A 57,671-nucleotide genomic window follows, 5' to 3' on the forward strand; every position below is an offset into this window, starting at 1 on the left:
AGGCCCTGGATGAAGCGGTTGTAGGTCATCCCGTTGGCCCGGGCGGCGGCGTTGATCCGCTGGATCCAGAGCTGGCGGAAGTCGCCCTTGCGCTTCTTGCGGTCGTTGTAGTTGTAGACGAAGGAATGGGTGACCTGCTCCTTCGCCTTGCGGTACAGGCGCGAGCGCTGGCCGCGGTAGCCGCTGGCCTGCTCGAGGATCGCCCGGCGCTTCTTGTGGGCGTTGACTGCCCGCTTGACGCGTGCCACGTGTTAACTCCTTGTAGCGGGGCCGCGGAAGACTCACACGGCCCGGACATCGATGAGGTCCCGGTCTTCGGCCACGGCCCGGCCCCGGCGCGGGGCGGGCCGACGGCTCACTTGCCGAGAAGCTTCTTGATCTTCTTGGCGTCGGCCGGAGCCATCTCGGTCTTGCCCGCAAGACGGCGCGTCAGCGTCGACGGCTTGTGCTCGAGAAGGTGGCGGCGGCCGGCGCGCTGCCGCATCACCTTGCCGGAGCCGGTGAGCTTGAAGCGCTTGCTCGCACCACTGTGCGTCTTGTTCTTCGGCATGTCGCCGTTCTCTCCTCGTCGGTGGCGTTCCCGTCGGCTCCGCTCGCGGTGAGCGGGCAGGCGGGAACGTCAGCTCTATCGGTGGGACGTTGCCGGGGCCTTCGGCCCCGGCGAGGCTCACGCCTCGGCCGGCTCCTCGGCGGTCTCGGCGGGAGCGGCACCTCGCTGGGCTTCCTTGCGGGCTGCCTGCGCCTGCCGGGCTTCGGCCATGGCTTCGGTCTTCTTCTTGTGCGGGCCAAGCACCATGATCATGTTGCGGCCGTCCTGCTTGGGGTTGGACTCCACGAAGCCCAGCTCCTGGACGTCCTCCGCGAGGCGCTGCAGCAACCGGAAGCCCAGCTCCGGACGCGACTGCTCACGACCGCGGAACATGATCGTGATCTTGACCTTGTCACCCTGCTTGAGGAACCGGACGACGTGACCCTTCTTGGTGTCGTAGTCGTGCGGATCGATCTTCGGCCGGAGCTTCATCTCCTTGATGACCGTGTGCGCCTGGTTCTTGCGCGCCTCACGGGCCTTCATGGCCGACTCGTACTTGAACTTCCCGTAGTCCATGAGCTTGCACACGGGCGGCCGGGCGTTCGCGGCCACCTCGACGAGGTCGAGGTCGTACTCCTGTGCGAGCTCCAGTGCCTTGGCAAGCGGCACGATGCCGACCTGCTCGCCACTGGGACCGACGAGTCGCACCTCGGGGACGCGAATCCGGTCGTTGATGCGGGGCTCGGCGCTGATGGGGCCTCCTAGGTAGCACCACGCAACTGCCTGGCCGACAGCCGCGTCACGTGTCTGTGTGGTGAGACCGCCCCGTCATGGGCGCGACGTGAGAAACGCCCCGAACGGGACACAAGACGGGGCTCCGAGCGGACCGGAGCACCGCCGCGTTCACCGCGGGGCGCGACCTGACCTGGGACCTGCCGACCGTGAAGCCGGTCAGGTGGGAGATGGAGCCTCCACTTGCGGGCCGGGCGACCGCGCTTCCACCATGCTCACCCCGGACTCGCCGCCTTGGGCTGGTCCCGGACTCGCACCGTGCCTTCACGCAGACGTCTGGCCGGTCGCATCCCATGGTACATGACCCCCACCGGCCTCGCGCCCGGCCGGTGCGGGGCCCGCGCGGGGCTCCCGGCGGGACCGGCCTAGGCTGGTCCCGCGATCCCCGTGAGCCCGCCGGCTCCGGCCGTCCCCCGACATCCCCCAGGCCCCAGGAAGCGAAGAACGATGAGCGACGCCGCCCCCGCCCCCGGTCCGGACACCTCCGAGGCCACCACGCCCGCCCACGGCACCGGCGCCGCTCAGGGTCGCGACACCGACGCCGCGACCCGGGACATCGCCGACGTCCCGGCCGTGGAGGTCATCACGACCGTCGCGGTGCACCTGATGAGCGCCGCCGCCGTCAACCTCGGCCTGGCCGAGGAAGGGGACCAGCACAAGGACCTGGACGAGGCGCGCAAGCTCATCCAGGCGCTGGCCGGCCTGGTGACCGCCAGCGCCACCGAGATCGGCTCCTACCACGCGGCGCCGCTGCGGGACGGCCTCAAGTCGCTCCAGCTCGCCTTCCGCGAGGCCTCCGTCGTTCCGGACGAGCCGGGCCAGGGCCCCGGCGAGAAGTTCACCGGCCCGGTGTACGGCTGAACAGCGGCTCTCCCGGCAGCTCCGCGTCCGGCGGCAGCAGCGCCAGGTCCAGGCCGCGCACCAGGTGCTCGCGGAGCACGGCGTCGGCGGCCAGCGCCCGGGCGATCCGGGCCGCCGCCTCCTTCACCGGCGCCCCGAGCACCAGCCGCAGCGCCAGCGTGCCGTCGGCGCGCCCGCCCGGCGTCAGATGCGCACCGGCGACCTCGGGCTCCGCGGCGAGGACGGCCCGCAGCGCCTCCGCGACGGCCGGCTCAGCCGCAGGCCCGGCGCCCCCGGTGCGCCCCGCGGCCACCGCGCGCAGCGCGGCGCCCGTGAGCGGGTAGGTCACCGGCCCGGCCAGGTCGAAGACCAGGGTGTCGGCCTGCTCGTGGGCGGCGGCCTGGAGCGCCCGGGCGAGATCCACCGCCACCGGGCGGGCGTCATCCCGCCAGCGGGCCAGGGAGGCCGTGGAGGTGAACACGGGCAGGGCCTTGCGCCCCCCGGGCGCGGTGAGCGTGGGCACGGCCATGTCGCTCGTCTTCTCGCGGCGCAGCCCGTCCGGGCCCGTCTCGACCGCGCCCAGCAGGGCCACCACCGGAACGAGCAGCCGGGCCCCCCGCAGGGCCGCCAGCACCCGGGGCTCGGCGCCGCGGTCGGCGGACCAGGCGGACAGGGCCTCGGCCAGCGCCGGGTCGGCCGAGCCGTCGTCGTCGGCGAACCCTGGGTCGGGAATGTTCTTGAGCGCCACGCGACGAGGGTAACCGCCGCACGCTCAGGGGCGACGGGGCGGGCGGCCGCCGAGGTGGAGGCCGACGGCACAGCCGAGCAGTGCCAGGCCGGCGAATCCAGCGCCGAGCGCCGCCCACAGCGGCCGGAACCCGGACTCGGGGCCGGGCCCGGGCCCGAAGTACTCGGACCCGTAGCCGCGCGGCGCGGGCCGCTGGGCCTCCGGCTCCAGGGCCGCGGCCGCCTCGAGCGCACCGGCGGCGTCCACCACCCCGGTGCCCAGGGCGTCGCTGCGCCCGCCGGCGGGCGTGCCGTTCGCGGTGTCGGCCAGGAGCCGCTTGACCTGGGCGGGGCTCAGCTCCGGGTGGGCGGAGCGGACGAGCGCGACGGTGCCGGAGACGACGGCCGCCGCGGCGCTGGTGCCCCAGCCCTGGTAGTAGCGGCGGTCCGGGTCGGCCGTGACGACGTCCTTGCCCGGCGCGGCAACGGTGGCGTACCAGCGCCGGGTGGAGAAGTCGGCCCTGACGCCCTCCGCGGTCACGGCCGTCACGGCGATGACGCCCGGGTAGGCGGCCGGGTAGGAGGCGGGGTCGCCGTCCTTGCCGCCGTTCCCCGCCGAGGCGACCACCACGACGCCCCGGCTCAGCGCGTACCGGACGGCGGCGTCCTCCTGCGGGTCCGGGTGGGCGGAGGCGCTGTCGTCGCCGAGGGAGAGGTTGATGACGTCGGCACCCTGGTCGACGGCCCAGCGGATCCCGGTGGCCAGGACGCTGGGGCCCTCGGCGTCCTGCGCCTCCTCCCGCGCCGGGTCCTCCTCCTCCAACAGCACGCGCACGGGGAGGATCTCGGCCTCGGGGGCGATGCCGACGACGCCGTCCCCCCGGTCCGGCCCGTGGCCGCGCCCGGCGATGATGCCGGCCATGGCGGTGCCGTGCCGGGCCCACTCCTCGTCACCCGGCTCGGCTCCGACGCCCACCAGGTCCTTGCCGTCGAGGACGGCGCCGGCCAGGTCGGGGTGGCTCGCGTCCACCCCGGTGTCCAGGACGGCGACGGTGACGCCGGCGCCCCGCGTCGTCTCCCACGCCTCCCGCGCACCGACCACGTCCAGCGCCCACTGGCGCTCCCGGATGGTGTCGGCGTGCGCGGGGGCCAGCGGCAGCAGCACGAGCAGGACGGCGCACACGGCGGCGCGCGTGAGGCGGGCGGCGCGGGTCGGGCGGAGGCCTTCGAAGCTGTTCACCGGCCCTCCTCCACGGCCTCGCGGGCGGCGTCCAGCAGGCCCCGCTCGACGAGGCCGGCGACGCCCTCGGCGGCGTGGCCGAGGCCGGACTGGGCGGCGGCGCTCGTCGCGCCCTCGGCGACGGCCCGCTCCGCGGGCTGGGGGTCGCTGACGGTGCGGCCGTCGGCGAAACCGGAGACGGCGTAGACGACGACCGGGAGGTCGGTGCGGACGTGGACCGTCCAGGTCGCCCGCTGGGCGTCCCCGAATCCGGCGGCGTCGGTTCCGGGCTCCGCGTAGGGGCGGGGCATGAGGTCCGTCCGGGAGAGCAGGTGGTCGCCGTCCTCGTCCGTGAACCGCGCGTGGAGGTCGCGCATGCCGGGCAGGTCGGCCTTGGTGAAGACGATGCCGACGGTGGTCAGGCCCGAGGAGGTCTCGTCGATGTAGGTGGCACGCAGCAGACGACGGCAGCCCACCGGGGCGAGCGCCTTGCCCAGGAGTTCGTCGAAGGCCTGGTCGCAGCCGCTGTCGGGGGCGACGGCCACGCGTATCCAGTGCCGGTCGGCGCCGCCGGGGCCGGCACCCTCCCCCGCCAGCTCGGCCGGGAAGATCGCGTCGACCGGCAGCTCGCGCCACAGGTCGCGGGAGGCCGAGAAGGTTTCCTGGACCGAGGGCCCGCCGTGCGGACCGCTGCCGACCCAGGCGCCGACGGCGGAACCGCCCAGCAGCCCCACGCCCAGGACGAGGCACAGCGCGGCCGCGGCCGTGCGAGAGCGCCGGCGCCGGGCGGGGGGCAGGGGCGGTGCGTCCGGGAGGCCCGGGGGCCAGGTCGGGGCGGTCGCGGTGTCCGGCGGCGGGGGCACCGCCCGCGGGACGCGCTCCGGCGCCACCGGACCGGCCTGGACGGGGAGGACGGGCCGGGCGGCGGGCGGCGGGGGGAGGGCGGGGCGCGGCGGCCCGGGCGGGCGCGGCGGGGCCGGCGGACGCTGAGGGCGCAGCGGCGGCGGTGCGCTCGCCGAATCCGCCTCGGTGCTCACCGGTACCCCCCTGGCGCTCCGCGTGCCGCCCCAGTGAGCGGGTCGGCCGTCTCGTCCACGGGCGCGGGCCCGCGGACACGTCGGTCATTGGTGTGTGCGTCACTCTACGGGGCGTTCCCGTGGGTGCGGCAACCCGCCGTCGCTGGTCGCGACCGCCGCGGGGCGGTCGCGACCGCGGCGTCAGGGGGGCTGCAGGGGCGTGACGTAGGCGCCGGCGATGCCGCCGTCGACGAGGAACTCGGCGGCGTTGACGAAGGACGCGCCGTCGCTGGCCAGAGAGGCCACCGCGGCGGCGATCTCCTCGGGTTCGGCGAACCGGCCGGGCGGGACGTGGACCAGCCGGCGCTGGGCGCGCTCGGGATCCTTCGCGAACAGCTCCTTCAGCAAAGGGGTGTTGACGGGTCCGGGGCACAGGGCGTTGACCCGGATGCCCTCGCGGGCGAACTGCACGCCCAGCTCCCGGGACATGGCCAGCACGCCGCCCTTGGACGCGGTGTAGGCGATCTGCGAGGTGGCCGCCCCCAGCCTGGCCACGAAGGAGGCGGTGTTGATGACGGAGCCGCGGCGCTGCCGCCGCATGTAGGGGATGACGTGCCGGCAGCACAGGTACACCGAGGTGAGGTTCGTCTCCTGGACGCGGCGCCAGGCGTCGAGCCCGGTGGTGAGGATGGAGTCGTCCTCGGGCGGGGAGATACCCGCGTTGTTGAAGGCGACGTCGACCGAGCCGTAGGTGTCGTGTGCGGCGGCGAAGAGGGCGGCGACCTGTTCGGGATCGGTGACGTCGGTGGCCACGAAGAGGCCGTCGGTCTCCTCGGCGGCTGCCCTGCCCCGCTCGGCGTCGATGTCGGCGCACACCACGTGGGCGCCCTCGGAGGCCAGCCGCCGGGCGGTGGCCAGCCCGATGCCGCTGCCGGCCCCGGTGACGACCGCGGTGCGGCCCACGAGCCTGCGGCACACGGTCCGCGGCTGCGCTGCTGCTTCGCTCACTGCTGCTCCTCCGTGCCGAGGTAGACGTTCTTCGTCTCGGTGAACGCGTCCAGGGCCTCCGGGCCGAGCTCGCGCCCGAGCCCCGACTGCCGGTAGCCGCCGAAGGGGGTCCAGTACCGGACGCTGGCGTGCGAGTTGACGGAGAGGTTTCCGGCGGCGACGGCCCGGGCCGTGCGCAGAGCGCGGGCGCCGTCCCGGGTCCAGACCGAGCCGGAGAGGCCGTAGGGGGTGGCGTTGGCCAGCCGCACCGCGTCCTCCTCGTCCGTGAAGGGCAGGACGACCGCGACGGGCCCGAAGATCTCCTCGACGGCGACACCTTCGCCCGGTTCGGCGTGCAGGACGGTGGCCGGGTACCAGAAGCCCTTGCCCTGGGGCACGCTGCCGCGGATGGCCGCGGGCGCCTGCTCGGTGACGAAGGAGCGGACGCGTTCGCGGTGGGCGGCGGAGATGAGCGGGCCCATCGCGGTGCCGGGGTCGGTGGGGTCACCACAGGTGAAGCCCTGGACGGCGGGTTCGAGGAGGGCCAGGAACCGGTCGAGGACGGCGGCCTGGACGAGGATGCGGCTGCGGGCGCAGCAGTCCTGGCCGGCGTTGTCCAGGAACGAGGCGGGGGCGGCCGCGGCTGCGCGTTCGAGGTCGGCGTCGGCGAAGACGATGTTCGGGCTCTTGCCGCCCAGTTCGAGGGTCACCGGCTTGACCTGCCCGGCGCAGCGGGCCATGACGTCGCGGCCGGTGGCGGTGGAGCCGGTGAAGGCGACCTTCGCGACGCCGGGGTGCTCCACGAGGGCCCGTCCGGTGCCGGGCCCGGACCCCGGCAGCGTCTGGAGGAGGCCCTCGGGCAGTCCGGCCTCCAGGGCGAGCTCGGCGAGCCGCAGCGCGGTGAGCGGTGTGGCCTCGGCCGGCTTGAGCAGCACGGCGTTCGCGGCCGCGAGCGCGGGCGCCGTGCTCCACGCGGCGATGGGGAGGGGGAAGTTCCAGGGGGCGATGACGGCGACGACGCCCAGTGGCTCCCGGAACGTGAGGTTCACGCCTCCGGCCACCGGGATCTGGTACCCCGTCAGGCGCTCCACTCCCCCGGCCGCGTAGTCGAGCACGTCGCGGACGTTGCCGGCCTCCCAGCGGGCGCCCGCCACCGGGTGGCCGGCCTCGGCGACCTCGATGCGGGCCAGCTCCTCCAGGTGCTCGTCGACGGTGGTGGCGAAGCGGCGCAGGAGCCAGGCCCGGTCCCCCGGGGGGAGGGCGGCCCAGCGGCGCTGGGCCGCCTCGGCCCGGCGCACGGCGGCGTCGACCTCGGCCGCGGTGGTGACGGGGACGGTGGCGATCACCTCTTCCGTGGCCGGTTGATCACCTGGTGTGCGGTCGGCTCGGCGGGCACGGGCGGCGTCCTCACAGGCGCTCGAAGGAGCGGTAGCGCTCCCAGTCGGTGACGGCGGTGTCGTAGGCGCCCTGTTCGACGCGGGCCGTGTGGGCGTAGTGGTCCACGACCTCGTCGCCGAAGGCGGTGCGGGCCAGCTCGCTCCCGTCCCACAGCTCGGCTGCCTCGCGCAGCGTGGCGGGGACGTGCGGCAGTTCGCCCGCGTAGGCGTTGCCGGTGCACGGCTCGGGCGGTTCCAGCTCCCGGTCGACGCCGTACAGCCCGGCGGCGATCATGCCGGCCAGCGCCAGGTAGGGGTTGACGTCACCGCCCGGCAGCCGGTTCTCCAGCCGGTGCCCGGTGCCCTGGCCGACGACGCGCTCGCCCACGAGATCACCGTGCTCCACATCGCCTCCCGCCGCACCTACGGCGTCCCGCGCATCCACGCCGAGCTGCGACGTCTGGGGCACCGGGTGAACCGCAAACGCGTCGCCCGCGTCATGCGCGAGCGCGACATCCGCGGCGTCACCCGCCGCAAACACCGCTCGCTGACCCGGCCGGACGCGAAGGCGAAGCCGGCCCCGGACCTGATCGGCCGCGACTTCCACGCCGAGCGTCCCGGCACCCGGCTGGTCGGCGACATCACCTACCTGCCGACGGCCGAGGGCTGGCTCTACCTCGCCTGCTGGCTGGACCTGGCCAGGGGCGAGATCGTCGGTTACGCCATGGCCGGCCACCACCGCGCCGAGCTCGTCGTCGACTCCCTTGACATGGCCCACGGCCGAGGCGGTCTGGAGCCTGGATGCGTGATCCACAGCGACCGCGGCAGCGAGTACACCTCGGCGCAATTTCGCAACCGAATAAGGGAGTTGGGGCCGCAACAGAGCTGCGGACGCACCGGATCGTGTTTCGACAACGCCGCAGCGGAGAGTTTCTGGGCCCTGCTCAAGGAAGAGATCGGAACCCGGACCTGGCCCGACCGTGCCACCGCCCGCGCCGAGGTCTTCACCTTCATCGAGACCTTCTACAACCGCCGCCGCCTACGCAAACACAAGATCTTCGGCTACCTCACACCGGCCGAGACCAGGCAACGGCTGACCGCCCTGACCCGGCGCCGCGCCCCCATCGACCCGGTCACCATTCTGTGGGAGGCCCAGCAGCGCGGCCTCCTCACCCCCGGTACCAGACCGGCCGAACTACTGGCCCTCCTGGCAGAGCCGGCCGGTGAACCGCTGCACTGGGGCGAGCGGATCCTCCAACGCTCCGTCCTCACCACAGCGCACCGCGTCGGCCACCGGATCCAGACATACACCGACACCCCGGCGGCCACCCCGCACCAACTCGTCACCGACAGCCGCCGCGCGCTGGCCGACCTGTCCGCCGTACGCACTCGATGGCACCACGCCACCTCCCCTGCCCCGGCAGTTAGCCCTGCGCGCACCAGGGCCACGGCACCGCCCCGGGCTGGCCCGCCGCGGACAACGGCGCCACCCGCTGCGCGCATCTCCCGCTGACCCCTCAACCTGGCTCCACCGGATCCAGGCCAGTTCAAAGCTGAGAGTGCTCTTGCAGTAGCCCGTGCCCATGATGACGAACACGGACAGGCGTGCCTCATCAAGACGAAGTACTCCCTCACGTACCTCTGGCACCATGGAGGAGTGACAGCGACGGACATCGGTCAAGGAATGGCAAAGCCTCTCTAACGTCCCAGGTCGGGAAGTGTGGTCCCCGCGCGAGCGGGGGTGTTCCGGAAGCTGAGCGCGGATTCCGTGCTCATCCCGTGTGGTCCCCGCGCGAGCGGGGGTGTTCCGGACAAGATCACCGCGCGCTTTCTGCGGCAGGAGTGGTCCCCGCGCGAGCGGGGGTGTTCCGCTGCGTTGTGAATCAGGAAGCGCGGAGCCATGGTGGTCCCCGCGCGAGCGGGGGTGTTCCGTGGAGCCTCGACGACGCGGACGCGCTGGCCGCGTGGTCCCCGCGCGAGCGGGGGTGTTCCGATGATCGTCAACGTTCGTCGCTAGCTGGACGAGTGGTCCCCGCGCGAGCGGGGGTGTTCCGCATCAGGTGAGCCGTGAGGCGCTAGCGGATACGTGGTCCCCGCGCGAGCGGGGGTGTTCCGTGGTCGGTGCGCACGGCGTCGACGGCGGCGCGGTGGTCCCCGCGCGAGCGGGGGTGTTCCGCCTCAAACATTCGGCCCAAATCCGGCGCGATCGTGGTCCCCGCGCGAGCGGGGGTGTTCCGGCCACCGCGCCCCCAGCGAGACCGGAGGCTGCGTGGTCCCCGCGCGAGCGGGGGTGTTCCGGCCCCGGCCTGGCGCACCGGCGTCCCCGACGAGTGGTCCCCGCGCGAGCGGGGGTGTTCCGGCCCCGGCCTGGCGCACCGGCGTCCCCGACGAGTGGTCCCCGCGCGAGCGGGGGTGTTCCGGCCATCCGAGATATCGGCCCCCTTGGGCATCCGTGGTCCCCGCGCGAGCGGGGGTGTTCCGGCGGAGATCCACCACACTCCGTTCACGACCTAGTGGTCCCCGCGCGAGCGGGGGTGTTCCGCCGCCGGGGCCGGACTACCGCCAGGGCGTCATGTGGTCCCCGCGCGAGCGGGGGTGTTCCGGCCGTCCAGGAACTGGACGACACGCCATTCGAGTGGTCCCCGCGCGAGCTGGGGTGTTCCGAAGCCCGGCGGCAAGACTCGAGTCGGCAAGAGGTGGTCCCCGCGCGAGCGGGGGTGTTCCGCCGGACCCCCGCGGCATCGACATGCGGACCTTGTGGTCCCCGCGCGAGCGGGGGTGTTCCGATCGTCAAGGACGGCGCCTCCCTGACCCGCTCGCGGTCCCCGCGCGAGCGGGGGTGTTCCGCCACTAGGAGCTCACCCCGCAGACCCCACAGCATGGTCCCCGCGCGGGTGGGGTTGTTCCGCGTACTCCTCGGGGCGGAAGGCAACGAGAGTGAGGCCGTCGAAGTCAACGGGGATACGGCGACGTTCACCGGCTGTGCGAAGGGTGTAGCCCTGTTCGTTCGCCTCCGGGTGCATGAGTACCGCGGCACCGCTGCCGATGGAGGCGCTGACCACGCGCCAGAGTTCGTCGCGGACACGGGCTGAGAGGGTACCGACGTACAGGCCAGGAGTGGGCTCGATCATCCAGCGAGTGAGGGCACCTCGGACGTGGTCGGGAATGGCCGTGGTGGACAGGACAGTCATGGAGGACATAGGCCGGTGGCTTCTCTGAGGGCGGTGATAGGAGTTCAGGGCTGGATGTTGAAGTCACCCGCGTCCGGTGGGTCATCGTCTGGCAACCCGGCCTGACGTGCGTAGTTCACGCCGGCGGGGACCGAGCCGGTCTCCGGGTCCCAGAGGTTGACCAGTTCCACGGCCTGCCCGTCCGGCGTTGGTTGAGCCTCGTCGGGGGCGAGGAGGGACTGAATGTCGGCGACGATTCTCGGCAGCAGCTTGTACAGACGCAGTTCTTCCCGGAAGCTGCGGCGAGCCATGGCTTCGGGGTGGGGTGAATCGTGCAGTGAGAAGGCCAGAGGGATGGTGAGTTCGGCCTTGTAGAGGTCGGCGATGTCGTAGACCATCGCATGCTGCTTGCCTTGGTGTACAAAGCCGAGGGCGGGTGAGCAGCCGAGGGCGACGATGGCTGCGTGGACGATGCCGTACAGGCAGGTGTTGGCGGAGGACAGGGCGAGGTTGACCGGGTCCTGGTCGTCCCAGGCGGCCGGGTCGTAGTTGCGTCTGAAGCGGCCGATGCGGTGCTGCTGGGCCAGGTGCTTGTAGAGCGCCTTGACGCGCTGTCCTTCCAGACCGCGAAGTTTGTTCAGCGGTGTCGTCGGTGGGACGGGGATGTTGAAGCGTTTGAGGTACATCTGCCGGGCCACGGCCAGTCGGCGTTCGGGGTTGCTCCACTGGTGCACCTGGTGTTCGAGCCAGCGGGTGGTGAGTGCGTCGGAGGTGGTAGCGGAGTAACAGCGGACACCGCCGGAGCCGGTGCACACCACGGTGGTGCCGTGGCGGGCGAAGGTGGCCAGGGCGGGCTGGGTGATGGAGGTGCCGGGGCCGAGGAGGACGCAGGAGAGCGCCGAGGTCGGCAGGTAGACGCGGGTGGTCTCCCCGTCCGCAGTGGTGGTCTCGGCGCAGACGCCGGTGTCGTCCTGGACGATGCGGACCACGTCGGCGTACAGGAACGACAGCGAGTCCCCGACCCTGGGCAGCATGGCGAGCGTGGGCGCGGCGATGCGGCGCCGGGCAGAGCTCTTGTCGCGCGGGGAGCGGGGCGTCGAGGGAGCAGTCATGCTCGGGCTCCTCACCCCTCCTGGTGGCCGGGGGCGAGGCTGAGCAGCCCGCATCCGTAGGATTTGCTGCGACCGATGCCGTGCAGCAGCGCTTGTCGCAGGGCCTCAGCGTCGCGGACCGTCGCGGTGCCCTCGAAGCGTGTGGCCTGGTGGGGTACCCGTACCCGGCCGTTGTTCCGTTTGGTGCCGTCCTTCGTCTGCTGAGGCTGCTTTCCGTCGTGGTCGGCGAGGCGGTGCCATGCGGTGAGGGGTTCCGCTGGTTCGGACAGGATGGTGTGCAGGATGAGGCCGGCGGTTGTGGCACGTTCGGCCCACCAGTGGTCGGCCTCCTCGCCGCGCAGGGGGATGGCCTGCTTCCAGCGGCCTTCGGTGCTGTTGCGTCCGCACCGGCGAATGGCGTTGCCCAGGAGCCGGTAACGCACGGTGAGGCCGGGGCGCAGGGCGGCGAGCAGGGCCTGCATGTCCTTGGTCTGGGTGTCCGCGTAGCCGTGGGGCAGGCGCGCGGTGTCGGGAACCATGCGGGTCTGGGCGAGTAGGACAGGGGCTCCGGTGCCGCCGGTCTCCAGGCGGAACAGGACACCCGCGCGGGAGCGGGGGCTGTCCCCCAGATGGTCGGGCATGAGGGTCATGACGCGCCGGTGCAGGGAGGCGGCGTTGCCGAGGTCCCGCTGTACCGCTCGGTTGGCGGTGTTGAGCCGCAGGCGGATGAGCCAGGCGCTCTCGGTCGATGTGGGGGGACTGGTCAGTGTCGCGGTGGTCATGCGTCGGTCCGTTCGGGCGTGGACGTGGACGGGTGGAGGTAGGCGTCGAGGGCGGTGAGGTAGTCCAGGCCGTAGTCCTTGCACAGGTCGGCGGGCAGCGGACAACTGGTGGTGTACGCCGGGCGGCTGCGGTAGACGCGGTCGAGGGACTTCAGCCGTACGGGCTCGTCGTTGAGAGCGGTGACAGGGGTCCGGCTGGAGGCGGAGGCCGGGAAGTAGGGCGGGAAGGGGGTGTCCGCCGTGAACCGCACGGTGACGGTTCCAGGGTCCTCGGCCCCGTCTTCCTTTCTGCGTGGTGCGTCGGCGGGCCGGGGACGGGCCAGCGGCACCCTCAGTAGTTCGGCCACCGGGTCGGGCATGTCTGCACTGAGCAGGAGCAGGGCACCGGGCGGGCAGGAGCGGCGGCCGAGGTGGAGTGGCCAGTGGGGTGCGGTCAGGGCCTGGGCGCACTCGGCCGTCAGGCCGGGGTCGTCCGGGGCGGTGACAGCGACGGTGAAGACTGCGTCGGCCAGGTAGTGACGGTGGGAGACGATGGTGCCCTGCCCGGGGCGGCGCCGTCCGCCCTTGGCGGTGGGCACCGTCCGGTGGGCAGGGTATCCGCCACCGACGGTGTGGAAGTCACGCAGCCGGACACCCGGACGGTCGTACCGGATGGTGAACCGCAGGCGGGTGAGCCGGGTGAAGAGCGCCTGCTGCCCCGAGTCGTCCGGCGAGTCGGCGACGGCCTGGTCCCGGGGAATCCCGAAGGCCGAGGCGATCATGCCGATGAGTCCGGAACGGGTGGGGTGGGCGGCGGTGTCGCGGTCGGTGAAGGCGCTGTGTTCGCCCCAGGATTGCAGGGGCGCGCCGCCGAGCTGGATCAGGAGGCCGCTGCCGCTCACGCCGTGGTGCTCCCGTCCTGCCGCCAGGCGGCGGCCAGTGCCCCGGCCACCAGGTCGGGGTAGGAGTCGGCCCGGGTGCCGAGTCCGTCCCGGTCGGCGCCGTCCACTCCGGCGTACGCGCTGTGGATGAGGCCGGCGGTGCCGAGCAGCCTGTTCGCCTTCGCCGCGTATGCGTCCAGCGCGGCCTGGGAGGGTGCGCTCCAGCCGCTTCGCTCGGCCTTGATCGGCTTCTCGAAGGCTGCGGCCAAGGAGACCGGCCGGTCGGAGTGAACGGCGACGTGCACCAGGTCGGGGATGCTGTGCGGTGCGGTGGAGTTCTTCTTGGCCGATGGCATGCTCTGGATGAAGGCGGTGAGAAACGCCTCGGCCAGTTCCCTCGCCATGGCCGGATCGGAGACGTTGTCGGCCAGGTCGCGCAGGTCGAGGGTGGTGTAGCGGTAGAAGACGCCGCTGCTGTACTCGCCGGTGTTCATGTGGGCGCTGCCCGCGTCGGTGGCCCACTGGTCGACGTCGTCGACCGCGGTGAAGAAGTCGGCCTGTACCGAGGTGCCGTGGGTGGTGAAGGCATGGGCGACCTGCACGGCGCCGTCGACCCCGGCGCCGGGGATCTCGGCGAGCATGCGGCCGAAGAGCGCGATGGAGCCGTTGCGCGACTTCATGACCTCGTGCACGGCGTCCTTGGGGAGCAGGGGCTTGGCGGCTGCCTTGGTGCCCAGGGCCTTCTCCAGCTTCTCCCGGTACTGCTCGGCGATGTCGGCCAGTTCTTCGGCCGCGTTGTCGGGCAGGAACAGCAAGGAGGCGGTGGTGACCTTCTTCCCCGTCTCCTTGTCCTCTTCCAGGTCGAGCTTGGACTCGGTGGAGCGGATGACCTGACCGCCGGCCAGCTCCGCCAGATCCTCTGGCCAGCCGCGCTCCGCGAGGGCCTTGGCCACCTGCAGGGGAAGCCTGCGGGTGCGCAGGGCCCGCTCGCCGATGCGTGCCTCGACGGCCAGCCGGGTGGGCCTCTTCCACGCCTGGCTGGAGACCCGTGTCCTGGTGGTGCCCCCGAAGGTGACCGTCTTGGGGGAGCCGAGGTCGTCGCGGTTGACGTTGCTGAACGGGAGGGTCTGGAGAATGTGCACGTCGAGGAAGCGGGGTGCCTGCGCGGCGGTGTCCTCCGGTGCCGTGGTGGAGGTCGTGGGCGTGGTCATGGTTCGGTTCCTGGTTCTGTCGGAGAAGACGGTGGAGTGAAGTTCGTCGTGTGGTGAGGCGGTGGCGCGGGCGCCGGTCAGTTGCCGCCGCGATCGCTCTGTCTGGCGCGGCGGAGGGTGCGGTAGTAGTCCTCCAGCCAGCGGGTGGAGGACTCCTCGCGTCGGTAGGTCCAGTGGGCGATGTCGTGCAGGAGACGCCCGTAGTCGGCGGGTACGCCCGTCGAGCCGAGCAGGCGCATCACGGCGGGGAGCATGCGGTGCAGTCCGTCGGTCTCCTGCCGCACCAGAAGGTGCAGCCGTGACTCGATGCCGTTCTCCCGGTCCCTGTCGGAGATGACGGCCCGTGCCAGACTCGTTCCCAGGCTTGTCCCCCAAGAGGGCTTCTGCTCGGTTGCCGGGGGGGTGCCGTCCGGTGGCTGTTTCAAGACGCCAGGCAGTTGCTCGGCGGTGCCCTGGTCGTCTCTGGTGTCCGCGACGCGTTCGGCACGGGGTCGGGCCGCGATCAGCGCGGCCACGGCGTAGTGGGCGCGCCGTTCCTCTCCCTTCACCTCATCGGGTACCAGGCCGTCGCGCAGCAGTGCTGCGTGGGTCCGGGCGGGTACCTCGTGCACGGGCTTGGCCAGGCCGCGCCGGAGCGCCTGCTGGGTCCCGGGGCTGGTACAGGCTTTGCGTACCCGCTCGACGAATGTGTCATAGCCGGTGAGCCGTGCATGGCGCGGCGCCGGGGGCGCCGGGTTTTCCGGAGGTGAGGTGTGGCCCTCGTCGGTGGCGTTCATCGTCGGCTTCTTTCACTGCTGATGGTCTTGGCGGCACAGGCGGCCGGGGCAGAGCGGGCAGACGGCGGCCCGTAGCTGCGGCCGGCGGCCTGTTGTGGAGTGGTCAGCGATCTCGGCCTCGCCTGTGGTCGAGCAGGGTCCGCACCAGGCCACGGGCACTCTCACGGGCTTTGGCACCGCGGGGCTCGGCCGCCACCGACGCGGTGATGTCGTCATAGATACGCAGGGCGAGCCGGCCGAAGGCTGGCAGGGCGGTGGTGAAGTCCTCGGCGTCCAGCAGCGCCCAGAAGCACTCCTCGGCTGCCGACCAGTAAGCCGCCAGCGCAGCCTCAGGCCAAGGCCCGGGGGACTTTTCCCGCTGTTGTCTTGTGGGCCTTACGGCCTTGCTTCCGTCAGAGGAGTCCTCTGCGGGGGGTTTCGTGTACTCACGCCATGCGGCGCGCAGGGCGGTCAACAGGTGCCAGGCGGCTTTCTCCGCGGCCTCCCTGCCTTCTTTGACACCGAGGGCCAGTGCGGTGTCGTTCTTGGTCCCGGTGGAGTCGAGGAGCGCGAACAGCGGCGGGGTCATGGCACCGAAGTAGGTGCGGTCCCGGGTCTGGCCGTCCTGATGGAAACCGTAGGCGGTGACCCGCAACTCCCGGAAGACCGGCTCGGGCAGTTGGGCACCCGTCAGTCCGTCGAACACCGGCGGCCTGCGACCGCCGTCGCTCCGCCTCAGGAGGATCATGGCGTCCAGATCCCGCCACAGCGCCCTGTCCGCGTCGGCGTCCCGGGGGCGCAGAGTGCCGTCCTTGGTCTCGTCCCAGATGAGGTACGGGTCCTGCTGTTCCGGCCGGTTGACGCGAAGGGCCCAGGTGATCGTCGCGTCAACCACGCTCTCTCTGTCCGGCCCGGGTCGCAGGAGGACGGCGTGTTGGTACTGCTCGGTCAGCATCGACAGCGGACCGGTCGCCCGTTTCGGTGCTGCGAGGGGGGCGATCGGCTTCTCGCGTTCCCAGGGGCAGGCATCGCCGCCGCCGGTGTCCTGCGGCCAGGTGTCAGGGGCGGGAACGCCCAGCAACAGGGTCTCGTACAGATTCCGTCCCGTGGGATGGCAGGACAGGACACGCCGCAGCGGACCGGCCATGGTGTTGCCGTACCGCTGCCCGTCGACCGTACGTGTCGTGCACTGTCCGGACGGACCGTAGTAGAGCTGGGCGACGAGGTGGAGGGCCGCTTCTCCGGACGGGAGCGCCACCTGCTCGGCATCGGTGAAGTGACCGAAGAACACCTGGTTACTGCCGGCCGGCCGGGCCATCACCAGCTTGTTGACTCCGGACGAGCCGGTGCACTCGGCCGCCAGCCGCGGGTCCTGCAGGAACGGGCGATCGGAATCATGCAGGCGCAATCCCTCCGCGTGCTCGTCGAAGTAGGCGTGCACCCTGTCCGGTTCGAACACGGCGCCGTCCTCCAGCAGCTCGTAGCGCCGGTCCAGCCATGCCTCGGTGTCGCCGTCGGCCAGCTCGTGCAGGCCGGTGATCCGGGCGGCCATCGCGTACAGCACGCGCATCAGTGCGGAGGCGGCCGGCGGGACGGCCACGGCGAGACCGCTGAACTCATGGGCTCGTAGGAACAGTTCGCGCAGACCGACCCGCTGCGTGTCGCCGTTCGCGAAGACGGGCACCCACGGCCGGTTGTCGAGAGGGAAGCGGTCGTTGCCGACCACGTCAGAGGGCATAGAGAGACAGCACCCCGATCACATAGCGGTACCGGTGGGTAGGGACGGCTGTGGGGAAGGCCGTAGTCTGAAGACCTCCGCAGCAGCGGAGAAGCTCCGCGCAGGCGGAGGTGAGCCGATGAGTGCTCAGGTCGCGTTCCGGCGCAGGCTCTGGTCCCCGCGCGAGCGGGGGTTTGGCACACTCGTCACCCCGCTCGCTGCAGGGTCGGCGAGTCCCCGGAGCACCGTGCGACACAAGAACCCTAGCCAAGCGGGAGCGCCTGCGCAGGAGAACTCCAAAAGATGAGAGCTCACGTTGTTGGAAGTGGTTTAATTCTTCCGCTGTGTGACCAGCCCCAACACGCGGTCGTACGTGATCCGGTACTCATCCAGGTTCGTGCCCACCACCCCGTCGCGCGTCATACGCTGTGGCAAGAGGACGATGCGGGCCAGCCGGGGCTCCTTGCTCCAGGCGGCGGGGGGCTCGTTCGCCGGTCCGCACGCCGTGCGCCAGCTCCCGTGGGCGAGGGGCGCCACGTAGGAGAGCACCTCGCGGACCTCAGCCATGGCGAAGCGGCCTTTCCTCCCTCGACCGGATTCCGGCAACGTGATGCTGCATTCTTCGTCCAGCCACCGGCCGTTCTCGTTCTCGAACACCGGTAACACCTGGACGGACTCGGCCCCCAACCGCGTACGTACCAGGTCCTCGTCGGCGTCACTGGTGGTCAGGGGATGCAGAGAGGTGACACGGTGCGGCGGTGGCAGGGCGACCATGTCGGCCATGGCGCTGCGCGCCATGTCGTCCGCCAGCCGTCGGAAGTCACGCTCGATCAGCTTGTCGGGGGCCGCGGAGACAAACTCCTCCGCGTAGACACCGTCCACCAAGGACTGGACATCACCGGGGACTGCGATCGACACCCCGCCACGCTGGTCCAGCAGTTCCAGGGTGCGCTGGAGCAAGGAGAGCTGGTACACCTCGCCCCACGTCTTCGGCACAGCCAGATGGCCGTCCTTACCGGTGGGTGCCAGTACCACGAGCCGGGGCTCCTTGGCCCAGGCAGGGCGGCGCGGTGGCGGTTCCAGGTGGCGCCAGACCCGGCCCGCCCGTTGCAGCAGCATGGCCATGGGCGCCAGGTCGGACACCACCAGGTCGAAATCAAGGTCGAGGGACTGCTCGATCACCTGAGTGGCGACCAGGATGGCCCCGCGAGGACCGGCCGGCCGGCACACTCCGGGCTTGTCCGTGCGACCGAACCAGCTCTCGGCCTCCGCTGTGATCTCAGCGCGACGGTGTGCGGGGAATCGGGCATGGAGGAGCCGCAGTCGGGGGCCGGCCGCGGCATCCTCCCGCTCCCCGTCCTCAGCCGAGCGGTCGTCCCAGCCGAGGTAGCCCGCGCCGTAGCGGGAGCGGTAGTGGTAGCGGAGGGCCCGGTAGGTCTGCTGGGCCTCGGCAACGGTGGTGCAGATGACGGCCACACAGCCACCCTCGTCAGCCACACCTACGAGCGCGTCGAGCACGGCGGCCAGTCGGCCATCGGCGCGATTCGGCTCGTAGGTATGCGCGACGTGGTGTACGTCCACTGCAAGCCTTCGTTCCCTTTCGCTGCGGAGCGGTTCGGCGGGCTCGAAGACAAGGTCGCTGCGGGCGGAGGCGTAGACCCACCCCGGGTAGGCCGGTGCGGGCACCTCGCGTGGGGGGCCGGAAGGTTCAGCACCGGTGAGGTAGGCACGCACCAGTCCGCATGCGATGTCGCCGGTGAGAGTGGCGGACAGCAGTACCACGGGGACACCGAGGGCTCCCAGCCACTCCAGCAGCCGGAGCAGCAGGGCGTGGGTGTAGGCGTCGTAGGCGTGTGCCTCGTCGATCACCACGGTCTTCCCGGACAGGCCCAGGTGCCGCAGTGCGTTCCGCTTCAGCGGCAGCACGCCCATCAGGGCCTGATCGATCGTGCCGACAGCCAGTGGTGCCAGGATGCCCCGCCCGCGGCTGCGCAGCCAGCGCCCCGCCTCGACGGAGACCCGTGCATCCCGCCCGGCGCCCGGTTCGCAGTCGGACAGCACACGCGGCTCAGGGGCGTCCGCGGCGCTGTCAGGCTGCGGCTCGGCATAGGGAAGGTGCAGATCGGCCGCACCGTGCAACAAGGTCAGCTGGGCCGGATCCAGCAGGTTCTGCTTCGCGAACGCCACGAACCTGCCGTACATCTGGTTCGCTGTGGCCTGAGTGGGCAGGGCGAAGAACAGCCCAGTGCTTCCGCAGGCCGTTCCCATCAGCGACGAGGCGTACAACGCCGTCTCCGTCTTACCGTCTCCTGTCGGCGCCGTCACCAGCAGGATTCCCGACTCCTGCAGGTTGGTGCCCGACAGTCCTTCTGCCACGCTCAGTTGCAGGGGGTAGGGCGACCGGATGTGCGGGAACAGGTCACGGAATCCGCCGATTTTGAAAGCTGCCTGTCCCAGTCCGGCCTCCTCCAGCAGGGGGGACGCCATACGCTCCGCGTTGTCCGCGTGGACGTGGAGTGAGGGGAGCGAGCCGAAGTTCCTCTGCGCCCCAATCACCTTCTGCTGTGCTTCGATCACGTGCTCCTGGCTGGCGATCCAGTCGGAGACGATCACCACCCCGGCGACCACGGCTGCTGTGATCGGCGGCATCGCACGGCAGTCCGGCACCGCAGGGCGCCCCAGCACCTCGTACAGAGCCTCGGTGTGCTGCTGACGCTGCTCCGCCCATGCGTCGGAGCCGAGTTCGGGCATACGGGCCAGCGGAGTATGCAGATCCCGCGGGTCGCTGTCCGATGGGTAACGCCCATGGTGCCCGCCCAGGATCTGGGCCACCTGCACTGATAAGAGCTTTGCCAGACGCCCCCCTGTGGTCGGGTAGCCGAGCTGTGTCAGCAGTTGCGGCAGAGCCGCATGGGTGGCGTTCTCGTGACGCGTTCTACCGGCTTTGGCATCGGCCTGCCGGTCGTGTGCGTAACCCGCCTCAGTGAGGAATCCGCAGTGAGCGGACCTCGCCTTGAGGATCATGTCCTGGAACTGCGGCATGATCTTTCCCAGGTCGTGCAGTCCGGCCCAAAACATGACGACTCGTCTCGCCTCTGACATATCCAAACCCAAGGCCTTGGCGATCCGGTTGCGCTGCCCTTCGGACAGCACGTCGTCCCATACCGCTCCACACACCATCGCCGAGTCGATGAGGTGCCCGATGACGGGGTACGGCTCGACCAGCCCCTCAGATTTCCCGCACAGCCGCGCATCGACCACGCCATGCCCTCCCCAATGCGTTTCGTCAGAGACGGGAACTCCATCACACGCCTCTGACACCATGGGACGGTGATGACGATGTGCAATGGTCAAGGAATGGCAAATCCTCTCTAACCTCGCAGGTCAGGAAGGGTGGTCCCCGCGCGAGCGGGGGTGTTCCGCACCGCGCCGATGGCGACTACGACCTCGCCGGGTGGTCCCCGCGCGAGCGGGGGTGTTCCGGCCATCGGTTGCGGGGTCCGGTGGCTCCGCGAGTGGTCCCCGCGCGAGCGGGGGTGTTCCGCCTTCGACCTGCGGGCGAACCACTAAGCGCGGGTGGTCCCCGCGCGAGCGGGGGTGTTCCGAACAGGACACGACATGGCACAGCAACCGCCGCGTGGTCCCCGCGCGAGCGGGGGTGTTCCGACGGTCCGAGCATTTTCGCCACTACCGCTCAAGTGGTCCCCGCGCGAGCGGGGGTGTTCCGCCCTTGACCTGCGGAGTCTCGCGAATGGCCGCGTGGTCCCCGCGCGAGCGGGGGTGTTCCGTCGGCGTCGTCCGTCACCTCGGCCGCGATGGCGTGGTCCCCGCGCGAGCGGGGGTGTTCCGGTCCTTGGCGAGTCGTCCACGGCCGCCCTGCGGTGGTCCCCGCGCGAGCGGGGGTGTTCCGGCCGGTCATTTAGAGGACACGGTCACGATCTGGTGGTCCCCGCGCGAGCGGGGGTGTTCCGCGCCCGAGTGTGGCCACACGTTTGACGGCGTGGTGGTCCCCGCGCGAGCGGGGGTGTTCCGCCGACCGCCTGACCACCACCGCCCACCCCGCCGTGGTCCCCGCGCGAGCGGGGGTGTTCCGCCGACCGCCTGACCACCACCGCCCACCCCGCCGTGGTCCCCGCGCGAGCGGGGGTGTTCCGAGTACGGCGTCGTCCAGGCGGCGACGACGTACGTGGTCCCCGCGCGAGCGGGGGTGTTCCGAAGAAGCCCGCCCCCGCCCCGGCCGCCGCGCCGTGGTCCCCGCGCGAGCGGGGGTGTTCCCGGGGCCTTGGACTTGCTGCACCGGATCGGGTAGTGGTCCCCGCGCGAGCGGGGGTGTTCCGGCGCCGTACGCCACTACCACCAGCTCGGACTCGTGGTCCCCGCGCGAGCGGGGGTGTTCCGGCGCCGTACGCCACTACCACCAGCTCGGACTCGTGGTCCCCGCGCGAGCGGGGGTGTTCCCCTGCCGGCCGAGGGGAGAGGCCGCTCCACACCGTGGTCCCCGCGCGAGCGGGGGTGTTCCGGTGTGCGGGACGGAGCAGACCCTCCGCACACCGTGGTCCCCGCGCGAGCGGGGGTGTTCCGGGCACCCCGTGGCCGCTCCTGCGGATGGCCGCGTGGTCCCCGCGCGAGCGGGGGTGTTCCGGACAGTGCCTCGGTCTGCTCCCACTGGCAGCTGTGGTCCCCGCGCGAGCGGGGGTGTTCCGGAACACAGTCGTGGGAGCGGTCATGTGATGCCGTGGTCTCTGCGCGAGCTGGAGCGCTTAACAGGAAAGGAAAACTGCCCCCAGCTAGGGCGGGCACGTGCCACCGGGTCATGGCCGCGTTCGTCGAGGCCGCTGCGGGAGGGCGCGAGGCCCGCGCCGGCCGCGGGCGTCACCGTCGGCCGAGCGCCTCCCTGAGCGCGGCGTCGAGCACGGCGGGCGCCTCGGTCAGCGACGGGCCGTACCAGGTGAGGTGACGGCCGCTCACCAGGGCGGCGGGCTGCGGGAAGCACTCCGGCCCGTCCGTGGCGGTGAAGCGGTAGGGCTCGTCGGGCAGGACCACCACATCGGCGTCCTCCGCGACGAGTTCGGCGAGCGGAAAGCGCGGGTAGCGCTCCGGGTGGGCGGCGTGGACGTGCTCCACGCCCAGCGCGGCCAGCACGTCCCCGGCGAAGGTGTCGCGCCCGAGCACCATCCACGGTTTGCGCCAGATCGGCACGATCGCCCGGAGGGGCCGTACGCGGTCCCATCGGTCCCGGGCGTCCCGCCAGGCCGCCTGGGCGTCGTCCAGCCAGGCCGGGCGCGGCAGCCCGCAGCCGTCGACGAGCGCCCGCTCCAGCTCGCGGAAGCCCTGGTCCAGGCAGCGGATCTCGGTGACCAGCACCCGCAGCCCGGCCCGGCGCAGCTCCGCCAGGTCGGCCGGGCGGTTCTCCTCCTCGTTGGCGAGGACGAGGTCCGGTGCGAGGGCGGCGATCCGGGCGGTGTCCGGGTTCTTCGTGCCGCCGACGCGCGCCACCTCCAGCCCCTCGGGGTGGGTGCACCAGTCCGTGGCGCCGACGAGCAGTCCCGGAGCGGTGTGCGCCACCGCCTCGGTGAGCGAGGGGACGAGGGAGACGACTCGGCTGACGTGCGTGCGCGGGGCTTCCATGCGGCCAGCCTACGAGCCGCGCGCCCCCGGGTCAGGGGCGCTGTCGGCGGGCTGCGGCATCATCGGGGTGTGACCACGCGACGCTTGATGCTCCTCGACACCGCATCCCTGTACTTCCGCGCCTACTTCGGCGTACCCGAGTCCGTCAGGGCCCCGGACGGCACGCCGGTGAACGCCGTGCGCGGTCTGCTCGACTTCATCGCCCGGCTGGTGCGGGACCATGCTCCGGGCGAGCTGGTGGCCTGCATGGACGAGGACTGGCGGCCGGCCTGGCGGGTTGAGCTGATCCCCTCGTACAAGGCGCACCGCGTCGCCGAGGAGCATCCGGCCGGGGCGGACGAGGAGGTCGTGCCGGACACGCTGGCGCCGCAGGTCCCCGTCATCGAGGAGGTGCTGGACGCGCTGGGCATCGCCCGCGCCGGAGCCGCCGGTTACGAGGCGGACGACGTCATCGGCACGCTCACCGCCCGCGCCCGCGGCCCGGTCGACATCGTCACCGGCGACCGGGACCTCTTCCAGCTCATCGACGACGCCCGCGGCGTGCGGGTGCTGTACCCGGTCAAGGGCATGGGCACGCTCGCCGCGTTCGACGAGGCGGCCCTGCGCGACAAGTACGGCGTCGACGGGCCCGGTTACGCGGTCCTGGCGCTGCTGCGCGGCGACCCGAGCGACGGGCTGCCGGGGGTGCCGGGCATCGGGGAGAAGACGGCCGCCCGGCTGATCGCGGCGCACGGGGACCTCCCGGGCATCCTGGCGGCGGCCGAGGACCCGCGTTCGGGCGTGACGCCCACACAGCGGCGGAAGCTGAACGAGGCCATGCCCTACCTCGCCGTCGCCCCGACGGTGGTGCGGGTGGCGGACGACGTCGCGCTGCCGGAGTTCGACGCCGCCCTGCCCGCCGGGCCGAGGGATCCGGAGCGGCTGGAGGAACTGGCCGAGCGCTGGGGGCTGGGCGGCTCCCTGGAGCGGCTGCTGGCCGTCCTGCCCCGCTGAGCCGGGCGGAGCGCGCGGGACAGCGGGCCACGGAGGTACGCCCCGCGGCCCGTGGTCCGGCCGGCCGGCCCGCCGGACCACGGTGGAGCAGGTCAGCCGACGGAGGAGTAGGCGACGACGCCGCGCAGCATCGAGTCCACCGCCTTGCGGGCATTGCGCCGGACGGTGGAGGACTCCGGCGCGGCGGCGGCGAGCTGCCCCAGGACGTCGATGACCTGCTTGCACCAGCGCACGAAGTCGCCCGCGGGCATGTCCGCCTCGCGCAGCACCGCGTCGAGGCCGTGCCCCTCGGCCCACTGGTAGGCGGGCCAGGCGAAGCCGAGGTCGGGTTCGCGCTGGCCCACGCCCTCGGTCTGGCTGACGGCGTGCTGCTCCTCCAGGGCGTCCAGCCGGCCCCAGATGCGGACCATCTCCCCCAGCGCCGCCTTGGCGCGGCCGCCGGGCAGGGCGGGCGGCAGGGCGTCGTCGGGCGTGCGCGCCTCGTACACCAGGGCCGAGGCGCAGGCGGCCAGCTCGGAGGGCGGCAGCCCCTCCCACACGCTTTCCCGAAGGCACTCGGCGGCCAGCAGGTCCAGCTCGCCGTAGAGCCGGGCCAGCCGCTTGCCGTCCTCGGTGACCTTGTCGCCGTCCAGGTACTCCAGGTCCGAGAGCAGCGCGTAGACGCGGTCGAAGGTGCGGGCGATGGTGTTGGTGCGGCCCTCGATGCGGCGTTCCAGCTGGCGGGTGTCCCGCTTGAGCCGGTAGTAGCGCTCGGCCCAGCGGGCGTGGTCCTCGCGCTCGTCGCAGCCGTGGCAGGGGTGGCGGCGGATGGCGGTGCGCAGCCGGGTGATCTCGGCGTCGTCGTGCGCGGCCGAGCGCTGCCGCCCGCGGCGGTGGGAGGGCTTCCCGTCGTACCCGGCCGCCCCGGCCCTGGTGCGCAGGGCGCTGGCGAGGTCCCGGCGCGACTGGGGGCTGCGCGGGTTGAACGACTTGGGGATGCGCATGCGGTCCAGCGCCTCGACCGGGACGGGGAAGTCGATGCCCGCCAGCCGCTTGACCTGCCGCTGTGCCGTGAGGACGAGGGGCCGCGGGCCGTCGTGGTGGTCGAACTGCCGGTGGCCGGGGGTGCGTCCGCCCGGCGCGCCGGGGTCCAGCACGAGCGCGAGCCCCGCGAACTTGCCCGTGGGCACGTGGATGATGTCGCCCGGCCGCAGTTTCTCCAGGGCGGCGGAGGCCTGGGCCCGGCGCTGGGCGGCGCCCTGCTTGGCGAGTTCGGTCTCGCGGTCCTTGAGCTCCCGGCGCAGCCGCCCGTACTCGGCGAAGTCCCCGAGGTGGCAGGTCATGGACTCCTTGTAGCCCTCCAGGCCCTCCTCGTTGCGCTGGACCTGGCGCGAGATGCCCACCACGGAGCGGTCGGCCTGGAACTGGGCGAAGGACGTCTCCAGCAGCTCGCGGCTGCGGTGCCGACCGAACTGCTCGACGAGGTTGACGGCCATGTTGTACGAGGGCTTGAAGGACGAGCGCAGCGGGTAGGTGCGCGTCCCGGCGAGCCCGGCGACGGCCTCCGGGTCCATGCCGCGCTGCCACAGCACCACGGCGTGGCCCTCGATGTCGATGCCGCGCCGCCCGGCGCGCCCGGTGAGCTGGGTGTACTCGCCGGGGGTGATGTCGGCGTGCTGCTCGCCGTTCCACTTGACGAGCTTCTCCAGCACCACGGAGCGGGCGGGCATGTTGATGCCCAGGGCGAGCGTCTCGGTGGCGAAGACCGCCTTGACCAGACCCTGGACGAACAGCTCCTCGACGACTTCCTTGAAGGTGGGGAGCATGCCCGCGTGGTGGGCGGCGATGCCCCGCTGGAGGCCTTCCAGCCACTCGAAGTACCCGAGGACGTGCAGGTCCTCGTCGGGGATGGCGGCGGTGCGCTCCTCGACGATCTGCCGCACCCTGGCCTGGGCGGCGGCGTCGTTGAGCCGCAGCCCGGCGACGAGGCACTGCTGCACGGCGGCCTCGCAGCCGGCCCGGCTGAAGATGAACGTGATGGCGGGCAGCAGGCCCTCGGCGTCGAGCTTGTCGATGACCTCGGGACGGCTGGGAATCCAGATCCGGCGCCGCTGGCGGCGCTCGCGCTCCCGGTCGGCCTCCCGCCTGGGCCCGCGCCGGTCGCGCAGCCCGTTCGGGCGGCTGTTCTCCATCCGCACCATGCGGACGAGGTCGGGGTTGACGGCCCGTCTGCCGGACTTCTCCTCGAAGAGGTCGTAGAGGCGGCGCCCGGCGAGCACGTGCTGCCACAGCGGGACCGGCCGGTGCTCGGAGACGATCACCTGGGTGTCGCCGCGGACGGTGTCGAGCCAGTCCCCGAACTCCTCGGCGTTGGACACGGTGGCCGAGAGGGACACCAGCGTCACCGAGTCGGGGAGGTGGATGATGACCTCCTCCCAGACCGCGCCGCGGAAGCGGTCGGAGAGGTAGTGCACCTCGTCCATCACCACGTGGCCGAGCCCCCGCAGCGTCTGGGAACCCGCGTAGAGCATGTTGCGCAGGACCTCGGTGGTCATGACGACGACCGGGGCCTCGGCGTTGATGCTGTTGTCGCCGGTCAGCAGCCCGACCTTGTCGGACCCGTACCGGCGCGCCAGGTCCGAGAACTTCTGGTTGGACAGCGCCTTGATCGGCGTGGTGTAGAAGCACTTGCGGCCCTGCGTGAGGGCCAGGTGGACGGCGAACTCGCCGACGATCGTCTTGCCGGAGCCGGTGGGCGCGGCCACCAGGACACCCTTGCCGGCCTCCAGTGCCCGGCAGGCGTCGAGCTGGAACGGGTCCAGCTCGAAGTCGTACATCTCTCGGAAGGGTGCGAGCGCGGTGGCCTCCTCGGCGGCCCGCAGGCGCGCGGCGGCGTAACGCTCAGCAGGGGACATGTCCTCGCTCATCGTGTCTCCGAGCCTACCGGCCGACGCTGACAGCGCGCGATCATTTCATCGGCCCGCACCCAGGCCCGGCTGCACGGCACCCCGCCCGCCTCCCGCACCCGGCCCGCGCCGGCGCGTCCGGCCGCGGGCACGCCCGGCGCTCTCGTCAGGTGGCGTCGTCGAAGCCGCCGCGCGGTCCGCCGTCGCGCGGTGCGCCGTCGGACTGCTCGGGCAGCAGGGAGCTGGCCGTGACGGGCTCGGGGGCGAGGTCGAGCTCGGACGCCTCGTCGTCCGCGAGCCCCACGTCCCGGTCCCGGGACGCCCGGCGCCGGTCGTTGAGGAGGGAGAAGCCGACGGCGGCGAAGTACAGGGTGGTGATCGGGGCCGCGAGAGCGACCATGGAGAGCGGGTCGGTGGGCGTGACCATGGCGGAGAAGAGCGAGATGCACAGCACCATCGCGCGCCACCAGCCGAACATGCGCTTCCCGGTGAGGACGCCGCCGATGTTCAGCAGAATCAGGATCAGCGGCAGCTGGAAGGCGAGGCCGAAGGCCACGACGAGCTTCACCGAGATGTCGATCATGTCGTCGACGGTGATGATGTTCATCGTTCCGTCCATGCTGAAGTTCAGCAGGACGGGGATGGCGTGCGGCAGGATCCAGTGCGCGAGGAGCGCACCGGTCAGGAAGAGCGGGGTGCCCGCGGCGACGACCGACAGGGCGTACTTCTTCTCGTTCCGGTGCAGACCCGGCGCCAGGAACGCCCACATCTGGTACAGCCACACGGGCGCCGCGGCGACCAGGGCGGCGATGAGCGAGACCTTGACGTACGTGGTGAAGGGCGAGGTCAGGCCCGTCTGCGCGAGGATCGGGCAGGGCCGGTCCATGGCCGCCGCCTCGGCCTCCGTCTCACAGACCGGCACCGGGTCGGTGATGAACTCGCCGATGTCCTTGGCGAAGAACATCGCGGCGATCATCAGCGGCACGATGGCCAGGAGCGCCTTGACGAGGCGATTACGCAGCTCGCGCAGGTGTTCGACAAGAGGCATCCGCCCCTCGGGGTCCTTGGGTGCCTTGTTGCGGGCGGACTTGAGCAACCCACGTCCTCATCTCATGGGCAGCGGCCACCGGGGCTCGCCTGCCGGAACCGGTCCCTCGTCGAGGGGTGTCGAGAAGCCGCCGGGCCGACATCGCGTCGGCGCCGGGCCAGGTGTGACGCGGAGCGCGCTCAGCTCTGCGAGGTGTGCCTGGGCTCCTCGACGGGCCGGGAGCTGGTGACGTCGCCGGGGGCGGCCTGGATGGTGCGCGGGGCGGACTCCGCGGACTCGGCGCGGCCGGCGTCCTTGTCCTTGTCGCCCTTGTCGCCGTCCTTCTTCATCTGCGAAGCCTCGCTCTTGAGGATCCGCATCGACTTGCCGAGGGCGCGGGCGGTGTCGGGGAGCCGCTTGGCACCGAACAGCAGCACGACCAGACCAATGATGATCAGGAGCTGCCAGACGCCGATGTTACCGGGCATGAGTGCCTACCTTTTCCGCCGAGGCCACGACTACGTTCCGGTGTGGTGGTCGTTCGCGATTCCACCACACCGTCCGAGAGGCCATGGTAACGCTCGGGGGTGAACCCCCGGCAATGCCCGCGCGACGGACCGGTTGCGGCTCGCCCGCCGCCCGGCTCCCGGCGCGGGCCCCGGCTCCCCCCGGCCCCGCGGGCTCGGCCGCCCGGCCGCCGGTCAGCGCGGCGGGACGGAACCGGTGCGGGCGGCCAGCGGCAGCGCGGCCCGCTCCAGCTCCTCGGTGGCCCGCGTGATCCGCTCCGCGCTGTCGCCCACCGCGCGCGACAACCTGCGGACCTCGACCGCCACCCGGACGGCGAGCACCCCCAGCACGGCTGTTCCGCAGAAGGCGAGCGCGACGAAGAACATGGGCCAGAGCATGGGGGCGAGCGTAGTGCACCCCCGGCGGCCCGCGTCCGGCCCGGGCCCGCTCACGTGGCGGTACCGCTCAGGGCGGTGACCCCGCGCCGCCCCGGGCCTCAGCCCCCGTAGGCGGCCAGCGCGGCGCCGGCCGCGCCGCGGGCGCTGTCGGCCAGCTCCGGCGGGGAGACGATGCGCCCGTCGGCGCCGAGCCGCAGCGCCAGCCGGCGCAGCGAGGCCGGGTCCGGTGTGCGCAAGGTGATCCGCAGCCCGCCGTCGGGCAGTTCCTCGGCGCTGTCGTGGGGCCAGTACTCGGCCACCCACCGGCCGCGCGGGCCCACCTCGACGACGACCTCCGGGTCCTCGGCGGCCGGCTGCACCAGGCCCTCGGACAGGTCGCGCGGCGTCACCGGGGGCGGGTCGGCCGCCTGGTCGAGCAGCCGGATCTCCGCGACCCGGTCCAGCCGGAACGTCCGGCGGGCCTCGGAGAGCCGGCACCAGGCCTCCAGGTAGGTGCGGCCGACGACGAACAGCCGGATCGGGTCGACCTCCCGCTCGGTCAGCTCGTCGCGGGCCGGGGAGTAGTAGCGCAACCACAGCCGGCGTCGCTCGGCCAGGGCGCGGTCGACGTCCGCGAAGACGCCGCCCTCCGACTCGAAGGTGACCGTCAGACGGGAGCTGGCCCGGGCGTTCTCGCCCGCGGCCTCCTCCAGCTTGGCGGTCGCCCGCAGCAGGGCCTGCCGGTCGCCCTCGCGCAGCCCGGGCAGGGTGGCGACGGCACGGGCGGCCACCAGCAGCGCGGTCGCCTCGTCGGCCGCCAGGCGCAGCGGCTTACCGCCGGAGTCGACGGCCTCGGCGTTGTGCCACCAGATGTGCTCGCCGTCGGTGTCGATGTCCAGCAGGTCGCCGCCGCGGAAGCTGGTGCCGCACATGGGCAGGACCTGGAGGTCGGAGATCAGCTCGTCGGAGGTGATGCCGAAGGCGCGGGCGACGTCCGGCACCCGGGCGCCGGGGCGCTCGCGCAGATAGGTGACCAGCGAGAGCATGCGCCGGGTCTGGTCGATGGCGTTGGTGGCCATGGTGTCGCTCTCCTCAGCCCTTGGCGACGGCGCGCAGCCGGTCGACGACGTCCGCCCGCAGCTCGTCCGGCTCCAGGACGACGACGTCGGGGCCGAACTCCGCGAGCCAGGCGTCCAGCCCGTGCCCATAGGGAATCTCCAGCTCCTCCCAGCCGTCCCCGGTGTCCCGGGCCTCGGTGGCCCGGGCGCGCAGCGGGTAGCCGCAGCCCTGGCGGAGCCGGATGCGGGCGGTGGCGGTGGCGCTCTCCCCCGCCCAGCGCTCGACGGTCTCCCGGACGCGGACCTGGTCCGGGACCGGCGCGGTGTACGCGCCCGCCCGGGAGCGGACGGGGCCGGTGATCCGCGAGAGGCGGAAGACGCGCTCCGCGCGCCGGTCCCGGTCCCAGCCGGCCAGGTACCAGTGGCCGCGCCAGCACTCCAGGATCCACGGCTCGACCTGCCGCTTCGCGGGGTGGACCTCGGTGGCCTTGCGGTAGTGGAAGACGACCGGGCGGCGGTCGCGGCAGGCCAGCATGAGCGGCTCGAAGGCGGCGTCCTGCGCCGGGATGCGGGGCTCCAGGGCGCCGGAGGTGCCGTGGACGTCCTCGGTGAGCGGCATCCCGGCGGCGCGCAGCTTCTGCAGCGCGCCGCTGGCGGCTCCGGCCAGCCGGGCCTGCTGCCAGACCCGGGCGGCCAGCCCCAGGGCGGCGGCCTCGGCCGGGTCGAGGGTGATCGGCGGAAGCTGGTTGAGGTCGCGGCGGGCCTGGTAGGCGGCGTCGCCGTCGACGTTCTCGACGGTGTCGATGATCAGGCCGAGTTCCCGCAGGTCGTCCTTGTCACGCTCGAACATGCGGTTGAAGGCCTCGTCGCTCGCGGCCTCCAGGTAGGCCTCGATCGTGGACCGCAGCTCGCGCTTGGTCAGCGGCCGGCGCGTCCCCAGCAGGCACAGCGCCAGGTTCATCAGCCGCTCGGCCTTGGCAATGGCCATCGACGCCCTCTCTCTACCCCGCTCCCGAGCGATGACGGTACCGCTCCGTGAGCGCGGAGGCCAAACGCCGCCGGACGGGTGACCGAACGGCGGACGGCCGGTCCGTTCCCCGCCCGGGGGCGGGGAACGGACCGGCCGTCGAGGGCGTTCTGTCGCCGCGTCAGAGCCGGGCCCGGACGCGGGGTCAGACGCCGACGAGGTCGCAGACGAAGATCAGCGTCTCGTTGGGGGCGATCCGGCCGCCGCCCGCGCCGTGCTCGCCGTAGGCGAGGTGCGGCGGGATGGTGAGCCGACGGCGGCCGCCGACCTTCATGCCCTGCACACCCTGGTCCCAGCCGGGGATGACCTGGCCGATGCCGAGCTGGAACTGCAGCGGCTTGCCGCGGTTCCAGGAGGCGTCGAACTCCTCGCCGGTGCTGAAGGAGACGCCCACGTAGTGCACGGAGACGGTGTCCCCGGCCTTGGCCTCCGGGCCGTCGCCCTCCCAGATGTCGACGGACTCCAGCTCGGCCGGCGGCTCGCCCTCGGGGAAGTCGACCTCCGGCTTGTCGATGTTCACGAAACTGCTCCTTGAGAAATTGACGGGCGGATGCCCAGTGGGGGGCGTCAGACGGTGGCGAGGATGTCCACGCTGAAGACGAGCGTGGCCCCGCCCGGGATGTCGCCCGTGCCCTGATCACCGTAACCCAGGTCCGGCGGGACGACGATCAGCACCCTGCTGCCCGTCTTCTTTCCGGTCAGGCCCTGCCGCCAGCCGGGGACGACCCGGTCGAGGCTGAACTGCGCGAGCGCCTCGCGGGTGTAGGTGGAGTCGAACTCCTTGCCACCGTCCCACAGCACGCCCTTGTACTGGACGAGCACCGCGTCGGTCTCGGCGACCTCGTGGCCCTCGCCCTCCAGGACGTAGGTGGACACGAGCTCCTTCGGCGGCTCCGCGCCCTCGGGAAGCGTGATGGCGGGCGCCTTGCCGTCGGTGTTCGTCCCGACCTTCGGCAGGTCCACGTTGTCCTGGGCCACCTCGGTGCCCTGCGCGGAGCTCTTGCCGTTGTACGCCTGGACGACGTCCACGACGAAGACGAGCGTGTCGTCGCCCTCGATGCCCGCCTGCGGCTGACCGGTCTCGCCGTAGCCGTACTTCGGCGGGATGGCGAGCTGGACGCGGTCGCCCACCTTCTTGCCGACGAGCACCTGGTCCCAGGCGGGGATGAGCCGGCCGACGCCGATCTGGGAGACGGCCGGCCTGCCGCGGTCGTAGGAGTTGTCGAACACCTCGGCGGTGTCCCAGATCTGGCCGAGGTAGTCGAACTCCATGTAGTCGCCCTGGGCAACGGTGGCGCCCGACCCGGCCACGCGCACCTGCACGGCGATGTCGGAGGACGGATCGCCGGTCCCCTTGGCCACGGTGGGCTTCTCGCCGAACTTCTTGCCCTTGGTGATCTCCGGGAGGGGGCCGTCGACGATCTTCCCCGTGGGCGCCGGCTCCGGGCTCCCGTCCGTGGCGCTGGGGCTCGGGCTCACGTCGTCCGCCTCGCCGCCGCCTCCGTCACCGTCGTCACCGCAGGCGGCGAGGGAGAGCAGACCGGCAGGGAGGGCAAGCAGTACGGATCGTCGGCGCACGTCGGACCTCGTTCGGGTTGGGGGGTGCATTCCAGTGCGCGCCACTCTACGGGCCGGGCCGGACCGTGCACCCGTGGTGTGCGCGGTCCGGCCCGGCCCGGACGAACTCGTCGGCTACATCCCGGCGATCAGCTTCTCCACCCGCTCGTCCACCGCACGGAACGGGTCCTTGCACAGCACGGTGCGCTGGGCCTGGTCGTTCAGCTTGAGGTGGACCCAGTCCACCGTGAAGTCCCGCCGCTGCTCCTGCGCGCGGCGGATGAAGTCGCCGCGGAGCCGGGCGCGGGTGGTCTGCGGGGGCACCGACTTGGCCTCGAAGATCTTGAGGTCGTCGCACACCCGTTTGGCCTGCCCCTTGCGCTCCAGCAGGTAGTAGAGGCCCCGACGGCGGTGGATGTCGTGGTAGGCGAGGTCTATCTGCGCGACCCGGGGGTGCGACATGGTGAGGTCGTGCTTGGCCCGGTACCGCTCCAGGAGCCGGTACTTCATCACCCAGTCGATCTCGGTGTCGACCCGGTCCAGCTCCTGGGTGCGGACGGCCTCCAGCGCCCGCCCCCACAGCTCCAGCACCTGTTCGACCAGGCCGGTGCGGATGCCCCGGCGGTCGCAGAAGTCGGCGGCCTTGTCGAAGTACTCCTGCTGGATCTCCAGGGCCGAGGCCTCCCGGCCGCTGGCCAGGCGCACCTTGCGCTGGCCGGTGATGTCGTGGCTCACCTCGCGGATGGCCCGGATCGGGTTCTCCAGGGTGAGGTCCCGCATCACGGTGCCGGCCTCGATCATCCGCAGCACCAGGTCCGTCGCGCCGACCTTGAGCAGCATCGTCGTCTCGGACATGTTGGAGTCGCCGACGATGACGTGCAGCCTGCGGTAGCGCTCGGCGTCGGCGTGCGGCTCGTCGCGGGTGTTGATGATGGGGCGCGAGCGGGTCGTCGCCGAGCTGACGCCCTCCCAGATGTGCTCGGCACGCTGGCTCACGCAGTACACGGCGCCGCGCGGTGTCTGGAGCACCTTGCCCGCACCGCAGACGAGCTGCCGCGTGACGAGGAAGGGGATCAGCACGTCCGCGAGGCGGGAGAACTCCCCGTGCCGGGCCACGAGGTAGTTCTCGTGGCAGCCGTAGGAGTTCCCGGCGGAGTCGGTGTTGTTCTTGAACAGGTAGACGTCGCCGGCGATGCCCTCCTCGTGCAGGCGGCGTTCGGCGTCGACGAGCAGCCCCTCGAGGATCCGCTCACCGGCCTTGTCGTGGGTGACCAGTTCGACCACGCTGTCGCACTCCGGAGTGGCGTACTCCGGGTGCGAACCCACGTCGAGGTAGAGACGGGCACCGTTACGAAGGAAGACGTTGCTGCTGCGGCCCCAGGACACGACACGGCGGAAGAGGTACCGCGCCACCTCGTCAGGGGACAGCCGCCGCTGACCCCGGAACGTACATGTGACGCCGTACTCGTTCTCCAGCCCGAAGATTCGGCGATCCATGAGTGAACATTACGCCTGATGCCCCGATCTGAAACCGGGATCCGCCGCACCGTTCCGATCATTTTCTCCGCCGGTCACCTGGGGTGACGGTGAGGGGCCGACGGCCGCCGGGCCCGGGACCGCCCGCGCCGGGCTCTCCAGGGCCCGCCGGGTGAACGCCAGCACCGCGAAGGCCGCCAGTCCGCCGGCCCCGGGGACGAGGAACCCGCCCGCGGAGCCGCCCCACTCGATCGCCGGTCCCACGACAGCAGTCCCCAGTGCCGCGCCCACCCCGAAGACGGTCACCAGCCAGGAGAACGCCTCGGTGACCGTGCCGCTCGGCGCGTGCCGGTCGACGACGACGAAGGCGCAGGTCAGGGCAGGGGCCAGGAAGAGCCCGGCCCCGCACGCGAGGACGGTCATCGCGACCGGGCCCGGCACCAGGGCCAGCGGGAGGTAGCCCAGTGCCAGCAGGCCGGACAGGGCGCGCAGCCGCCCCTCCGGGCCGCCGGGCCAGGGCCGGGCGCCGTAGGCGAGGCCGCCCACCAGCGCGCCGAAGCCGATGCCGGACATGATCAGCGCGTAGACGAGGTCACCGCCGCCCACCTCGTCGGCGTAGGCCACGGCGGCCACGGTGATCGAGCCGAGCGAGACGCCGACGCACAGGAACGAACCGAGCAGCGCGAGGAGCCCGGACGAGCGCAGGGCACCCAGCCAGTGCGCTTCCCGGGGCTCGCTGCGCCAGGCCCGGGAGGGCGGGGAGACGACGACGGACAGTGCGCCGAGCACCCCGACGGCGTTGATGACGAGCAGGGCACCGGCCTCCGACCACAGCGCGACCGCCAGCGTCACCAGGAGCGGCCCGACGGTGAACATGACCTCCTGGGCCACCGAGTCCAGCGCGTAGGCCGTGTGCACCCGTCGCCGGTCGCGCAGGACGCTGGGCCACAGCGCCCGCAGTCCGCCCTCCAGCGGCGGGGTGAAGACGCCGGCCACGAGGACGGCGGCGAGCGCGGCGGGCAGCGGCTCGATGCCGAGGGCGGCGAAGGCGGCCATGCCGAGCGCCGAGACCACGGCGGCGGGCAGCATGACCCGGAGCTGGCCGTACAGGTCGACGGCGCGGCCCAGGAGCGGCTGCCCTACGGCGGTGGCGAGACCGTAGACGGTGGCCAGGACCCCGGCGAGGGTGTAGCTCGCGCCCTCGGCCCGGGAGAAGAGCACGATGGCGATGTGGGCGGTGGCGTTCGGCAGCCGTCCGACGAGCGTTCCGGTGAGGAGCCGTACCGCGTGTCTGGCGCGCAGCAGCTCGGCGTAGCCCGTCGCCATGGGGCGGCTCCTTCTCGCTGAGGTCTCGCTGATGTCTCGCCGGTGCGCGGGGTCCACGGGACGAGCGCCTGATCAGTTTTACGTATAACGTGACGGCGTCATACGTACCATGGCCGCTGTCCACGAGTCCATCCCGACAGGTCGGCCGGGCCCGCGCGGCCCAGGACGGAGAATCGCGCCGTGACCGCTGCCCGCCACCGGCCGACCAGCCGCGACGTCGCCAGGACGGCCGGGGTGTCCCAGGCGACGGTCTCCCTCGTCCTGCGGGACAAGTGGCCCGGCCGGGTCTCGCCCGCCACCGCCGAGAGCGTGCGCGCGGCCGCCCGGGAGCTGGGCTACCGCCCCAACCTCACCGCCCGCAGCCTGCGGCTGGGACGCACCCGCACCGCGCTGCTCGTCGTCCCCGCCCTCACCAACGAGTTCTTCGCCCGCGTCTACACCGGCGCGGCCCGGGTGGCCGCCGAACACGACGTCGGCGTCGTCCTGTACCCCTCGCCCGAGGGCATCGGCCCCGCCCGGGACCCGTTCGAGTCCGCGCGGACCAGCCTGGACGGCGTCCTCGCCTCCTCCATGGCGGCCGAGGCGCTCAGCGCGCTGCGCCACGACGGGCTGCCCCTCGTCATGCTCGACAGCGGCCCGGGCGCACCCGACGAGCCCGCCACCGCCGCGACCGTCAACCCGGACCTGGCCGACGGCATGCGGCAGACGGCCGAGCACCTCCTCGGCCTGGGCCACCGGCATCTGGCCCATCTGACGGCGGGCATCGCGAGCTGGACCTTCGACCAGCGCGCCCGGGCCCTGGACACGGCCGTGGCCCGGGCGGCGGGGCGGGAGCGGGCCGTCCGGCTGACCCGCACGGCCGCACCCGAGCTCACCGTCACCGGCGGGCTGCACGCCGCCGAGCGGCTCCTGGCGGCCTCCCCCCGGCCCACCGCCCTCGTCTGCGACGACGACCTGCTGGCCGCCGGCGCCTGCAAGGCCGCCCGGCGCCTGGGTCTGCGCATCCCCCAGGACGTCTCGGTGACCGGCTTCGACGACCTGGCGCTGGCCACCGCCGTCGAGCCGGAGCTGACCACCGTGCGGCTGCCCGGTGAGGAGCTGGGCGCGGCCGGCATGCGGGCGCTACTCGCCGTGCTGGACGGCCGGACGCCGGAGGCCGCGGTACTGCCCGTCCAGCTCGTCCCCCGGGGCTCCTCCGGGCCCTGCACGGCCCGCTGAGGGCTGCCGCCTGCACCCTCGGCCCCGACGGGGAACGCGGGCCGGAGACGGCGGTGCCCCGGCGGTCGTGACCGCCGGGGCACCGCCGTCTCCGGCCCGCACCCGAGGGGCGGGGCGTGGCGTCAGCTCGCGTCGTCGTCCTCGGAGGCCCCCGAGGACCCCGAGGACCCCGAGGACCCCGAAGAGCCGGAGGAGTCCGAGGACCCCGAGGACGAGGAACCCCGGCCCGGCTCGCCCCCGGACTCCCCGGTGCTCGACGCGCTTCCGGCCGCCTCGCCCGCCTCCGCCGCGGGCCGCTCCAGCAGCTCGGTGAGCCTGCTGCCGAGAACGCGCCGGAACTTGCGCTGCTGCGGGCGGCCGCGGTCCAGGACGGCGACCTCCAGCTGGTCGGCCGTGAGGGTGCGCTCGCTGCCGTTGCTGTCGCGGCCGAGCGCCTCGACGGCCAGCCGCAGGGCCTCACCCAGCGTCATGTCGTCGCGCTGGCGGCTGCCGAGGTAGGTGCCGATCTGGTCGGAGTTGCCGCCCACCGCGACCGAGCCGTGCTCGTCGACGATCGAGCCGTCGTGCGGCAGCCGGTAGATCTGGTCGTCCTGCGGGGCGGCGCCCACCTCCGCGACGATCAGCTCCACCTCGTAGGGCTTCTCCCCCGCGCTGGAGAAGATCGTGCCCAGCGTCTGGGCGTAGACGTTCGCCAGCCCGCGGGCCGTCACGTCGTCGCGGTCGTAGGTGTAGCCGCGCAGGTCGGCGTAGCGCACGCCGCCGATGCGCAGGTTCTCGAACTCGTTGTACTTGCCGACCGCCGCGAAGGCGATGCGGTCGTAGATCTCGCTGACCTTGTGCAGGGCGCGCGAGGGGTTCTCGGCGACGAACACGATGCCGTCGGCGTACTGCAGCACGACCACGCTGCGGCCCCGCGCGATGCCCTTGCGGGCGTACTCCGCACGGTCGGCCATGGCCTGCTGGGGTGAGACGTAGAACGGTGTGGACACCGGCGTTCCCGTTCCTTCCTGGGCTTAGAGAACCGGGGCCTGGGGCCCGTCGGGGTATTGCAGACGGCCTTCGTGGACGGCCCGGGCGAGCTCGGAGACCTCCGCCTCGGTCAGCCGCCGGTAGCCCTCGTCGTTGATAACCGCGACGACCGGGTAGATCCGCCGCACGAGGTCGGGGCCGCCGGTGGCCGAGTCGTCGTCGGCGGCGTCGTAGAGCGCCTGGACGACGACGGTGGACGCCTCCCGCTCGGAGAGGTCGGCGCGGTGCAGCTTCTTCAGCGAGCCCCGGGCGAACACCGAACCCGAGCCCACGGCCGCGAAGCCCGGCTCCTCGGAGCGGCCGCCGGTCACGTCGTACGAGAAGACGCGCCCCCTGCGCCGCTCCTGGTCGTACCCGGCGAACAGCGGGACGACGGCCAGCCCCTGCATGGCCATGCCCAGGTGGCCGCGGATCATCGCGGAGAGCCGGTTCGCCTTGCCCTCCAGCGAGAGCTGCGTCCCCTCCACCTTCTCGAAGTGCTCCAGCTCCAGCTGGAAGAGCTTGACCATCTCGACCGCCAGCCCGGCCGTCCCCGCGATGCCCACCGCCGAGTACTCGTCGGCCGGGAACACCTTCTCGATGTCGCGCTGCGCGATCATGTTGCCCATCGTCGCCCGGCGGTCACCGGCGAGCACCACGCCGCCGGGGAACGTCACCGCGACGATCGTCGTGCCGTGGGGCGCTTCCACGGCCCCCTGCACCGGGGGCAGCGGCCGGTTGCCGGGGAGCTGGTCCGGCGCGTGCTCGGCCAGGAAGTCCAGGAACGAGGACGAGCCGGGCGTCAGGAAGGCAGCCGGCAGACGCCCGGTGCTACGAGTGTTGGCTTCCACGCGTTTCCTTCCGGGTTGGCGTTCGCCCGGCGCGGCGCGCCGGGTCCCTCTGTGCATGTGTGCCGGGTACCGGACCGTCGCCGGAGCGGCACTCCCCGGACCCTACCCGGCGCATGATCGCGATCCACATGAGTTCCCGGGGAACCGGGCGGAGCCGGAAAGCGGTTCGCGTGTCCGGCCGGGAGCGTGGCGGCGGGCGGCGCGCCCCCGCGGCGCCGGGAAGCCCGGCGCCGCGGCGGCAGCGCCGCCGCACGCCCATCCGGCACGGCCGGGCGTGCCGGACCGGCCTCCTACTCGCCGCCCTTCTGGACGAACGACCGCACGAAATCCTCGGCGTTCTCCTCCAGGACGTCGTCGATCTCGTCCAGAACGGAGTCCACGTCGTCCGACAGCGCCTCCTGGCGCTCCTTGAGCTCCTCCGAGACCTGGGCGTCCTGCGCCTGCTCCTCGGTCTCCTCCGTCGTCCGGGTGGCCTTCTGCTGTCCGCCGCCGGTGTCCTTGGTCGCCACGTACCTCACCCCGCTCCGATTCGACGTTCAAGATCAGACCCTACAAGCAGGGACCGACATCGGCCCCTCGGTCGCTACAACGCCCGGTGGCCACCTCGATCATTCCCACGAATCCCCGGGTTTACCAGGGGTCGCCGCGACGTCATCGTCCGGAAAGGACCCGGACCAGGTCCTCGGCCGTGCGGCAGCGGTCCAGCAGCTCCTTGACGTGCTGCCGGGTGCCGCGCAGCGGCTCCAGGGTGGGCACCCGCTGCAGGGAGTCCCGGCCGGGCAGGTCGAAGATCACCGAGTCCCAGGAGGCCGCCGCGACGTCGTCCGCGTACTGCTCCAGGCACCGGCCCCGGAAGTAGGCGCGGGTGTCCTCCGGCGGCGTGCACTCGGCCTGCTCGACCTCGGCCTCGTCGAGGATGCGGGCCATCCTGCCGCGGGCCGCCAGCCGGTTGTAGAGGCCCTTGTCGGGCCGCACGTCGGCGTACTGGAGGTCCACCAGGTGCAGCCGCGCGGCGTCCCAGCCGAGCGCGTCCCGGCGCCGGTAGCCCTCCAGGATCTCCCGCTTGGCCACCCAGTCCAGCTCGCCGGCCAGGCTCATCGGGTCCCGCTCCAGCCGCGTGAGCGTGTTCTCCCAGCGGCTGAGCACGTCGGTGGTCTGCTCGTCCGCGTCCGCGCCCCAGCGGTCCTCGACGTACTTGCGGGCCAGCTCGTAGTACTCCATCTGGAGCTGCACCGCGGTGAGAGTGCGGCCGCTGCGGAGCGTGACCAGCCGTCGCAGGTCGGGATCGTGGCTGACCTGGTGGAGGGTGCGCACGGGCTGGTCGACGGCGAGGTCCACGGCGATGAAGCCGTCCTCGATCATGGCCAGGACCAGCGAGGTCGTCCCCAGCTTCAGATAGGTGGAGATCTCCGACAGGTTGGCGTCGCCGATGATCACATGCAGCCTGCGGTACTTCTCGGCGTCCGCGTGCGGCTCGTCGCGGGTGTTGATGATCGGCCGCTTGAGTGTCGTCTCCAGGCCGACCTCGACCTCGAAGTAGTCGGCCCGCTGGCTGATCTGGAAGCCGTGCTCGCTGCCGTCCTGGCCGAGCCCCACGCGCCCGGCCCCGGTGAACACCTGGCGCGAGACGAAGAAGGGCGTCAGGTGGCGCACGATGTCCGAGAACGGCGTCTCCCGGGTCATCAGGTAGTTCTCGTGGGTGCCGTAGGAGGCGCCCTTGTTGTCGGTGTTGTTCTTGTACAGGTGGATCGGCTGGGCCCCGGGCACCTCGGCGGCCCGTTCGGCGGCCTCGGCCATGATCCGCTCGCCCGCCTTGTCCCACAGGACGGCGTCCCGCGGGTTGGTGACCTCGGGAGCGCTGTACTCGGGGTGGGCGTGGTCGACGTACAGCCGCGCGCCGTTGGTGAGGATGACGTTGGCCAGCCCGATGTCCTCGTCCGTGAGCTGGCTGGCGTCGGCGGCCTCCCGGGCGAGGTCGAAGCCGCGCGCGTCCCGCAGCGGGTTCTCCTCCTCGAAGTCCCATCGGGCGCGGCGCGCCCGGTGCATCGCCGCCGCGTAGGCGTTGACGATCTGGGACGAGGTGAGCATGGCATTGGCGTTGGGATGCCCGGGGACGGAGATCCCGTACTCCGTCTCGATCCCCATCACGCGCCGTACGGTCATGCGGCCCTCCTTGCCCGGCGTCGGCCGCGGTCCGGCCGACGCTGACGTCCCGCTCGCGCGTCCCCACGCGCCGAGCGCGCGGTGCGGTGCGCGAGCGGTTCCCGGTGTCGTGCGCCGGTACGCCCGAGCCTAAAGGGCCCGGGGCCCGGTCGGGCGGTCGACGCGGAATCGCCCTCTCGGAAAACGTCCGGCTGCGGCAGCCCGGGCGGGCTGCCGCAGCCGGACGGTGTCGTCACTACAGGTACTGACCGGTGTTCGCCACCGTGTCGATGGAGCGCCCGGTGTCCGCGCCCTGCTTCCCGGTGACGAGCGTGCGGATGAAGACGATCCGCTCGCCCTTCTTGCCGGAGATGCGGGCCCAGTCGTCCGGGTTGGTGGTGTTGGGCAGGTCCTCGTTCTCCTTGAACTCGTCCACACAGGCGGCGAGCAGGTGGGAGACGCGCAGGCCCTTCTGGTCGTGGTCGAGGAAGGCCTTGATGGCCATCTTCTTCGCCCGGTCCACGATGTTCTGGATCATGGCGCCGGAGTTGAAGTCCTTGAAGTAGAGGACCTCCTTGTCACCGTTGGCATAGGTGACCTCCAGGAAGCGGTTCTCCTCGGACTCCGCGTACATCTGCTCGACGACCGACTGGATCATGCCGGCGACGGCGGCCTTGGGGTCCCCGCCGTGCTCGGCCAGGTCGTCAGCGTGGATCGGCAGCGAGGGCGTCAGGTACTTGGAGAAGATGTCCTTGGCGGCCTCGGCGTCCGGACGCTCGATCTTGATCTTCACGTCGAGCCGGCCCGGGCGCAGGATCGCCGGGTCGATCATGTCCTCGCGGTTGGAGGCACCGATGACGATGACGTTCTCCAGGCCCTCCACGCCGTCGATCTCGGAGAGGAGCTGGGGGACGATCGTGTTCTCCACGTCCGAGCTGACGCCGGAGCCGCGGGTGCGGAACAGCGAGTCCATCTCGTCGAAGAAGACGATGACGGGCGTGCCCTCGCCCGCCTTCTCCCGGGCCCGCTGGAAGACGAGGCGGATGTGCCGCTCCGTCTCACCGACGTACTTGTTGAGCAGCTCGGGGCCCTTGATGTTGAGGAAGTAGCTCTTCCCCGCCGGCTTGCCGGTGACCTCCGCGACCTTCTTGGCCAGCGAGTTGGCCACCGCCTTCGCGATGAGCGTCTTACCGCAGCCGGGCGGGCCGTAGAGCAGCACGCCCTTGGGCGGGCGCAGCTCGTGTTCCTTGAAGAGGTCCGGGTGGAGGTAGGGCAGCTCGACGGCGTCCCGGATCAGCTCGATCTGGCCGCCGAGACCGCCGATCTTGGCGTAGTCGATGTCCGGCACCTCTTCGAGGACCAGCTCCTCGACCTCGCTCTTGGGCACGATCTCGTACACGTACCCGGAGCGCGTCTCCAGCAGCAGGGCGTCACCCGCGCGCAGCGTGGTGCTCAGCAGCGGCTCCGCGAGCCGCACCACCCGCTCCTCGTCGGTGTGCCCGACCACCAGGGCACGTTCGCCGTCCTCAAGGACCTCTTTGAGGGTGACGATGTCACCGGCGCGCTCGAACTCCATGGCCTCGACCACGTTGAGCGCCTCGTTGAGCATCAGCTCCTGGCCCCGCTGGAGCTCACCGAGTTCGACGCTGGGGCTGACGTTGACCCGCAGCTTCCGTCCCCCGGTGAAGATGTCGGCCGTGCCGTCCTCGTTGGCCTGAAGGAACACGCCGAAACCGGCGGGCGGCTGGGCCAGCCGGTCGACCTCCTCCTTGAGGGCGACGATCTGGTCACGAGCCTCCCGGAGGGTGCCGGCGAGGCGTTCGTTCTGCGCGGAGACACCCGCGAGGTTGGTCTGCAGCTCGACGATCCGCTCCTCGAGAATCCGAGTGTGGCGCGGAGAGTCGGCGAGCTTGCGGCGCAGGACGGCGATCTCCTGCTCAAGATAGGCGACCTGGCCCTCGGGGTCTTCCGAACCCCGACCGGGCCGGGGGCCGCGGTTGATGTCGTCGTCGTGGGCTGCCACGGTCCTCACCTCCTCTGGGGGGAGCTGGACGCTTCCTGACCCTACCTGGGCCCGTGGTGGTTGAAACCCCTAGATCACAAAGACTGTCGGGGTGTGTCTGATCTTCACCCTTGCGCACTCCCTCACGCCAGGGGGATACCCACCCGCCAAACATCGCCAGATCACCGGCGGTATCGTCGGGGGCGTCAACACCCGTCAACGCGGGCATCCGTCAGTCGCGCCACGCAGAAACGGCAGGGGACATGACCGTACAGAACGAGACGGCCACCGGTGAGCTGGAAGTCTGGATCGACCAGGACCTGTGCACCGGGGACGGCATCTGCGCGCAGTACGCGCCGGAGGTCTTCGAGCTGGACATCGACGGCCTCGCCTACGTGAAGGGCGACGACGACGAGCTGCGCACCGAGGCGGGCGCCACCGTTCCGGTTCCGCTTCCGCTGCTGCGGGACGTCGCGGACTCGGCCAAGGAGTGCCCGGGCGACTGCATCCACGTCCGCCGGGTCACGGACGGCGTCGAGGTCTACGGCCCCGACGCCGGCTGAGCCCGCTCACCCGGCGGCGTCAGCGGCCAGGGCGGCCCGCCGGGTGAAGCCTCCGTCCCGCCACTCCCAGGTGACCTGGACTTCCTCGTCCGGGCAGCAACGGGGTACGTCGGGCGAGGAGTAGCCGTGCAGGGTGGCCGCTATCCGCCCGTCGCGCACGGCGAAGCCGTCCACGCTGTAGTGGTCGGCCGGTTCCACCAGCGCGGCGGCGATCCGCGGCTCGGCCTCGTCCCCCGGCGCACCCTTCCCGTGCGCGACGACGTACATGCCGCTCGGCGGGGTTCCGGTTCCGGTCGCGCAGCGGACGACGGCGACGGTCTCGGCGCGTCCGTCGGCGTCGAAGTCGGCCTCGCCGCGGTCGGTCACCTCCAGCTCCCAGGGGCCGCAGTCGACGGCGTAGCGCGCCCGCGTGGGATCGGGGCCGGGGCTGGGGGCGGCCGCTTCGCCGCCGGGGGCGGCGTCCGCGGGCTGGACCAGCGCGGCGGCGGCCACGAGGCCGGCGACGGCCGCGGCGGTCGCGAGCCAGTGCGTGGAACGGGAGTGGGTGTGCGGGAGGTCCGGGCCTGCCGTGGACTGCACGCGGGGTGACTCCTGTGAAAGCTGTGGCGCTGACGAGGTGCCAGCATCGTGCCACACGTCACAGCCGCCCGGAACGCCGAGGGGGGGGCCAAGACCGCGTAAAGGCGCGACGCCGGCCGGACGGACCGCGGGGTCCGTCCGGCCGGCGTCGCGCGGTCGTCTGTGGACGGGGGGGGGGGAGGTTCGGGGGCTACTGGCGGCCGCCGTCGCCCCGGGTGCCGCCCGGTCCGGTGTAGTCCTCGCCGTAGGCGCCCTTGGCCGGACGGCGGCGGCGCAGCGGCGGCTCGACGCCGTCGGCGAGGCGGCGGGCGGTGAGCAGGAACCCGGTGTGCCCGATCATGCGGTGGTCGGGACGTACCGCCAGGCCCTCGATGTGCCAGTTGCGGACCATGGTCTCCCAGGCCGCGGGCTCGTTGAACGTGCCGTGGTCGCGGATCGCCTCGACGGTGCGGGCGAGCTGGGTGGTGGTGGCGACGTAGGCGCACAGCAGCCCGCCGGGGACCAGCGCCTTGGAGACGGCGTCCAGGCACTCCCAGGGGGCGAGCATGTCGAGGATGACGCGGTCGACCTCGGTCTCGTCCAGGTGGTCCTGGAGGTCCCCGACGGTCAGCTTCCAGGCGGGGTGCGGCGAGCCGAAGTACCGCTCGACGTTCTGCCGGGCGATGTCCGCGAAGTCGGCGCGGCGCTCGTAGGAGTGGAGCATGCCCTGGTCGCCGATGGCCCGCAGCAGGAACATGCTGAGCGAGCCGGAGCCGACGCCCGCCTCGACGACGCGGGCGCCGGGGAAGATGTCGGCCATCGAGAGGATCTGGCCGGCGTCCTTGGGGTAGACGACGGCCGCTCCGCGCGGCATGGACAGGACGTAGTCGGGGAGCAGGGGGCGCAGCGCCAGGTAGGCGACGTTTCCAGTGGTTCGGACGACACTGCCTTCGGGAGCACCGATCAGCTCGTCGTGGGGGAAGGCTCCCTTGTGGGTGTGGAAGCTCTTCCCGGCCTCGAGCGTGATGGTGTAGTGGCGTCCCTTGGGGTCGGTGAGCTGGACCTGGTCCCCGACCTGGAAGGGCCCGCGACGGCGGGCGGCACCGGTCGGTTCGGACATGGCTGCCAGCCTAGTCGAGCGGGGCCCCGGCACCGAATCGAGGGCGGTCGGCCCGGTGCATTCCGGCGGCCCGGGGAGGGGTGGGCGACCGGCTGCGCGCGCCCCGGCGGCCGCTCCGGACGGCGCGCGCGCCGGGGCGGCCGCCGGGGTCAGTGCCGGGCGGGCTGCTTGCCCATGGCGGCCACGAAGGCCCGCTCCACGTCCGCGGTGGACAGGACGCCGTAGATCTCGCCCGTCTCCTCCACCACGAGGTACTCCGTCGCCGGGACGGCCCGCAGGTGGTCGAGCAGGTCCTCGCCGGAGAGCTCCGCGGAGACGCGCAGGTCGTCCGTGAGGTCCTGGGAGAGGCTCCCGGTGGTCACCCAGGGCCTGCGGTGGTCCGGTACGGAAACGATCCCGGCTTCCCGCACGACGCCGGTGGGCGCGCCCCGGCCGTCCACGACGACGAGGGCCCGCGCGCCGGACTCGTTGGCCCGGCGCAGCCCCTCCGACAGCGGCGTCTCCGCCGTGACCGGTACGGCCCGGCGGGTGAGTGCGCGGGCACTGAGCTCGGGCAGCCGGGCCCGCAGCCGCGCCATGCGCAGGCTGTTCCCGGCGCCGGTCCAGATGATGGCGGCGAGGATGGCGGCGAGCAGCGCGTCGGTGACGGAGCCGAGGCCGCCGCTGTCCTGGTCCCCGAGGCCGCCCGCGTGGGTGGCGAGGGGGAGGCCGATGAGCACGGTGACGGCCAGGGCGCGCCCGGTCCAGGCGGCGGCGACCGTGCCGGTCATGGGGCGGCCGCTGAGCTTCCAGACGACGGCGCGCAGCATGCGCCCGCCGTCCAGCGGCAGCCCGGGCAGCAGGTTGAAGGCGGCCACGATCAGGTTGGAGATCATCAGCCCGGCGAGCAGGACGCCGGGGATCGTGCGGGCCTCCACCCCGAGCAGCGCCAGGTAGAAGACGCCGCCCAGAACGAGGGAGAGGAGCGGCCCCACGAAGGCGAGCACGAACTCGCGGCCCGGCGTCTCGGACTCCTTCTCGATCTCCGAGACGCCGCCGAAGAACTGGAGCTGGATGCGGCGGACGGGCAGCCCGAAGCGCAGCGCCGCGACGGTGTGGGCCAGTTCGTGGACGAGCACGGAGGCGTAGAACGCGACGGCGAAGAACAGCGCGAGCAGATAGCGGCCGACGCCCAGGTCGGGCAGCACCCGGTCGAGCTGGCCGCCGAACACCCAGGTGATGAGGGCCGCGACGAGGAACCAGCTCGGGGCGACGTAGACCGGCACCCCGAACAGCCGTCCCATGAGGATGCCGCCGCCGCGCTCCCGGGGGCGCTTCACCGGCGGCCGCGCGTCCTGGCCGAACCCCTTCGGGGCGTGCTCGTCTGGCCGCCGCGGCCTCTCGCGCGGGGTGTCGCCGTCCCCGTTGCCACCCGTGTCTGCCACTGGTCCCCTCTGCTGCCGGTCCCGCACCGTGCGCCGTCCCGCGGTCCCGCGGGCGCCGGGGTGCTGCCATCGATGGTATGTGCCCGGATGTCGGTGGGGGGCCTTAGGGTCGTGCGACATGGGAACCCCCACCAGCCGTCCTGCCGTGCCCCCGCATTCGCTGTCGCCCTCCCGGGCGTCCGACTTCATGCGGTGCCCGTTGCTCTACCGCTTCCGGGTGATCGACAAACTGCCGCAGAAGCCGAACGCCGCGGCGGCGAAGGGCACGGTCGTCCACGCGGTGCTGGAGCGGCTCTTCGACGCCCCGGCCCCGGCCCGCACCGCGCACCGGGCGCGGGCGCTCGTCCCCGGAGAGTGGCAGCGGCTGCTGGAGCGGCGTCCCGAGCTGGCCGGGCTGTTCGCGGCCGACGGCCCCGGGGCAGCCGAGGAGCCGGGCGCGGCGGGGAGCGCCGCCGGGCCGGCCGTAGCGGCCGAGGGGGCCGATTCCGAGGCCGGGCCGCCGGGCGCCCCCGGCGCCGACGTGGACACGGAGGCGCTGGGACGCTGGCTGTCCGAGGCCGAGGCGCTGGTCGAGCGGTGGTTCACGCTGGAGGATCCGACGCGGCTGGAGCCCGCCGAGCGGGAGCTCTTCGTGGAGGTCCGGCTCGATTCCGGTTTGTGGCTGCGGGGCATCATCGACCGGGTGGACGTGGCGCCCACCGGTGAGGTGCGCATCGTCGACTACAAGACGGGGAAGGCGCCGCGGCCGGAGTACGCGGCCGAGGCGCTGTTCCAGATGAAGTTCTACGCCCTGGTCGTCTGGCGGCTCAAGGGCGTGGTGCCGCGGCGGCTCCAGCTCGTGTACCTGGGCAGCGGGGACGTCCTGACCTACGACCCGGACGCCGAGGAGCTCGCCGGTCTGGAGCGGAGGCTGCTGGCGCTGTGGGAGGCGATCGAGCGGGCCACCGAGTCCGGGGACTGGCGTCCGCGCCGCACGCCCCTGTGTTCGTGGTGCGATCACCAGGAGCACTGCCCCGAGTTCGGCGGCACTCCCCCGCCCTATCCGCTCGTCCTCCCGCTGCCCGAGCCCCGGCTGGCGGCGGAGGGTGCCGAGAGCACCGGGGGCGGCGCGGGCGGCCCTGCGCCGCCCGGCACGGACGGTTAGGCGAGAATGGGCGCGCGACCGTCGTCCGTCACCCGTGGAGGGGTTCCTGTGGCTGTTCGCGTTCTACTCGTCGATGACCAGCCGCTGCTACGCACCGGTTTCCGGATGATCCTGGAGGCCGAGCAGGACATCGCCGTCGTCGGGGAGGCCGGCGACGGCCAGCAGGCGCTGGAGCAGGTGCGCGCGCTGCAGCCCGACGTGGTGCTGATGGACATCCGGATGCCGCGGATGGACGGCGTCGAGGCGACCCGTCAGATCACCGGGCCGGCGAAGGACGGGCCCGCCAAGGTCCTCGTGCTGACGACGTTCGACCTCGACGAGTACGTGGTGGAGGCGCTGCGCGCGGGTGCCAGCGGCTTTCTGCTGAAGGACGCCCCGGCACAGGAACTGGTGCAGGCCATCCGGGTGGTGGCGGCCGGTGAGGCGATGCTGGCGCCCAGCATCACCCGGAGGCTGCTGGACAAGTACGCGGGCCACCTCCCCGCGGGCGAGGAACCGGTGCCCGACGCGCTGGGCTCGCTGACCGAGCGTGAGGTCGAGGTGCTGAAGCTGGTGGCCAAGGGCCTGTCGAACGCGGAGATCGCGGCGGACCTGTTCGTCAGCGAGACGACGGTCAAGACCCATGTGGGGCACGTGCTGACGAAGTTGGGGCTGCGGGACCGGGTGCAGGCGGCCGTCTACGCCTACGAGAGCGGGCTGGTCCGTCCCGGGACGCACTGAGCCCGGGGCCGGGGGCGCGGGGGCCGCGGGGCGTCCCGGCTCCCCGAACGTTCCGGCCCCCGAACGCCCCCCGAACCTTCCGCCCCGCAACGCGTCGAGCCCCGGGCTCCTCCGCGGTGCGGGGAGGGGCCCGGGGCTCCGGTGTCGGTACGCCGGTCAGTCCGTGGGGGTCTTGCGGATCTCCCAGAACCGGAAGACGGTCGAGGAGTCGAGCGTCCACTCCAGGCCGGAGATGCTCTCCTGGGCGACGGCGTACTGCTTGCCCTGCCACACGGGGAGCACCGGGAGCTCCTCGGCGACGATGTCCTGGATGGTGCCGAAGTCCTCCGTGGTGGCGGAGCGGCTGGACTGCGCGGCGGTGCGCGGCAGGAGGCTGCCGGTGATCTCCCCGGCGTCGTAGCGGTTGCCGAGGACGTTGCCGTCGCCGAAGAAGGGGGCGGTGAAGTTGTCGGCGTCCGGGTAGTCCGGCACCCAGCCCTTGACGTAGACGCCGTACTTGCCGGCGGCGATGTCCTTCTCGTACTGGTCGAGTTCGACGCTCTTCACGTCGGCCTCGAACAGGCCGCTGGCGTTGAGCTGCTCGGCGATGGCGGCGAGCTCCTCGTCCGTCTGCGCGCCGTAGCGCACGGGTGTGGACCAGAGCGTGAGCCGCACCGGTTCGCTGATGCCCTCGGACTCCAGCGCCTTCCTGGCCTTCTCCGGCTGCGGACGCTGCCCGTAGCGGTCGAAGAAGGCGGTGTTGTGGCCGGTGATGCCGGCGGGGACGATCGAGTACAGCGGCTCGGCCGTGCGGGCGTACACGTCGCGCAGCAGGGTGGAGCGGTCCAGCAGGTAGGCGATCGCCTGTCGGACGCCGAGCTTCCCGGCCACCGGGTGGTCGTGGTTGAAGACGAGGTGGTGGACCTCGGCGCTGGTGCCCTGGACGACCTGGATGTCGGTCTGCGCGCTGGTGGTGCTGGCCTCGAGCTCGGCGATGTCCTCGGTGGCCAGGTGCCGGTAGGCGAGGTCGACCCGCTCGCTCTGTACGGCTTCCTTGAGCTTGGCGGGGTCGTCGAAGAACTTCATCGTCATGCCGGAGTTCTGCACCTCGGCGGAGCCCCGGTAGGAGGAGTTCGGTGTGAAGACGGCCTCCTTCGTCCCGAAGCTGTCCAGGGTGTAGACGCCGGAGCCCACGGCCTTGCCGTCGGTGCGCAGTGTGTCGGCCGGGTAGGCCCGGTGGTCGACGATGGAGCCGGCGCCGGAGGCGATCTTCTGCGGGAACGTCGCGTCGGAGGTGTTGAGATGGAAGACGACGGTCCGCTCGTCGGGTGTCTCGATGCTGTCGATGCTCTGCAGCATGATCGCCGGGCCGTCGGGATGGTCGATCTCCAGCGTCCGGTCGAAGGAGAACTTCACGTCCTTGGACGTGAGGGAGTTGCCGTTGCTGAACTCCAGCCCCTCCTTGAGGGTGCAGGTGAAGACCTTGCTGGCGCTGTCCCGGAACTCGCACTTCTCGGCGGCCTCGGGCTGCGGCTGGGTGCCGCCCTTGGGGAAGCTCAGAAGTGACTGGAACACGTTGTTGAAGACCAGCCATGAGCCGGGGTCGTATCCGGAGGCCGGGTCGACGAAGAGGACGTCGTCGGTCATCCCCATGACGATGGGCTCGCCCTGTCCCCCGGAGCCCCCGTCACCCGCTCCGCAGCCGCTCAGCAGGGCCGCCGTCAGCACCGCACTGGCCGGTAGCGCCACCCAGGTGGCCCGATTCCTCACACGCACGTTCTCACCTTGTCTTCGCATGCGGAGCCCGCCCTTGGTCCGGGGCCGGTCCGACTCGTCCGGCCCCCGGTGGATCCGGGTCGGTGGGGGCCGGAGGCAGACATTAGTAGTTAGTGGTCAGGGCACTTGACCAGGGAAGCACGGCGGGCGATAGCGCAGCAGGGCACCGGGCGAGGTGATCCGATATCCGGACGGCGGAGCGTATCGGGTGTAGCGGAACAGATCCGGGCATTCACTCGGAGAGGCGAGGCCGATTACCCAGGCGTGAGCGGAATCCAACAACGGCGGCGGGGTGGGATGCGGTGAGAAACATCACGTAAAGCACCCCTGAAGCGGACGAATGGTTTCAGCCATGGTCACTTCAACCCGGGCGGGCCGACGGCTTCGCGGTGTCCGGGGCCGGGCGGGCCCGGGACACCGACGGGCGGTCACGCCCGGTGCGTGAGCTTGACCAGGGAGCGCAGGAACGAGAGGTCGACCTCCTCCAGCGAGGTCACCAGCGTCCGGCCGGCGGCCGGCTCGATGGGGGACACCGACGGCACGGCGACGACCTGACAGCCGGCCGTCTCCGCGGCGGTGACCCCGGTGTGGGTGTCCTCCACGACGACGCACCGGTGCGGCTCCGCCCCCACGTGACGGGCGGCCGTGAGGTAGGGCTCGGGGTGGGGCTTGGTCCGCTCGACCTCGTCGCCCGCGACCGTCACCGCGAAGTGCTCGGGGCCGAGAGCGCGCAGGATGCCGTCCATGATGCGCCGGTGCGTGGCCGAGACCAGCGCCGTGGGCACCTCGTGCGCGGCCAGCTCGGTGAGCAGTCTGCGCGCCCCGGGCATGAGCGGCACGTCACCGTTGACGCGCTCCTCGAACTTGGTGTTGAGCAGCACGGACAGCTCCGGGACCGTGATGTCGGCCCCGGTGACCTTGATGAGGTAGGCGGCGCTGCGGGTCATCGGCCCGCCGACCACCACCTCGCGGTGCTCGTCCCCGAGGACGTGCCCCAGCTCGGCGAAGACCTCCACCTCCGCCTCCCACCAGAAGCCCTCGGTGTCGACCAGGGTGCCGTCCATGTCGAGGAAGACGGCCTGCAGGGCCGAGCCGTCGGCCGGGCGCGTGGCGAGAGCGGGGATCGAGCTGGTCATCCGCGAACCTCCGTGAGACACGACGGCCGGTCGCCCCCTCCCGTGGTCGGAAGCGGACAACCGGCCGATACCGGATCGATCAGTCTACGACGCGTTGTCAGCGAGCGTTGAAGTATGTGGCTTCGGGATGGTGAATAACGATCGCGTCGGTCGACTGCTCGGGGTGGAGCTGGAACTCCTCGGACAGCTTCACCCCGATGCGCTCGGGCTGGAGGAGATCGGCGATCTTGGCCCGGTCCTCCAGGTCCGGGCAGGCGCCGTAGCCCAGCGAGAAGCGGGCCCCGCGGTACTTGAGCGCGAACATGTCCTCCACCGACTCCGGGTCCTCTCCGGAGAAGCCCAGCTCGGACCGGACGCGGGCGTGCCAGTACTCGGCGAGTGCCTCGGCCAGCTGGACGGACAGGCCGTGCAGCTCCAGGTAGTCGCGGTAGGAGTCGGAAGCGAACAGCTCGGCGGTCGCCTCGCCGATGCGGGAGCCGACCGTGACGACCTGGAGGCCGACCACGTCCGTCTCCCCGGACTCCTTGGGCCGGAAGAAGTCGGCCAGGCACAGCCGGCGGCCCCGGCGCTGGCGCGGGAAGCTGAACCGCGTCCGCTCCGCCCCGTCCTCGCCCAGGATCACCAGGTCGTTGCCCTCGGAGTGGCAGGGGAAGTAGCCGTAGACGACGGCCGCTTCGAGGAGGTTGTCGGTCTGGAGCCGGTCCAGCCAGCCCCGCAGCCGCGGCCGGCCCTCGGTCTCCACCAGCTCCTCGTAGCTGGGGCCCTCACCGGAACGGGACTGCTTGAGCCCCCACTGCCCCTTGAACAGCGCGCCCTCGTCCAGCCAGGAGGCGTACTCGGCGAGCTGGACGCCCTTCACGATCCGGGTGCCGCTGAACGGCGGCGTCGGCACCGGGTTGTCGCTCGCCACGTCCGAACGGGTGGTGTCGTCCAACGGTGCCGGCTCGGGCAGATCGCCGTCGCGCTTGGCGACCCGGCGCTGCTTGAGCTCCGGCAGGGTGGCGCCGGGGACGCCGCGCTTGACGGCGATGAGGGCGTCCATCAGGCGCAGGCCCTCGAAGGCGTCGCGGGCGTAGCGGACCTCCCCCTCGTAGATCTCGTGGAGGTCCTGCTCGACGTAGGCACGGGTCAGCGCGGCGCCGCCGAGGATGACGGGGTAGTCGGCGGCCATCTTGCGCTGGTTGAGCTCCTCCAGGTTCTCCTTCATGATCACGGTGGACTTCACCAGCAGGCCGGACATGCCGATCACGTCGGCCTTGTGCTCGGTCGCCGCGTCCAGGATCGCCGCCACCGGCTGCTTGATGCCCAGGTTCACGACGTTGTAGCCGTTGTTGGACAGGATGATGTCCACCAGGTTCTTGCCGATGTCGTGCACGTCGCCGCGCACGGTGGCCAGCACGATCGTGCCCTTGCCGCCCTCGTCGCTCTTCTCCATGTGCGGTTCGAGGTGGGCCACCGCCGTCTTCATCACCTCGGCGGACTGGAGTACGAAGGGCAGCTGCATCTGCCCCGAGCCGAACAGCTCGCCGACGACCTTCATCCCGGCCAGCAGGGTGTCGTTCACGATGGCGAGCGCGGGCCGCTCGGCGAGGGCGGCGTCCAGGTCGGCCTCCAGGCCGTTGCGCTCACCGTCGATGATGCGCCGCTGCAGCCGCTCCTCCAGGGGCAGGGCGGCCAGCTCCTCGGCCTTCCCGGCCTTGAGCGACTTGGCCGTCGCCCCCTCGAACAGCTCCAGAAGCCGCTGCAGCGGGTCGTAGCCCTCGCGCCGCCGGTCGTAGACGAGGTCGAGCGCGACCTGGACCTGCTCCTCCTCCAGCCGGGCGATCGGCAGGATCTTGGAGGCGTGCACGATCGCCGAGTCGAGCCCGGCCCTGACGCACTCGTCCAGGAAGACCGAGTTGAGCACGATCCGCGCCGCCGGGTTGAGGCCGAAGGAGATGTTCGACAGCCCCAGCGTGGTCTGCACCTCCGGGTGACGGCGCTTCAGCTCCCGGATGGCCTCGATCGTCTCGATGCCGTCGCGCCGGGACTCCTCCTGGCCGGTGCAGATCGTGAACGTCAGACAGTCGATGACGATGTCCGACTCGTGGATGCCCCAGTTGGTCGTGAGATCGGTGATGAGGCGTTCGGCGATGGCGACCTTGTGTTCCGCGGTGCGGGCCTGGCCCTCCTCGTCGATGGTGAGGGCCATCAGCGCCGCGCCGTGCTCCCGGGCGAGGGCGGTCACCTTCGCGAACCGGGACTCGGGGCCGTCCCCGTCCTCGTAGTTCACCGAGTTGATCACCGCGCGGCCACCCAGCTTCTCCAGGCCCGCCCGCAGCACGTCCACCTCGGTGGAGTCCAGCACGATCGGCAGGGTGGAGGCGGTCGCGAAACGCCCGGCCAGCTCCCTCATGTCGGCGGCGCCGTCCCGGCCCACGTAGTCGACGCACAGGTCCAGCATGTGGGCGCCTTCGCGGATCTGCTCCCGGGCGAGCTCCACGCAGTCGTCCCAGCGGCCCTCGAGCATGGCCTCACGGAACTTCTTCGAGCCGTTCGCGTTCGTCCGCTCGCCGATCGCCAGGTACGCGGTGTCCTGACGGAACGGGACCGTCTGGTAGAGCGACGCGGCGCCGGGCTCGGGGCGCGGCTCGCGCTCACGCGGGGTCAGATCCCGCACCCGCTCGACGACCTGGCGCAGGTGCTCGGGCGTCGTCCCGCAGCAGCCGCCCACCAGCGAGAGGCCGAACTCCCCGACGAAGCCCTCCTGCGCGTCGGCCAGCTCCTGCGGCGTCAGCGGGTAGTGCGCGCCGTCCTTGCCCAGCACCGGCAGGCCCGCGTTCGGCATGCACGCCAGCGGGACCCGGGAGTGGCGGGCCAGGTGGCGCAGGTGCTCGCTCATCTCTGCCGGGCCGGTCGCGCAGTTCATGCCGATCATGTCGATGCCCAGCGGCTCCAGCGCGGTGAGCGCCGCGCCGATCTCCGAGCCCAGGAGCATGGTGCCGGTCGTCTCCACCGTCACCGAACAGATGACCGGCAGGTTCATGCCCGTCGCCGCGACCGCCCGCCGGGCGCCGATGACGGCCGCCTTGGTCTGCAGGAGGTCCTGGGTCGTCTCCACGAGCAGCGCGTCGGCGCCGCCGGCGATCAGCCCCTCGGCGTTGGTCTGGTAGGCGTCGCGCAGCACGTCGTAGGGGGCGTGGCCCAGCGTGGGCAGCTTCGTGCCCGGGCCCATCGAGCCCAGCACCCAGCGAACCCGGCCGTCCTCGGCCGCGAACTCGTCCGCCACCTCACGCGCCAGCCGGGCCCCGGACTCCGAGAGCTCGAAGTTCCGCTCGGTGATCTCGTATTCCCCCAGCGCCGCGTGGTTGGCGCCGAAGGTGTTGGTCTCCACGCAGTCCACGCCGGCGGCGAAGTACTCCTGGTGAACGGAGCGCACGATGTCCGGACGCGTCACGTTGAGGACCTCGTTGCAGCCCTCGAGCTGCTGGAAGTCGTCCAGGGACGGCTCCTGGGCCTGGAGCATCGTCCCCATCGCTCCGTCGGCGACCACGACCCGGGAGGCGAGCGCCTCCCGGAACGCGGTGATCCGCTCTGCGTGGCTGAGAGGTGTGACTGCGGACCCGGTCCGTCGTGCGGCTGCTGCGGACGGCGAGGACATCTGTGCTCCCTGGTGTGCGACGGCTGTCGGCTTTGCGTCCACGCGTGCGGACGCACCCCGCCAGGGTAGCGAGGAGCCCGGGGATCGACCGGTCGCGTTCCGGAGCGTGGACGGCCGTAGTATTTCCCCGGCTATCCGGCCATCGACATGATCCGCTACCGTTCGACATTGTCGACCGGCAGATATCAGTCACCGCCGAGGCGAAGAGAGGTAGTCCGATGGCCCGGAGCATCCAGTCCCTGGAGCGGGCTGCCGCCATGCTGCGGCTGCTCGCCGGCGGCGAGCGGCGACTCGGCCTGTCCGACATCGCGTCCACCCTCGGCCTGGCCAAGGGGACCGCGCACGGCCTGCTGCGCACCCTCCAGCAGGAGGGCTTCGTGGAGCAGGACGAGGCCTCCGGCCGCTACCAGCTCGGCGCGGAGCTGCTGCGGCTCGGCAACAGCTATCTCGACGTCCACGAGCTGCGCGCCCGCGCCCTGGTGTGGTCGGACGACCTGGCCCGGTCCAGCGGCGAGGCCGTGTACCTGGGCGTCCTGCACAACGGCGGCGTCCTCGTCGTCCACCACGTCTTCCGACCCGACGACAGCCGCCAGGTGCTGGAGATCGGCGCCATGCAGCCCCTGCACAGCACCGCGGCGGGCAAGGTGCTGGCCGCCTACGACCCGGTGGCGCACAGCGACCTGCTGGACGCCGAGCGGGGGCCGTTCACGTCCCGCACCCTGACCTCGAAGGCGGCACTGGAGGAGTGCCTCGGCCTCGTCCGGGCGCGCGGCTGGGCCGCTGACCAGGAGGAGACGTGGGAGGGCGTGGCCTCCATCGCGGCCCCCATCCACGACCGGCGCCGCCTCACCGTGGGCGCGGTCGGCATCACCGGGGCCGTGGAGAGGCTGTGCCACGGTGACGAACTGCGGCCGGAGCTGGTCGCCTCCGTGCGCGACTGCGCGCGGGCGGTCTCGCGCGACCTGGGCGCCGCCCGCTTCTGACCGGCCCGCACCGGGGAGCTCTGCGCCGAGGCGCAGGGCGGGCGAGCACAGCCCCGCGGCACCGGGCAGGCGCACGGCCCCGCCCTGCCACGGCCCCGTGCGGGTGCCCCGGCGCCGCCCCTTCCCGTTTCTCCAGGAATTCCCCCCTGGGACCCCTGGACGCTGGCGCGCCCCGGCCGCTCGCGCAGTTCCCCGCGCCCTTGCGGGGCGGGTCCGTGCGACGAGGGCCACGATTCGAACACGGTGCGAGAGGGGGGCGCCGTACCCCTTGACGGAGCCTGATGCGAGGATAAAACTGCCGTTCGGCGGTCGACATTGTCGAACACCGGACGGGACCGGTTCCGCCTTCCCTGTGAACAAAAGGAGTCGCGGGTGTCCAACTCCGACATTTTCCTCGGCGAAGTCATCGGAACCGCCGTGCTCATCCTCCTCGGCGGCGGTGTCGTCGCCGGTGTCGTCCTCAAGCGCAGCAAGTCGTTCAACGCGGGCTGGGTCGCGATCACGTTCGGCTGGGGCTTCGCCGTCCTGACCGGTGCGTACATCTCCTCCAGCCTCTCCGGCGCCCACCTCAACCCGGCGGTCACCGTCGGGCTCGCGATCAAGGAGGACGCCTGGGACAAGGTCCACTTCTACTTCGCCGGGCAGCTCCTCGGTGCGATGATCGGCGCCTTCCTGGTGTGGGTCGCCTACTACGGACATTTCATAGCCCACCTCACCGACCGCGAGATCGTCGGCGGCCCCGGCACGCAGGCCACCAGGACGGCCACCGCCACCGACGCGCCCGGCCCCGTGCTCGGCGTGTTCTCGACCGGGCCGGAGATCCGCAACACCGCGCAGAACCTGGCCACGGAGATCATCGGCACGTTCGTCCTCGTCCTCGCGATCCTCACGCTGGGCATCAACGAGGGTCTGGCCCTGTCCGGCACCGGCATCCTCATGGTCGCCCTCGTCGTCGTCGGCATCGGCCTCTCCCTCGGCGGCCCGACCGGTTACGCCATCAACCCGGCGCGCGATCTCGGTCCGCGAATCGTCCACGCGTTGCTGCCGCTGCCGAACAAGGGCGGGTCAGACTGGAGCTACGCCTGGATCCCGGTGGTGGGGCCGCTGCTCGGCGGCGCCCTCGCCGGCGGTCTGTACCAGCTCGCCTTCGCCTGACCGGCCTCGTCCCACGACCTCCTGGAGTACCGAGATGACTGACACCACCGCCGCCCACCCCGGGTACATCGCCGCCATCGACCAGGGCACCACCTCCAGCCGCTGCATCGTCTTCGACACCGACGGGCGGATCGTCGGCGTCGACCAGAAGGAGCACGAGCAGATCTTCCCCAAGCCGGGCTGGGTCGAACACGACGGCACCGAAATCTGGGCGAACGTCCAGGAAGTCGTCGAGGGCGCCGTCCGCAAGGCCGGCGTCGGCCGGGCCGACGTGAAGGCCATCGGCATCACCAACCAGCGTGAGACGACGCTCCTGTGGGACAAGGCCACCGGCGAGCCCGTCCACAACGCGCTGGTCTGGCAGGACACGCGTACCGACGCGCTCTGCCGCGAGCTGGGCCGCAACGTCGGCCAGGACCGCTTCCGCCGTGACACGGGGCTGCCCCTGGCCTCCTACTTCGCCGGCCCCAAGATCCGCTGGCTGCTCGACAACGTCGAGGGGCTCCGGGAGCGCGCGGAGCGCGGCGAGATCCTCTTCGGCACGATGGACTCCTGGGTCATCTGGAACCTCACCGGTGGCCCGGACGGCGGCGTGCACGTCACCGACGTCACCAACGCCTCCCGCACCATGCTGATGAACCTGCACACCATGCAGTGGGACGAGAAGATCTGCTCCTCCATGGACGTGCCCTTGGCGGTGCTGCCGGAGATCCGCTCCTCCGCCGAGGTCTACGGGCACTGCGCGAGCGGCGTGCTGGAGGGCATCCCGGTGGCCTCCGCGCTCGGCGACCAGCAGGCGGCGCTGTTCGGCCAGACCTGCTTCGACCCGGGCGAGGGCAAGTCCACCTACGGCACCGGCACCTTCCTGCTGATGAACACCGGTCACAAGCCGGTCAACTCCTACAACGGTCTGCTGACGACCGTCGGATACCGCATCGGCGACCAGAAGCCGGTGTTCGCGCTGGAGGGCGCGATCGCCGTCACCGGCTCCCTGGTGCAGTGGATGCGCGACCAGATGGGCCTGATCAGCACCGCCGCGGAGATCGAGACGCTCGCCAGTTCCGTCGAGGACAACGGCGGCGCCTACTTCGTCCCCGCCTTCTCCGGCCTCTTCGCCCCCTACTGGCGCTCGGACGCGCGCGGCGTCATCGCCGGGCTCACCCGTTACGTCACCAAGGCGCACCTGGCCCGGGCCGTGCTGGAGGCGACGGCCTGGCAGACCCGCGAGATCGTCGACGCGATGGCCAAGGACTCCGGCGTCGAGCTCACCGCCCTCAAGGTCGACGGCGGCATGACCTCCAACAACCTGCTGATGCAGAA

Annotated in this window: 48 protein-coding genes, 1 pseudogene and 2 CRISPR repeat arrays (2 of these 51 cut by a window edge); of the genes and pseudogenes, 10 read left to right on the plus strand and 39 right to left on the minus strand. The window is 72.0% G+C overall.

The features are described 5' to 3' along the window. From rplT to infC, 3 genes are all read right to left on the minus strand, one after another. On the minus strand, positions 1-248 hold the 5' portion of the coding sequence (rplT, locus tag O7609_RS01490; RefSeq protein WP_269733098.1) for a 50S ribosomal protein L20. It extends 136 nt beyond the left edge of the window; the window shows 248 of its 384 coding nt (coding positions 1-248); it begins with the start codon at positions 246-248; its stop codon lies beyond the left edge, outside the window. A gap of 107 nt (positions 249-355) precedes the next feature. Continuing rightward, complete coding sequence (rpmI, locus tag O7609_RS01495; RefSeq protein ID WP_014175142.1) at positions 356-550, minus strand: 50S ribosomal protein L35; 195 nt, start codon at positions 548-550, stop codon at positions 356-358. A gap of 117 nt (positions 551-667) precedes the next feature. After that, positions 668-1,282 carry a translation initiation factor IF-3 gene (gene infC / locus O7609_RS01500; protein WP_269736966.1) on the minus strand — a complete coding sequence of 205 codons (615 nt, stop codon included), beginning with the start codon at positions 1,280-1,282 and terminating at the stop codon, positions 668-670. 486 nt (positions 1,283-1,768) lie between these two features. On the opposite strand from infC, the gene O7609_RS01505 reads away from it, so the two are divergent. Continuing rightward, a complete protein-coding gene (locus tag O7609_RS01505) occupies positions 1,769-2,182 on the plus strand; it encodes a DUF1844 domain-containing protein (RefSeq protein ID WP_269733099.1) in 414 nt (137 codons plus the stop codon). On the opposite strand, the gene O7609_RS01510 is transcribed toward O7609_RS01505, so the two are convergent. The 6 genes from O7609_RS01510 to O7609_RS01535 form a co-directional block, all read right to left on the minus strand. After that, a complete protein-coding gene (locus O7609_RS01510) occupies positions 2,160-2,909 on the minus strand; it encodes an SseB family protein (protein ID WP_269742954.1) in 750 nt (249 codons plus the stop codon). The genes O7609_RS01505 and O7609_RS01510 overlap by 23 nt on opposite strands. A gap of 24 nt (positions 2,910-2,933) precedes the next feature. Then, positions 2,934-4,127: a type VII secretion-associated serine protease mycosin gene (gene mycP / locus O7609_RS01515; protein ID WP_443071997.1), complete on the minus strand. Its 1,194-nt coding sequence runs from the start codon at positions 4,125-4,127 to the stop codon at positions 2,934-2,936. Continuing rightward, entirely contained in the window at positions 4,124-5,143 is a 1,020-nt protein-coding gene (locus O7609_RS01520) for a hypothetical protein (protein WP_269733101.1), read from the minus strand. Before O7609_RS01520 ends, mycP begins: the two co-directional genes overlap by 4 nt. Before the next feature lie 180 nt (positions 5,144-5,323). Further along, entirely contained in the window at positions 5,324-6,130 is an 807-nt protein-coding gene (locus O7609_RS01525) for a 3-oxoacyl-ACP reductase (RefSeq protein ID WP_269742955.1), read from the minus strand. After that, positions 6,127-7,455 carry an aldehyde dehydrogenase family protein gene (locus O7609_RS01530; RefSeq protein WP_269742956.1) on the minus strand — a complete coding sequence of 443 codons (1,329 nt, stop codon included), beginning with the start codon at positions 7,453-7,455 and terminating at the stop codon, positions 6,127-6,129. The genes O7609_RS01525 and O7609_RS01530 overlap by 4 nt, the downstream gene beginning before the upstream one ends. Positions 7,456-7,516: 61 nt before the next feature. After that, positions 7,517-7,873 (minus strand): hypothetical protein, encoded by a 357-nt coding sequence (locus O7609_RS01535; protein WP_269742957.1) that lies wholly within the window; start codon positions 7,871-7,873, stop codon positions 7,517-7,519. On the opposite strand from O7609_RS01535, the gene O7609_RS01540 reads away from it, so the two are divergent. After that, a complete protein-coding gene (locus tag O7609_RS01540; protein WP_269742958.1) occupies positions 7,838-8,998 on the plus strand; it encodes an IS3 family transposase in 1,161 nt (386 codons plus the stop codon). The two genes, O7609_RS01535 and O7609_RS01540, sit on opposite strands and share 36 nt — an antisense overlap. A 207-nt stretch (positions 8,999-9,205) precedes the next feature. After that, positions 9,206-10,393: a CRISPR direct-repeat array (repeat unit 29 nt; unit sequence GTGGTCCCCGCGCGAGCGGGGGTGTTCCG). Between the two features lie 37 nt (positions 10,394-10,430). Here O7609_RS01540 and cas2e read toward each other — a convergent pair. From cas2e to O7609_RS01585, 9 genes and pseudogenes are all read right to left on the minus strand, one after another. Further along, positions 10,431-10,685: pseudogene (gene cas2e / locus O7609_RS01545) on the minus strand (type I-E CRISPR-associated endoribonuclease Cas2e); the annotation flags it as partial. 35 nt (positions 10,686-10,720) lie between these two features. After that, a complete protein-coding gene (gene cas1e / locus O7609_RS01550) occupies positions 10,721-11,767 on the minus strand; it encodes a type I-E CRISPR-associated endonuclease Cas1e (RefSeq protein WP_269742959.1) in 1,047 nt (348 codons plus the stop codon). An 11-nt stretch (positions 11,768-11,778) separates the two neighbouring features. Further along, complete coding sequence (gene cas6e, locus O7609_RS01555) at positions 11,779-12,528, minus strand: type I-E CRISPR-associated protein Cas6/Cse3/CasE (protein WP_269742960.1); 750 nt, start codon at positions 12,526-12,528, stop codon at positions 11,779-11,781. Then, positions 12,525-13,409, minus strand: a complete 885-nt coding sequence (gene cas5e, locus O7609_RS01560) for a type I-E CRISPR-associated protein Cas5/CasD (protein WP_269733106.1) — start codon at positions 13,407-13,409, stop codon at positions 12,525-12,527. Before cas5e ends, cas6e begins: the two co-directional genes overlap by 4 nt. Continuing rightward, positions 13,406-14,599 (minus strand): type I-E CRISPR-associated protein Cas7/Cse4/CasC, encoded by a 1,194-nt coding sequence (gene cas7e / locus O7609_RS01565; protein ID WP_269742961.1) that lies wholly within the window; start codon positions 14,597-14,599, stop codon positions 13,406-13,408. Before cas7e ends, cas5e begins: the two co-directional genes overlap by 4 nt. Before the next feature lie 77 nt (positions 14,600-14,676). Next, entirely contained in the window at positions 14,677-15,375 is a 699-nt protein-coding gene (casB, locus tag O7609_RS01570; protein ID WP_269742962.1) for a type I-E CRISPR-associated protein Cse2/CasB, read from the minus strand. A 103-nt stretch (positions 15,376-15,478) separates the two neighbouring features. Next, positions 15,479-17,092 carry a type I-E CRISPR-associated protein Cse1/CasA gene (casA, locus tag O7609_RS01575; RefSeq protein ID WP_269742963.1) on the minus strand — a complete coding sequence of 538 codons (1,614 nt, stop codon included), beginning with the start codon at positions 17,090-17,092 and terminating at the stop codon, positions 15,479-15,481. 309 nt (positions 17,093-17,401) lie between these two features. After that, positions 17,402-20,332, minus strand: coding sequence for a CRISPR-associated endonuclease Cas3'' (locus O7609_RS01580; protein WP_269742964.1), 2,931 nt, complete (start codon positions 20,330-20,332; stop codon positions 17,402-17,404). A 132-nt stretch (positions 20,333-20,464) separates the two neighbouring features. Further along, a CRISPR array of direct repeats spans positions 20,465-21,774; the repeat unit is 29 nt; unit sequence GTGGTCCCCGCGCGAGCGGGGGTGTTCCG. 169 nt (positions 21,775-21,943) lie between these two features. Further along, positions 21,944-22,699 carry a helical backbone metal receptor gene (locus O7609_RS01585; protein WP_269742965.1) on the minus strand — a complete coding sequence of 252 codons (756 nt, stop codon included), beginning with the start codon at positions 22,697-22,699 and terminating at the stop codon, positions 21,944-21,946. 87 nt (positions 22,700-22,786) lie between these two features. On the opposite strand from O7609_RS01585, the gene O7609_RS01590 reads away from it, so the two are divergent. After that, positions 22,787-23,692: a 5'-3' exonuclease gene (locus O7609_RS01590; RefSeq protein ID WP_269744296.1), complete on the plus strand. Its 906-nt coding sequence runs from the start codon at positions 22,787-22,789 to the stop codon at positions 23,690-23,692. A 92-nt stretch (positions 23,693-23,784) separates the two neighbouring features. Here the strand turns inward: O7609_RS01590 and O7609_RS01595 are convergent, their stop codons facing one another. The 10 genes from O7609_RS01595 to O7609_RS01640 all read right to left on the minus strand — a co-directional run bounded on the left by O7609_RS01595 (position 23,785) and on the right by O7609_RS01640 (position 34,932). After that, the gene (locus tag O7609_RS01595) at positions 23,785-26,598 is read right to left on the minus strand and encodes a DEAD/DEAH box helicase (protein WP_269733112.1); all 2,814 of its coding nucleotides are present in this window, start codon (positions 26,596-26,598) and stop codon (positions 23,785-23,787) included. Positions 26,599-26,743: 145 nt separating this feature from the next. Next, the gene (gene tatC / locus O7609_RS01600) at positions 26,744-27,673 is read right to left on the minus strand and encodes a twin-arginine translocase subunit TatC (RefSeq protein ID WP_269742966.1); all 930 of its coding nucleotides are present in this window, start codon (positions 27,671-27,673) and stop codon (positions 26,744-26,746) included. Positions 27,674-27,804: 131 nt separating this feature from the next. Continuing rightward, positions 27,805-28,092 (minus strand): Sec-independent protein translocase subunit TatA, encoded by a 288-nt coding sequence (gene tatA, locus O7609_RS01605; RefSeq protein WP_269733114.1) that lies wholly within the window; start codon positions 28,090-28,092, stop codon positions 27,805-27,807. Between the two features lie 213 nt (positions 28,093-28,305). Further along, entirely contained in the window at positions 28,306-28,509 is a 204-nt protein-coding gene (locus O7609_RS01610; protein ID WP_219092630.1) for a hypothetical protein, read from the minus strand. 98 nt (positions 28,510-28,607) lie between these two features. Beyond that, a complete protein-coding gene (locus O7609_RS01615; RefSeq protein WP_269733115.1) occupies positions 28,608-29,567 on the minus strand; it encodes a helix-turn-helix transcriptional regulator in 960 nt (319 codons plus the stop codon). A gap of 13 nt (positions 29,568-29,580) precedes the next feature. Beyond that, positions 29,581-30,534 (minus strand): helix-turn-helix transcriptional regulator, encoded by a 954-nt coding sequence (locus tag O7609_RS01620; protein ID WP_269733116.1) that lies wholly within the window; start codon positions 30,532-30,534, stop codon positions 29,581-29,583. A 184-nt stretch (positions 30,535-30,718) separates the two neighbouring features. Next, a complete protein-coding gene (locus tag O7609_RS01625) occupies positions 30,719-31,093 on the minus strand; it encodes an FKBP-type peptidyl-prolyl cis-trans isomerase (protein ID WP_269733117.1) in 375 nt (124 codons plus the stop codon). Positions 31,094-31,140: 47 nt separating this feature from the next. Beyond that, the gene (locus tag O7609_RS01630; protein ID WP_269742967.1) at positions 31,141-32,151 is read right to left on the minus strand and encodes an FKBP-type peptidyl-prolyl cis-trans isomerase; all 1,011 of its coding nucleotides are present in this window, start codon (positions 32,149-32,151) and stop codon (positions 31,141-31,143) included. Positions 32,152-32,265: 114 nt separating this feature from the next. Beyond that, the gene (pafA, locus tag O7609_RS01635) at positions 32,266-33,627 is read right to left on the minus strand and encodes a Pup--protein ligase (protein WP_219092635.1); all 1,362 of its coding nucleotides are present in this window, start codon (positions 33,625-33,627) and stop codon (positions 32,266-32,268) included. 9 nt (positions 33,628-33,636) lie between these two features. Then, positions 33,637-34,932 carry an MFS transporter gene (locus tag O7609_RS01640; RefSeq protein ID WP_269742968.1) on the minus strand — a complete coding sequence of 432 codons (1,296 nt, stop codon included), beginning with the start codon at positions 34,930-34,932 and terminating at the stop codon, positions 33,637-33,639. A gap of 180 nt (positions 34,933-35,112) precedes the next feature. Here O7609_RS01640 and O7609_RS01645 point away from each other — a divergent pair, with 180 nt between their 5' ends. After that, positions 35,113-36,150 carry a LacI family DNA-binding transcriptional regulator gene (locus O7609_RS01645; RefSeq protein ID WP_269742969.1) on the plus strand — a complete coding sequence of 346 codons (1,038 nt, stop codon included), beginning with the start codon at positions 35,113-35,115 and terminating at the stop codon, positions 36,148-36,150. A gap of 122 nt (positions 36,151-36,272) precedes the next feature. Here the strand turns inward: O7609_RS01645 and prcA are convergent, their stop codons facing one another. From prcA to arc, 5 genes are all read right to left on the minus strand, one after another. Further along, the gene (prcA, locus tag O7609_RS01650) at positions 36,273-37,139 is read right to left on the minus strand and encodes a proteasome subunit alpha (protein WP_269742970.1); all 867 of its coding nucleotides are present in this window, start codon (positions 37,137-37,139) and stop codon (positions 36,273-36,275) included. Positions 37,140-37,163: 24 nt separating this feature from the next. Next, positions 37,164-38,009, minus strand: a complete 846-nt coding sequence (gene prcB / locus O7609_RS01655) for a proteasome subunit beta (RefSeq protein ID WP_269733122.1) — start codon at positions 38,007-38,009, stop codon at positions 37,164-37,166. Between the two features lie 290 nt (positions 38,010-38,299). Further along, entirely contained in the window at positions 38,300-38,518 is a 219-nt protein-coding gene (locus O7609_RS01660) for a ubiquitin-like protein Pup (protein WP_219092640.1), read from the minus strand. Positions 38,519-38,660: 142 nt separating this feature from the next. Beyond that, entirely contained in the window at positions 38,661-40,172 is a 1,512-nt protein-coding gene (gene dop / locus O7609_RS01665) for a depupylase/deamidase Dop (protein WP_443072003.1), read from the minus strand. Positions 40,173-40,407: 235 nt separating this feature from the next. Further along, positions 40,408-42,174: a proteasome ATPase gene (gene arc, locus O7609_RS01670; RefSeq protein ID WP_269733123.1), complete on the minus strand. Its 1,767-nt coding sequence runs from the start codon at positions 42,172-42,174 to the stop codon at positions 40,408-40,410. A gap of 242 nt (positions 42,175-42,416) precedes the next feature. Between arc and O7609_RS01675 the strand changes: the two genes are divergently transcribed. Continuing rightward, positions 42,417-42,716, plus strand: a complete 300-nt coding sequence (locus O7609_RS01675; protein ID WP_269733124.1) for a ferredoxin — start codon at positions 42,417-42,419, stop codon at positions 42,714-42,716. A gap of 6 nt (positions 42,717-42,722) precedes the next feature. Here O7609_RS01675 and O7609_RS01680 read toward each other — a convergent pair whose 3' ends face one another. From O7609_RS01680 to O7609_RS01690, 3 genes are all read right to left on the minus strand, one after another. Further along, positions 42,723-43,295 carry a hypothetical protein gene (locus O7609_RS01680; RefSeq protein ID WP_269733125.1) on the minus strand — a complete coding sequence of 191 codons (573 nt, stop codon included), beginning with the start codon at positions 43,293-43,295 and terminating at the stop codon, positions 42,723-42,725. A 190-nt stretch (positions 43,296-43,485) separates the two neighbouring features. After that, complete coding sequence (locus O7609_RS01685) at positions 43,486-44,394, minus strand: tRNA (adenine-N1)-methyltransferase (protein WP_219092644.1); 909 nt, start codon at positions 44,392-44,394, stop codon at positions 43,486-43,488. Positions 44,395-44,543: 149 nt separating this feature from the next. Further along, entirely contained in the window at positions 44,544-46,007 is a 1,464-nt protein-coding gene (locus O7609_RS01690; RefSeq protein ID WP_443072006.1) for a site-2 protease family protein, read from the minus strand. On the opposite strand from O7609_RS01690, the gene O7609_RS01695 reads away from it, so the two are divergent. Together O7609_RS01695 and O7609_RS01700 are read left to right on the plus strand one after the other, a co-directional pair. Then, positions 45,937-46,962, plus strand: a complete 1,026-nt coding sequence (locus O7609_RS01695; protein WP_269733128.1) for a RecB family exonuclease — start codon at positions 45,937-45,939, stop codon at positions 46,960-46,962. The two genes, O7609_RS01690 and O7609_RS01695, sit on opposite strands and share 71 nt — an antisense overlap. A 48-nt stretch (positions 46,963-47,010) precedes the next feature. Then, positions 47,011-47,682, plus strand: coding sequence for a response regulator (locus O7609_RS01700; RefSeq protein WP_219092646.1), 672 nt, complete (start codon positions 47,011-47,013; stop codon positions 47,680-47,682). 156 nt (positions 47,683-47,838) lie between these two features. On the opposite strand, the gene O7609_RS01705 is transcribed toward O7609_RS01700, so the two are convergent. The 3 genes from O7609_RS01705 to metH all read right to left on the minus strand — a co-directional run bounded on the left by O7609_RS01705 (position 47,839) and on the right by metH (position 54,213). Next, positions 47,839-49,431, minus strand: a complete 1,593-nt coding sequence (locus tag O7609_RS01705) for an ABC transporter substrate-binding protein (protein WP_443072221.1) — start codon at positions 49,429-49,431, stop codon at positions 47,839-47,841. 434 nt (positions 49,432-49,865) lie between these two features. After that, positions 49,866-50,573 carry an HAD family hydrolase gene (locus tag O7609_RS01710; RefSeq protein WP_269742972.1) on the minus strand — a complete coding sequence of 236 codons (708 nt, stop codon included), beginning with the start codon at positions 50,571-50,573 and terminating at the stop codon, positions 49,866-49,868. A 97-nt stretch (positions 50,574-50,670) separates the two neighbouring features. Continuing rightward, positions 50,671-54,213 carry a methionine synthase gene (metH, locus tag O7609_RS01715; protein ID WP_269733131.1) on the minus strand — a complete coding sequence of 1,181 codons (3,543 nt, stop codon included), beginning with the start codon at positions 54,211-54,213 and terminating at the stop codon, positions 50,671-50,673. A 218-nt stretch (positions 54,214-54,431) separates the two neighbouring features. Here metH and O7609_RS01720 point away from each other — a divergent pair, with 218 nt between their 5' ends. The 3 genes from O7609_RS01720 to glpK all read left to right on the plus strand — a co-directional run. Then, positions 54,432-55,196 (plus strand): IclR family transcriptional regulator, encoded by a 765-nt coding sequence (locus O7609_RS01720; RefSeq protein ID WP_269733132.1) that lies wholly within the window; start codon positions 54,432-54,434, stop codon positions 55,194-55,196. A 372-nt stretch (positions 55,197-55,568) separates the two neighbouring features. Continuing rightward, positions 55,569-56,351: an MIP/aquaporin family protein gene (locus O7609_RS01725; RefSeq protein WP_269733133.1), complete on the plus strand. Its 783-nt coding sequence runs from the start codon at positions 55,569-55,571 to the stop codon at positions 56,349-56,351. Positions 56,352-56,385: 34 nt separating this feature from the next. Continuing rightward, positions 56,386-57,671: the 5' portion of a glycerol kinase GlpK gene (gene glpK, locus O7609_RS01730; protein ID WP_269733134.1), read on the plus strand. 244 nt of this gene lie beyond the right edge of the window; only the first 1,286 of its 1,530 coding nucleotides appear in the window; it begins with the start codon at positions 56,386-56,388; its stop codon lies off the right edge, out of view.

Source organism: Streptomyces sp. WMMC1477, from assembly GCF_027460245.1.
In the GTDB taxonomy this organism is placed as follows: Bacteria; Actinomycetota; Actinomycetes; order Streptomycetales; family Streptomycetaceae; genus Streptomyces.

Excerpts from the sequence above, each read along its gene's own strand:
- rpmI (WP_014175142.1), bottom strand. The coding sequence starts at position 550 with ATGCCGAAGAACAAGACGCACAGTGGTGCGAGCAAGCGCTTCAAGCTC.
- O7609_RS01505 (WP_269733099.1), top strand. The coding sequence starts at position 1,769 with ATGAGCGACGCCGCCCCCGCCCCCGGTCCGGACACCTCCGAGGCCACC.
- cas1e (WP_269742959.1), bottom strand. The coding sequence starts at position 11,767 with ATGACTGCTCCCTCGACGCCCCGCTCCCCGCGCGACAAGAGCTCTGCC.
- cas6e (WP_269742960.1), bottom strand. The coding sequence starts at position 12,528 with ATGACCACCGCGACACTGACCAGTCCCCCCACATCGACCGAGAGCGCC.
- cas7e (WP_269742961.1), bottom strand. The coding sequence starts at position 14,599 with ATGACCACGCCCACGACCTCCACCACGGCACCGGAGGACACCGCCGCG.
- casB (WP_269742962.1), bottom strand. The coding sequence starts at position 15,375 with ATGAACGCCACCGACGAGGGCCACACCTCACCTCCGGAAAACCCGGCG.
- casA (WP_269742963.1), bottom strand. The coding sequence starts at position 17,092 with ATGCCCTCTGACGTGGTCGGCAACGACCGCTTCCCTCTCGACAACCGG.
- O7609_RS01585 (WP_269742965.1), bottom strand. The coding sequence starts at position 22,699 with ATGGAAGCCCCGCGCACGCACGTCAGCCGAGTCGTCTCCCTCGTCCCC.
- O7609_RS01590 (WP_269744296.1), top strand. The coding sequence starts at position 22,787 with ATGCTCCTCGACACCGCATCCCTGTACTTCCGCGCCTACTTCGGCGTA.
- O7609_RS01595 (WP_269733112.1), bottom strand. The coding sequence starts at position 26,598 with ATGAGCGAGGACATGTCCCCTGCTGAGCGTTACGCCGCCGCGCGCCTG.
- tatA (WP_269733114.1), bottom strand. The coding sequence starts at position 28,092 with ATGCCCGGTAACATCGGCGTCTGGCAGCTCCTGATCATCATTGGTCTG.
- O7609_RS01610 (WP_219092630.1), bottom strand. The coding sequence starts at position 28,509 with ATGCTCTGGCCCATGTTCTTCGTCGCGCTCGCCTTCTGCGGAACAGCC.
- O7609_RS01615 (WP_269733115.1), bottom strand. The coding sequence starts at position 29,567 with ATGGCCACCAACGCCATCGACCAGACCCGGCGCATGCTCTCGCTGGTC.
- O7609_RS01620 (WP_269733116.1), bottom strand. The coding sequence starts at position 30,534 with ATGGCCATTGCCAAGGCCGAGCGGCTGATGAACCTGGCGCTGTGCCTG.
- pafA (WP_219092635.1), bottom strand. The coding sequence starts at position 33,627 with ATGGATCGCCGAATCTTCGGGCTGGAGAACGAGTACGGCGTCACATGT.
- O7609_RS01640 (WP_269742968.1), bottom strand. The coding sequence starts at position 34,932 with ATGGCGACGGGCTACGCCGAGCTGCTGCGCGCCAGACACGCGGTACGG.
- dop (WP_443072003.1), bottom strand. The coding sequence starts at position 40,172 with ATGACCGTACGGCGCGTGATGGGGATCGAGACGGAGTACGGGATCTCC.
- O7609_RS01675 (WP_269733124.1), top strand. The coding sequence starts at position 42,417 with ATGACCGTACAGAACGAGACGGCCACCGGTGAGCTGGAAGTCTGGATC.
- O7609_RS01685 (WP_219092644.1), bottom strand. The coding sequence starts at position 44,394 with ATGTCCGAACCGACCGGTGCCGCCCGCCGTCGCGGGCCCTTCCAGGTC.
- O7609_RS01695 (WP_269733128.1), top strand. The coding sequence starts at position 45,937 with ATGGGAACCCCCACCAGCCGTCCTGCCGTGCCCCCGCATTCGCTGTCG.
- O7609_RS01690 (WP_443072006.1), bottom strand. The coding sequence starts at position 46,007 with ATGAAGTCGGACGCCCGGGAGGGCGACAGCGAATGCGGGGGCACGGCA.
- O7609_RS01710 (WP_269742972.1), bottom strand. The coding sequence starts at position 50,573 with ATGACCAGCTCGATCCCCGCTCTCGCCACGCGCCCGGCCGACGGCTCG.
- metH (WP_269733131.1), bottom strand. The coding sequence starts at position 54,213 with ATGTCCTCGCCGTCCGCAGCAGCCGCACGACGGACCGGGTCCGCAGTC.
- O7609_RS01720 (WP_269733132.1), top strand. The coding sequence starts at position 54,432 with ATGGCCCGGAGCATCCAGTCCCTGGAGCGGGCTGCCGCCATGCTGCGG.